The organism is Phocaeicola sp. HCN-6420 (assembly GCF_037890145.1).
Taxonomy (GTDB): domain Bacteria; phylum Bacteroidota; class Bacteroidia; order Bacteroidales; family Bacteroidaceae; genus Phocaeicola.
This window is the reverse complement of the sequence record NZ_JBBKBJ010000030.1, coordinates 1-41,955: the sequence shown is the minus strand read 5'-3', so window position 1 is coordinate 41,955 and position 41,955 is coordinate 1. Positions and strand designations below refer to the sequence as shown.

Below are 41,955 nucleotides of genomic sequence, written 5' to 3'. Positions count from 1 at the left end.
AACTTTTTTTGCCGGTAGACGACAGAAAAATGCAGGAAAAGAAGCAGGAAGAAACCAAAAAATCTATCAAGCTGTCCGAAAAAGGCATGAAAAACATACGGCTGACAAGGATAAATCCTGCCATTTGAGGACGGTCAGATCTCCAGAAACAGCTCTTTCTATTGGCTATAGTCAAGGAAAAAAGCAAAAAAGTCCGGGAGCCGGATAAAATATATCCGGAAAAAACTGAAAAAACATGCTGAAATTTCCTCCGGTTTTTGTACAAAAAATATTGTGTTTTGTACAAATTCCAAAAGTTTTTGTACAAAAGCATGAAACAAAAACGGCAGAAACCGAGGGAAACGGCAACAACATCCGGAGAAAACAACAGCAATGTCCGGAGAAAACAACAGCTGCATCCAAGGAAAACAATAACAACGTCCGGAAAACGACAGCAAAATCCGAGAAAAGCATGTCCAAAAGTCTTACAGATTTTATACAAAAGTTTTTGAGTTTTGTACAAATTCCTAAAAGTTTTGTACAAAAGCATGAAACAATAACAGCAGAAACCGGAGAAAACGACGGCAGCATCCGAAGAGAACTACAGCAACATGCAAGAAAAACAACAGCAGTATCCGGAAAAAACAACGACAGCAAAATCCGAGAAAAACATACCCAAAAGTCTTACGGATTCTGTACAAAAGTTTTTGAGTTTTGTGCAAAAACAATTTTTTTTGTACAAAACAAGACCAAAACAGCGGGAGAAAATCCAAAAGAAAAAAGAATCTTTTCCTGAAAAAGCAAGTGAATTTATAAAACTGGATAATAATTATAAATCTTAAAAGCAACAAAGCCTTTAAAAAGAATATAAAAGATGATTTTTCTCCTGAAATAGAAGAATATGAAAAGGAATAGAACGATAGTATTCAGTTCCACATTCTTCTCACCAGTTGACCGATTCAAACTCACGCAAAAATATTTCACTCTCACATAAATTTATAAATTTTATTTTGCAGATTATCCGAGAATTATCTTATTCGTTATCAAAAGTGTCTACAATGTAGCTCCCCGATTAATAGCATATACATATTTTCCAGCAAACAACTTAGTCCGACTTATTGATAAAAATACCTCCAAAAATGTAAACGCACATATAGGCTGAGTTTCATTTACATGAACTATCCATCATTTCATAAATAAGCATTACGCACCCTGTAAACAAAAATACTATCGAAAATACAACTATCAGATTATACCGAACGAGCATTGCTCCTCCCTCCTACCGGACTTACCCTGCTAAAAACTTCACTAATAAATAACCGACAGCAATAGACATCTACAACTCCTACTTCTCCCAATATGCAAAAGACACCAATCGCTAAGGCTATTCTGCTGATCATCTTCAACAAAAATAAAAAGCCTCCGACGTTTATCCGCCAGAGGCCTATTATACGATACGCTTATTGTAAGTTATAACTGTTCACATTCTTGCAGCCACAAAGCCGAACTTGCATCACTCGGCATGCGCCAGTCACCACGAGGACTTAAAGATACGGAACCAACCTTAGGACCATCGGGCAGACAAGAACGCTTGAACTGCTGATTGAAAAAGCGACGACAGAAATTCGTAAGCCATTTCTTTATTGTATCTCTGTCGTATACTCCACGAAAGGCAATTTCCGCCAAATAAAAAATCTTTGCAGGGCGAGAACCAAAGCGCAAGAAATGAAACAGGAAGAAATCATGCAATTCGTAAGGCCCTACCAAATCCTCCGTTTTCTGCTTGATATTACCATTTTCGTCAGCAGGAATCAACTCAGGACTAATAGGTGTATCAATAATATCAAGAAGTGTAGCACGCGATTCTTCATCAACTCCTGTTTCCGCTACCCAAGTAACCAGATAACGAACCAGAGTTTTCGGAATACTTGAATTGACTCCATACATAGACATATGGTCACCATTGTATGTAGCCCAGCCCAGTGCCAGTTCGGAAAGATCTCCCGTACCAATGACCAGCCCTCCCACTTTATTGGCATAATCCATCAAAATTTGAGTACGCTCCCGCGCCTGGCCATTCTCATATGTCACATCATGCACACTCATATCGTGATCTATATCCTTAAAATGCTGAATACATGCATCACGTATACTGATTTCCTTTACCGTAACCTGCAAAGAATGCATCAAATCCAAAGCATTATGATAGGTACGATCAGTTGTTCCAAAACCAGGCATAGTGATACCTACAATACCACTGCGGGAAAGCCCCAACTTATCGAAGGTCTTCACACACACCAATAGTGCCAGTGTAGAATCCAGTCCCCCGGAAATACCGACCACTACCGTCTTGCATCCGGTATGTACAAGCCGTTTTGCCAAACCAGCCACCTGAATGGAGAAAATTTCCTCGCAACGTTCATCTAACAGCTTACCGCCTTCCGGGACAAACGGATGCGGTTCGACCGGACGAGTCAAGGTACATTCATCCCCTGTCTGGGCAAGTTCCACAGGAATACGCTTCACCGGACAATCCTTGTAAGCCCGTACGCTGGCAGAGAATGTAGTATTCAGCATTCGTTCACTCCGCAAACGTTCCACGTCAATTTCGCTGATGACCAACTGTTCTTCGAAAGAAAATCTTTCGGAAGCAGCCAGTAATGTACCATTCTCATAGATAAAAGCATTTCCCGCAAATACGACGTCGGTTGTAGACTCACCAAAACCAGATGAAGCAAACACATATCCCGACAAGCAACGTGCCGACTGCTGGGCAATGAGTGAGCGCAAATACTGATGCTTACAAATATTTTCAGTATCGGCCGACATATTGAAAATTACATCTGCCCCCTGAAGAGCCAATTTAGAACTGGGAGGTATAGTAGCCCAGACATCTTCGCAAATTTCTATGCCAAAACATAACTCAGCCGATTCAAATATCAAATTAGCACTGACCGGCACCTGCTGACCACACAGACGTACCATCACATCATCCGGATGAGCCGTAGAAGGTGCAAACCAGCGTTGTTCATAAAATTCCTTATAGTTCGGCAAATATGTTTTAGGAACAACTCCCAATATCTTACCACGTTGAAAAGCCACAGCACAGTTCATCAATGTCGAATTAACAACGACAGGCATCCCTACTATCGATATAATATCTAACTGACGAGTCTCATTCATGACTTGCATCAAAGCCATTTCTGCCTGTTCAAGCAATAAAGACTGTCCAAACAAATCGCCACATGAATATCCCGTAAGATTCAATTCCGGGAAAATTATAACCTGCACTCCTTTCGATTCGGCATCAATTATCAATCTACTAGCCTGCTGTGCATTGAACTGGCAGTCGGCAACCTTCACCAAAGGTATAGCAGCCGCCACTTTTACAAAACCATATTTCATATAAGTTGTTATATAAATAATGTATATCTGCAAAGATAGAAATTATTTACGGACCGAAAGGCGAAAAATAAAAAAACTAACTTTGCTTTGGTATTTAAGAAAATCTTTATATCTTTGCCAAAGAATTAAAATTGTAACAATTACAAAAATATAAAGAATAACATGAACGTATACGAATATCTGCTTAGCTATAATATTAAGCCGTCCGTACAACGCATTGCAATTATGGACTACTTGCTGAAGCATCATACTCATCCGTGTATCGATGAGATATATCTTGCGCTATGTAAAGATATACCTACACTTTCGAAAACGACAGTGTATAATACACTGAAGTTATTCATCGAGCATGGAGCAGCGCGCATGTTAACCATCGATGAACGTAATGCCTGTTTCGACGGCGACACGTCGATGCACGCACATTTTCAGTGCAAAACATGCGGAAAAATATATGATATCCCGATGAAATCTGAAAGTGAAGACATCGAATCGCTGAATAAAAACGGATTCCAGATAGAAGAAATTCACCACTACTATAAAGGTGTCTGTCCGGAATGTTTAGGAAAAGAAAACGGAAATTAATAGCCACACAAGGCTAAATGAAATATTACTAATAACTAAAATTTTTTTTGACTTATGAAAAAATTTATCTGTACTGTATGTGGTTACATCTATGAAGGTGAAACAGCTCCTGAAAAATGCCCTATGTGTAAAGCTCCTGCTTCTAAATTCAAAGAACTGGAAGAATCAGCAGAAGGTGGTCTGCAATTCGTTGACGAACATGTTATCGGCGTAGCCAAAGGTTGCGATGACGAAATGATTAAAGACCTGAACAACCATTTCATGGGCGAATGCACAGAAGTTGGTATGTATTTGGCTATGAGCCGTCAGGCAGACCGTGAAGGCTATCCTGAAGTAGCTGAAGCTTTCAAACGCTACGCATGGGAAGAAGCAGAACACGCTGCAAAATTTGCAGAATTGCTGGGTGATTGCGTATGGGATACAAAAACTAACTTGGAAAAACGTATGAACGCTGAATGCGGCGCTTGTGAAGACAAGAAACGTATCGCTACTCGTGCAAAACAGCTGAATCTGGATGCAATTCACGATACTGTTCATGAAATGGCTAAAGACGAAGCTCGTCATGGTAAAGGTTTCGAAGGTCTGTACAACAGATATTTCAAGAAATAATATTTCCTACCATAATTTATCGGAGAGGAGGTCATTCTGTCAAAAGGAGTGATCTCCTTTCTTTTTTAATGCACCTTTCCGTTCCAACGAATCCAATATTTCATATTCCCTGATACGTAATTTATAATACAGAAACGACTGATATACTTGACTACCGCTTCTTCCCCTCAACAATACAACTTCCAAGTTGCCAATACAGAGTGGTATCAGGAATCTGATAAGCGTTACAGATTCTATCCCTGAATCTCACATTCATTTCAGAGCCTTGATCGATAATATTCTCCACTTCCGACAATAAAAAAAGCGACTCCGTTCTCGGGAATCGCTTCATTCTGCAATATATTTTTTATTAATTAGCAGCAGAATCTTTGGCAGCAGGAGCAGCAGCAGGCTGATCTGTCGCAGCATCCGACTGAGGAGCTGCAAATCCTGCAGGAGCATTCAACGGATTTGTTTTCTGTTCTTTCACAGCTTGATCCATTATAACAGATGAACCTTCATTGGCACTAGGAATAACATAAGCAGTCGCAACGCTTACTACAACCATAAAAATAGCCAGTCCCCAAGTCAGTTTCTCAATGAAATCTGTTGTTTTGCGAACACCCATAATCTGATTTGAGGCAGCAAAACTAGAAGAAAGTCCTCCTCCTTTAGAGTTCTGTATCAATACGACAAAGCACATTAACACAGCTGCAAGTACGATTAATCCAACAAATAATAAATACATTTTCTTTTATTTTGATTTAGCGTTAATAATCAATTTTTCTAAAAATCTTATTTGGTCTGCAAAGTAAGCATTTTTTTTTGGATATTTCAAATTTAATTTTTTAATAATTTCGAGAGCTTTATCATATCTTTGCTGTTTTACGTAAATTTTTGCCAGTGTTTCGGTAAAATAACTTTCATCCAATTCATCGTCAAGCTTTTCAGGCCCTTCTTCGGGTTCTAACGAATCCGCTTCCGTTGTGCCTACTTCTTCCTGATCCGATACTGAGGAATCATCAGTCAAGGAGGTCTTTTCTGTAGAATCAACCTCCGGCAATTTCACTTCCTCTAAAGCTGTATTCTTATCATCATCATCCAAATCCCTTCCAGCCTCCTGCAATAAAGTATCATTCTGCTTCACAACACCCGTAGTTGATATTTCTGATTTTTCAATGAAATTATCAATCAATTCCTGCCCTTTCAACATTACCGGTTTTGTAGAAGTATCATCGGGTTCCTGCAATAAAATAGAAGTATAATCAACACTTACCTCCGAAGGTAAAGGCAAATCCATGGCAGGTTCTTCCGATAAATCGGATAAAAAGCGGTCTATTAAATCCAAGGTACGATCGGATGACTGATTTTCTTCCGCTAATGTTTTTTCCGAAGAATGCTTCTTGATAACCAAGCGTTCTCCTTCAATATAATAGAAAAGTACACTCAAATCAGCTATATACAATGCACTTTTCCTCAATTCCTCCTTAAAGCTGGCATCCTGCAGCAGAAACAAATTTTTAAGATAAAGCAAACGGGCAGTCTGGAAATAAGGATAGCGAGCTACCAGCCCTCTCAGTTCGAACAAGCTATCTTTATTCAAGTACTCTGGATGCAGTATCCATTCATGTAAACGTTGCTGAATCATCTTAAAATAAATTACCAGTTCGCTACAGTAGCATTAAATATTTGTTCTACAATCTCATCAATCATCTGATTAACTAAATCTTCCTGAACAGAGGCCAACTGCTGACTGGCATTATACTCACGACTTGCAGAGAACTGCTGTTCGAAATCTTCTGCATGATTGGTATTATTCACAAAACGCACATTGACCGTCATTCTCAATTCTGCCATTGTAGAATAACCATCCGAGCCAACACCTTTATTGTAAGCATCATAATTGGTTATCTCACCTGATAATTCCAAATCCCCTCCCTGCCTTACATGCTTTAAACGGGTTTGCTGCATATAGATATCTTGCAAGGCTGTATTAAACATCGATTCCATGGGGCCCCATACAAATGCCGCCGAGCGATTAGGAAAATTCTCGAAAGAAATGGTTTTTACCTTATCATAGTTGATTGAGGCACCATTGAATTTATACGATACGGTACATGCTGCCAATATACAAACAGCCACCGACAATACAGAAACCAGTCTATAATACTTTTTAATCAAGCCCATATTCTTTTATTTTACGATAGAGTGTCCGCTCTGAGATTTTTAAATCATTTGCTGCATTTTTACGCTTTCCATGATGACGTTCCAATGCCTTCCGAATCATTTCCTTTTCTACTTCATCCAGCGAAAGATTTTCTTCTACATATTCCTCTGTGTCTTGTACTTCAGGAACTTCCTCGGGTGAAACTTTTACCGGAGAGATATGATTAACGGCCGGTACAGAAGTATTGACCATAGGCACAGAAGTCATTACAACCGGAGGATCTTGCATAACTCCTACCGGATTCTGTAAATAATGAACGGAGGTTTCGGAGGGATGATTCATTTGAGTTCCACCACGTTCGGCCATAATATCATGTACCAACTTCTTTAATTCAGTAACATCCCGCCGCATATCGAACAATACCTGATAAAGTATTTCACGTTCACTTTCAAATCCTTTACCGTTAGACGTATTCTTTCCACCAAATAAAGTAGGGAAACGGGAAGCTGCTTGAGCAGGCAAATACCCTTGTAAAATATCTGCAGTAATATCTCGATTAGTTTCAATAATAGAAATCTGCTCCGTTATATTCTTCAGCTGGCGAATGTTTCCCGGCCATGAATAAGAAACAAGCATACGCTTTGCTTCGTCTGTTAACTGAATAGCCGGCATGTGATACTTCTCCGCAAAGTCAGAAGCAAACTTCCGAAATAACAAAGCAATGTCATCCGGACGTTCACGCAAAGGAGGAACCTTGATAGGCACTGTATTTAAACGGTAATACAAGTCTTCACGAAAGCGTCCTTCTGCTATAGCATCCGTGAAGTTTACATTGGTGGCTGCTACAATACGAACATCTGTCTTTTGTACCTTTGACGAACCCACCTTTATATATTCCCCAGATTCCAGCACACGCAACAGACGAGCCTGAGTTGATAAAGGAAGCTCTCCCACTTCATCCAAGAAGATCGTTCCTCCATTAGCTTCCGCAAAATATCCATTGCGGTCGCTGATGGCTCCAGTAAATGCTCCCTTCTCGTGCCCGAAAAGTTCTGAATCGATTGTACCTTCAGGTATCGCACCACAGTTCACCGCTATATAAGGTCCATGTTTACGGCGACTGAACTGATGGATAATCTGAGGAAAACTTTCTTTACCTACTCCACTTTCTCCTGTCACCAAAACAGACAAGTCTGTTGGAGCCACCTGCATCGCAATATCAATTGCCCGATTCAAGCCTTCGGCATTACCTATAATACCAAATCGCAGCTTTATATTTTGTATCTCCGATTTTATCATATCTCGTAGTCAATATATGACAAAATTACAAAAAGTTTAGCATATCGGGTAATTTTGACAGGAAAATTAAAATACGGTACGAATCATAAAACGAATACCCCATTTATTAGCCGTCGGGAGATTATTATAATTCAAACGACGTACATACTCAATATGCAAAAGCTTAAAGATATTATGTATTCCTGCCGAAATTTCTACGTACGGTTTTTTAGGATCCATAACATTACTAGAATAATTATATCGACCTGTTTCATCATAATGTCCAGGGAACATCATCAGAACATCATCGTTCTTATTACATTCCAGAAATGGATTGTTTTTATCTGTCAGGGTTCCCCACAAACATTTTACGCCGATAAATTCACGCCATTTCAATTTTTTAAGCAAAGGAATACGATTGAACAACTTACCCTGCATATTCCAGGAAACATCCAAAGAAGCATAACGGTCATTCAGGAACTCCATGTTATTTATCAAATTGAATGTCTCATCTTCAATGATATAAGAAAGATTGGCAGCAGGCATAATCAACAATGGAAAAGGTACTTTATTCCATTGAATACCCCCTTTTAAACGAGCATCAACGTTTCCCCATGAGCTAAACCAGAAGCGTTTATAAACACTTGCTTCTGTCACATTATAGGTATAGTCACCTCCCAATACTCCCTTCAAAGCCAAAGTATGCTGCAGCGTAAACACCGGAGCATCCAAATTAATAGGCAAACGCCGCTGCTTAGTATTTACAAAAGTTTCCCCCGGCGCGTAGCGGAAAGCCAGAGATGCTTCAGCCACTGTAATGTCATGCGTATTAAATGGAGAACGCACCCATTTCTGTCCCTGAAGCTGCTGATCGGCTATCTGAGCCTGCAAAGCACTTTCACCAGCCATCGTACGATAAAACAATTCACCACAAGGCTCATAATTGGCGTAACGTACCATCGCTGTTGTCTTAAAGCCAAACTCACGTTCACGCTCATATTTAATAGTAGCCTTACGCTCATAATTATACTGGTCTACTGTACAAACCTTCAACGATGTAAACACATTATCCTTATCTGTATTGATAAACTTATCAGAAGGTAACATGTTATCATACTGATAGGTAAAAGTTACTGAGTGCTTAGGAAACTCACGTGGCAAATATCCTTTTTTATCGAATGAATATTCCACTTCACCCATATATTTTGATTTCTGATCTTTGAAACCATAAGCATAATATCCTTTCAGGAACAAATGCGGATTCAAATTTGCTGTAGTCTGAGCCGAAGCACGCAAGCGAAGACCATCAATATAGTTTGAAGTAATCATGGTATTAATCGGTCCGATATCCACCTTACTATCTGGCGTACTGGTTTCCACAAAGTTCTCAATAAAGGCTTTCAAGACAAACATGATATATTTAAAGCCTTTTATCTTTGTCAAATCATCGACAAAACTTCCCATTCGGCTCTCTGACTTCGTCAAGTCTTCCTGCCTGTACTGACTCCAATACTGATCATCACGCATCATCGCATTGACGTCTTTAATTTCATCACCCTTCTTTTTAAATAATTTATCGGGCAAAGGATCAAAAGCGAAGTCAAAATAACGAGTCGTACGACGTACCAGATAAGACCCCAATACTTTTTTCAAATAAGAAAGCTCGCACAACATATCATCTTCCAGTAAAGTCCATTCACCGGTAGGCAATTCACCAAACTTTTGGTCAATAATCATGTTATCGACAAAGTTGATATCAGTTTTCTTAGGCAAATTCAACTTACACTCCTTTACACGATAAGTTGAGTCTGCCAATATATACAGATGTCCTGTAAACCCAAAATCTTGAGAGTTATTAGGAACAAAAGACAAATGGAAACATTTATCACGTTCTACATATACCGTATCCATGATATAAAATTTATAAAACCGGATACCGGCATCCGAAACGGGGCTATCGAACGGGTACTGTAAGAAACGGAAACGATCTTCATAAATATCAATATCCTGAAAAACATCCTTCAATACAGTTGTCAACATATCTCCTGTATTAAAAAGCTCATTGACTCCTGTAGAATTTATTCCCTGAATAATAGTCTTTTCCGAATGCGGGTCTTTTCTATATATTTTTTCAGATACAGTTTCGTCAACAGAAAGCGGCAATATGTTCTTTCCTGTCACGTCACACGGTTCCACCTGATCACGGAAAAAAGGATATTTTTTAAACAGCCATGACTCTCGCAATGAATCAGTGGTAATATTATTCATTGCAAAAGTAATCTTCTGATATTTATTGTAATGATAGTAGTCCTTTTGCTCGAGATTTGTTTTTTCTTTTGAAGCAATAACCTTCTTCATCAGTTCTACAGCCGGATTATTCTTGCGTGAGTACTTTTCACGCTTAGGCTTTACTACAACTTCATCAAGGACCAAGTCGGCTTTCATGCTAATATTCAATTCGGTAGTCTTTGAAGAAACTGTTACTACCTGTGTAGCATATCCGACCATTGAAAATGTCAATTTTGTCCATCCTGGATGATAAGCAATAGAATAATTTCCATCAACATCTGTGATTGTACCTACACCTTTTCCATCATAATAAACATTTAAATAAGGAATTGGATCTCCCGTATCGGAATCAATAACAACTCCATGAATCTGAGCACACAGACCTACAGCCCAAACGCACAATGTCATTATAAGGAGTAATCGTTTTACCATAAAAATCTTAATACGCTTTTTCTATATTCATACAAAACAGAGGCGAAATTACTGCTCTTTATTGTTTTAGGCAAATCGAATAGACATAAAAACGACAAATAGACCGTCTTTTATGCAGTATTAACTATAATTAATTTAGATTTTTAGGAAAGTCAATTCAGATAAAAAGCGTAATTTTGTAAACTCAAATTTAAAATAGAATCGTATAATTATCAAAATTAGCAAACATGTCTAAAATGCCATTATTCCATAATCTGATAGCAAGCGGCTTCGGTTCTGGATATAGTCCTATAGCACCAGGTACAGCAGGTGCACTACTTGCTACACTTATCTGGTGGGGATATGCATCTTTATTTAATGATTATTACATAACATTACAATGCACTCTTTTATTAGTTTGCATATTTACCTTTTTAGGAATCTGGTCATCGGGAGTTTCCGAAAAATACTGGGGAAAAGATCCGTCCCGTGTAGTAATAGATGAGATGGTGGGAACATGGATTGCCTTACTTGCTGTACCAGACGGCAACTATATAGGATATATGTTTGCAGCATTCTTATTATTTCGTTTTTTCGATATAGTTAAGCCTTTAGGCATCAAGCAAGCAGAGAAACTTCCTTCTGGATATGGTATCATGGCGGATGATATCCTTTCTGGGATATACGGAGGAATAGTAATTCTTATATACCGATTTTTGTGCGCGTGAAAAATATACTCATATCTCTCTGCAAAAAAGGAGGGCTGTTTATGTTCATCCGGGCTCAGCTTTCTGCACAAATTGCTACATTTGTCGACTTCCTGATCAGCATCTTATTAAATCAATGTGCACATATATATTATGTATATGCTACTTTGATTGGTTCTATCAGCGGAGGTCTGACAAACTGTGCCATTAATTACAAATGGACTTTTCAGACTGAAGATTGTAGTCCCATACCTGTCTTGATAAAATATATCCTGGTATGGATAGGCAGTATTGGGCTGAACTTATGGGGGACTTATTTGCTAACTGAATTTCTGACATTGCAGAATAGTTTCATTTCAGTAAGCCAATCCACCGCATTTATCGTCGCTAAAATAAGCGTATCAATAATAGTTGCTATTTTATGGAATTACAATTTACATAAAACATTTGTTTTTAAAGACGCACATATTAATGAAAAATTAAAAAATAAAATAAAACAAATCACACACCAACATGGAAATAAAAAAACAAGCTAAGAAATTGCGCGATTCACTCCAGCAATTAATTTACAAAATTATCAATCCTTTGGTTCATGGAATGATTAAAATTGGGATTACTCCCAATATCGTAACAACAATCGGATTTTTAGGAAACCTGGCAGGAGCTTGTCTTCTGATTTATGCAGGTATAAATCAAGAAGCCGACTATTACAAGTTAATAGGATGGGCAGGAGGAGTCATCTTATGTTCATCCTTATTCGACATGATGGACGGCCAGGTTGCTCGTATTGGAGGAATGGCTTCAACATTCGGAGCCATGTATGATTCCGTGCTCGACCGTTACAGTGAGTTAGTTACTTTAGGTGGTATCTGCTTTTGTCTAATCGGACATGATTATCCGATAGGAGCTATTATCACCTTTGCAGCCCTTATTGGTTCATTGATGGTAAGTTACGTGCGCGCCCGTGCTGAGGGACTTGGACTGGAATGTAAAATAGGATTTATGCAACGTCCAGAACGTGTCGTTTTAACAAGCTTAGGTCTGCTGGTATGTGGTATCGTGGCAACACAAAGTACTCATTTATCTTTCGACCCAATGCTTATTCTAATTATACCAATGGGCTTCATTGCTATATTTGCCAACATTACAGCTTTCGCACGTATTGAATACAGTCGCAGACAACTCATCAAAAAATAACATTATTCATATATGAAAATAATGACTGACAAGCCTTCTACAAGGGAAATAGTGATATTAGCCGTTTCTCTTATAGCATGGATAAGTGTAACTGCAGCCTTCATTGGCATTCGCCCCGAGCACATAGGACTGGGGTGCTTTATTGCAGTATTATTCTTAATTAGCCGAGCTACGCGGAAGCTGGTTGTAGCTCTTCTCCCTTTTGCGATATTTGGAATTTCTTATGACTGGATGAGAATTGTACCTAATTACGAAGTCAATCCAATTGACGTACGAGGATTATACGAAACAGAGAAAAGCATTTTTGGTATTGCCACAGCCGAAGGAATTCTTACTCCCAACGAGTTCTTCCATATCCACCACTGTCAAGTAATGGATTTTATGGCAGGAATTTTCTATCTTTGTTGGGTTCCTGTACCCATTTTATTTGGTTTAGGACTCTATTTTAATCGACAGCGCAAAACATATCTGCACTTTGCACTTGTATTTCTGTTTGTCAATTTAATAGGATTCACAGGATACTACATACATCCTGCCGCTCCACCTTGGTACGTTATGAATTATGGTTTTGAACCGATTTTAAATACTCCAGGCGATGTTGCCGGTTTAGGGCGATTTGATGCAATGACGGGCCTTACAGTCTTCCAAGGGTTATATGGAAGAAATGCCAATGTTTTTGCAGCCGTACCATCGCTACATTCGGCATATATGGTTGTAGCATTATTTTATTCTTTCCGGACACGATGCAGTAACTGGCTACGAGCTTTATTTGCATTTATCATGATAGGTATCTGGTTCACAGCTGTATATTCCGGGCACCATTATATAATCGACGTAACACTCGGTATCTTATGTGCCTTATTAGGTATATGTTGTTTCGAATATATTTTAATGCGCATACCCAATTTCCGCAATTTTGTACAACGCTATACAAAATACATTGAATAAAAAAAAGTATTTCAAGATAAAGTTCTTAGAACTTTAAACATCTACTGATTCTTATTAAGGAAGTTCCTCTATTCCTAACCTCAATATAGAGGAATTTTTTATTATCTAATCTAATAAAAAAGAGGCCGTTCCTTTTTGTTGGAACAGCCTCTTTTCTTATTTCATGAAAAATTTTCTACTATAAGTCAATCAATCGATTTCTTCATCTGCCTCATAACCACCCATCTCACGAAGCGCATTCTTCAACATTACATACTGCTGGAACAAGTGATTAACAGGAACTTCATTCTTTGTATAATCGTGCATCGGGCTCTTTAAGAAGAAACTCAAGAAACGCTGGATACCATAACGTCCGGCACGTGCAGCCAAATCGCTCAACAATACTAAGTCAAGACATAATGGTGCTGCCAAAATAGAATCACGACACAAGAAATTAATTTTAATCTGCATTGGATAACCCATCCAACCAAAGATATCAATATTATCCCACCCTTCCTTATTATCATTACGAGGAGGATAATAGTTAATACGTACCTTATGATAATAATCGGTATACAAGTCTGGTTGTTTTTCAGGGACAAGAATAGATTCCAATGTAGACAATTTGCTGACTTCTTTTGTATGGAAGTTTGCAGGTTCATCCAAAACCAGTCCGTCACGGTTACCCAAGATATTGGTTGAGAACCATCCAGACAAACCTAAACAACGAGTACCGATAATCGGAGCAAATCCAGATTTAACCAATGTTTGTCCTGTCTTAAAGTCCTTTCCGGCAATAGGCATCTTAGTTTTTTCAGCCATTTCCCACATAGCAGGAATATCAACTGTAGTATTCGGAGCACCCATAATAAAAGGAGCACCTTCAGACAAAGCTGCATATGCATAGCACATAGAAGGAGCAACATGCTCACGATCGTCATTTTTCATAGCCTGCTCCAACGCAGCCAATGTTCCATGTACTTCTTCACATACAGGTACATAAATTTCAGTAGAAGCAGCCCACAATACTACAATACGGCTACAGCCATTCTTTTCCTTAAAGTTACGGATATCTTTACGCAACTCTTCTACCATATCCCAACGTGTTGCACAATCCTTTACGTTGTTTCCATCCAGACGTTTTGCATAGTTATGGTCGAACGCAGCCTTCATTGGAACAATCTTTTCCAATTCATCTTTTACAGGATTAATATCCTTTTCTTTTAAAACTTCACAGTTCATTGCAGACTCATAAGCATTTGCCGGATATACATCCCATGCACCAAACACGATATCATTTAAGTTTGCGATTGGTACAATCTCATTATAATGAAGATATTTCTTATTGGCTCCACGTCCGACACGGATTTTATCGTATTGAGTCATTGAACCGACAGGCTTTGCCAATCCTTTACGAACCATCAAGACACCTGTCATAAATGTTGTTGCTACTGCTCCCAAACCTACACACAGCACACCGAGTTTTCCGGTAGCCGGTTGTACATTCATTTTTTCCATTTCTAATTTGTTTTTCTAGTTTGTCAAATAACAAAGTAATATTACGTGCTGTAAAGTTATACTTTTGTTTTAAACAATAAGCAAAAACTACCTCTTTTTTATGCTGCACTTGGAGAAATTGAACAATATTTCGTATAAAATGACAATAAAATAAAGGTTCCTGACAGATAAAAAAAGGAATATGGCTCCTTTCTAAAATTAAAAAGCACTATCTTTGCACCCGTTTTTATAATGAAAAAGTTATTAATAATGAATGATATTTGTTGCATCGGGCATATAACATTGGATAAAATCATAACTCCTAAACAAACAACTTATATGCCGGGAGGTACTTCTTATTATTTCTCCCATGGTATTTATCATCTGAATGATTGGAAAAATTATAAACTTGTCACCTCACTTGCTCCCAGTGAGTATACAGCTGTTGATGAACTAAGTCAAAAGGGAATAAATGTAGAGGTAATCCCCAGCCGGAAAACAGTGTATTTTGAAAACTCATATGGAGAAAATCAAAATAATCGTACTCAGCGGGTATTAGCAAAGGCTGATCCTTTTACCATTGAGAAGTTACAACAAACTGAAGCACGTTTTTTTCATTTGGGTAGTCTCTTATCAGATGATTTTTCATTAGAAGTTATTAAATTTTTATCGAAAAAAGGGATCTTGTCTGTTGATGCGCAAGGTTATTTACGTGAAGTAAGAGGTGAGAATGTATATCCCGTAGACTGGAATGAAAAGGAAGAAGCTTTAAAACATATTCATATTCTGAAAGTAAATGAACATGAAGCTAAAGTTCTGACAGGATTATCAGATTACCAGGCTGCAGCTCTTCAATTATCCAAATGGGGCGTAAAAGAAGTGTTACTTACATTAGGTAGCGAAGGTTCTCTCATTTATGCAGGAGGAGATTTCTATCAAATACCAGCTTATCCTCCTAAAGAAGTAGTTGATGCAACTGGGTGTGGAGATACTTACATGTTGGGATACCTTTATATGCGAAATAAAGATGCATCATACGAAGAAGCCGGATGCTTTGCTGCAGCTCTGTCTACTATTAAATTAGAGAAATCAGGACCTTTCAGCGGAACTGAAGAAGAAGCTTGGAATATCATAAGAAGCAACAGATTGAAAACGGTTAAGCTGTAACAGTTAGATTATAAAGAAGAAGCCGGAGAAATTCTCCGGCTTCTTTTCTTTTTATCTTTTGCAAATAGATACAGACAACATTTTGCGAGCATACAACCAAACGACGGCATAAGCAACCCATGGCACAGCAAAAGCATACACCATCGTAGTAGTATCGGCTACATACCCCATCAACAATGGACCTACAACTCCTCCCACTGGCGACATCATCAAAAACGAAGATGCACGTTTGGTATGATTACCTAATCCTTTCAGTGATAAAGCAAAAATTGTAGGAAACATTATTGCCTCAAAAGCATATCCACATAATAATGCTATAAGTGAACAAATTCCAAAGTCTAACAACACAATAGTAGTAGTGATAACAGTTCCTGTTGCACAATAAAACAACATCCGTTCCGCACTTACACGTTGCATAATCCAACTGCCAACAAAACGTCCCGTCATGAATAAACCTAACCCGCCAAAAGACAAGACCAAAGAAGCATAACGGGCATTCATCCACTTTTGTTCCACTACATAATTAATGAAAAAGCTATTGATAGATATTTCACCAATCTCATAAGCAAATAAGGCAAACAAGCCAAATATAAAAAGTTTATGTGACCATAAGCCTACACTTCTGCCTTCTTCGTCAACTTCTACACCATGTTGGATTTCCGGGAGCTTCACTTTCATAAAAATAACAGCTACTATTAAAACCAGTATACCCATACAAACATATGGTAAAGCGACATTACTGTTTGAAGCACTTTGTTGATCATCGTTGGAGAACAACAATAATCCGACAAATAAAGGCGCACATATACATCCCATACCATTAAATGACTGTGCAAAATTCAAACGACTAGCAGCAGTTTCCTTTGCACCTAATTCTGTCACATACGGATTAGCAGCCGTTTCCAAAAAAGTAAGTCCGCACCCTATGACAAACAGAGCAAACAAAAATGCATTGAATGAAGCAAAATGCTGACCAGGAATAAACAATAAAGCTCCTACTCCATAAAGAAGCAATCCCAACACAACTCCTTTACGATAGCCGAAACGATTAATAAAAAGTCCAGCAGGTATAGCCATAATAAAATAACCCATATACATGGTAACCTGTACCATTGCCGAATGAGTCTTAGTAATATCCAGTATTTCCTGAAAATGTTTATTCAAAACATCCAATATAGCATGTGCAAATCCCCATAAAAAGAAAAGGGAAGTCAATAATATAAAAGGTAGGCGATATTGTTTCTCTACCAAAGGAATACGTTTTTCTGTCATAAATAATTTCTTATAAATAATGAAGCAAACAAATCAAATCTGTAATTATTATATCGGGCAAGGATTCATCTATCTCTTCATTTCCCCACCCTTCACCTTTCAACCAGGCAACCTTACAACCGATAGCTTTGGCTGGAATGATATCCTTCGAAAAAGAATCACCAACAACCAGCACATTCTCTGGAGAGAATCCCATAGCCTCCACGCCTAAACGATAAATAGCCGGATCAGGTTTACGCACCCCTACTGCAGAAGATTCTATAATTTCTGAGAAGAAGTCGTACAAACAAAAATCTTTCAAAACACTCTGTATATTACCATAAAAATTTGAAACCAGCACCAACTTATACTTTTCTGTAAGTTTTTGCACAACAGGACGTGTTTTTATCAGGACATCCAATACATATCGATAACATCTGTCGGCTACCTCTTCAGCATAATTCATGACATTAGCTTGATCTAATTTTCCATGCTCCACTAAAAATTCTAATTGAATTTTTGTTTTAATACGCAACACATCATGAAAATTGTATGTCGGCTTTACTAACGGAACACACGCCAACGTACGTTCGCCATGCACATAAGCCTCACGAAAGTCAGCCTTACTTACAGGAATATGACATTCTTCATATTTTTCCCATAAGACTTCTGCCCAATGACGAGAGTTCGTATCAAGTGTCCCTCCGTAATCAAAAATAATGCCTTTAATGTCTGTTAATTTTTTCATCAATTTTTATATTATCTGTACCATTGCCTAATTTCATCAATAGTACACCTATTACAATCCATATTAATTCACGCACACGAGTAATAAGCCCCGTATACACACCAAATGCGCTTGATATAGCTAATCCACCAGTAGCCAAAGCAAATCCTCCCTCACGAGCTCCAAGTTGCATAGGAGAGAAAAAAAACAAGTTCGCAAAAAGTGAAGTAAACGCCATTATCAGAATACACGAAACAAAACTAACATCTGTAGTAAGAATATTTAAGATAAAAAATATCTCTACACAACCTACAATGCGAGCCATAAACTCTAATCCTAATGCTAAATAAAATGTCGATTTACGCTGCCCATGCAACTCTGCTATTTGTCTGTCAACACGTTCCAGAGTTTCCCTCTTCTCTACCACAAAATGTTGTGCCCATTTTTTTATAAAAGGGACATGCCCCAATAATTTCAAAGTGCGTACGGCCATACCATTTTTGTACCCTTTCATAAAGAAATAAATTGCCACGAAGCAACAAATACCAACAACGCCCAACAAAACTCCCATCGCCATATTGACAGGCTCCATTATAAGATACAATATAACAGAACACAACCAAAAACAAAAATGAGAGAAGATATGCATCATAACATATAAAATGACAGAAGAAGTTGCCTTACTTGCTCCAACATAAGGTGTCAGTTCCATAATACGATAAGGTTCTCCCCCCATCAAGCCTACTGGAGTCGCATAATTTAAAGCAAAGCCAGAAACTGTATACTTATAAACTTTCCAAAATGGAACAGAAGCATGCTTTCCATCACGAATAATAGCATACCATGAACATGTATTCAAAAAATAGATAAACACCCACAACAATACAACTGCGGGAAGCCAATATCCTGCTTTTTGCAGATTTTGCCACAGCTCCTGATAATCCATATCGAATGTACAGAGCATTACGACGATTGCAAAGAGTCCGAAGAGCCAAAATATATTTCGAAATTTTTCTTTCATTGCTTAGCGTATTTCTGATAAAGATAAGAACAAATAGCCTCATGACGATGACGCATATACAAGAACAAAGAAGTCATTACAACAATCTCGAATATGAAATAAAAATAAGGTTCACCTATCAGCAAACTGATGTACAAAGCTATGGCTCGTGTATTAAATGTCAAGATATTAGCATATTTCATCAAAGGCAAGCTTAATTTACGGAACTCCTCACATAAATCACGGGGAATATTATCTCCATAAGTCCGCAATACCCAAGCATAAAAACGCTGAAAAGAAGGAGTCAACCGTTCTTGCTGACGAGTATAGTTCCCGTAAAAATAAAGGAATGCTTTCCACCAAAAATTCCCTTTCCAAGGCAAACTATAAAAAATGGCACGCTGTTGTTTAAAGTTATCCAGCTCACTGCCACCTCTCCCCTTCAGAAAAAACAAATGAATATTACGGTAATAATCAGCCAAAGTACATTGCTTGCTATGGCAAACTGTCCCAGATATCAAAGCCAATATCCAGATAATCCAGCTCCAGGTCCAGCCACATTCAGCTCCAATACCTAAAGGAAGTGGCTGATTCATCAGCCGTAAACAAATCGCCAAATAAATGGAAAAGAACCAAATATCACCAGCAAAGCCATCCAGCATGCGCCCCCAACGTGTTTTTTTACCAGTAAGACGTGCCAACTGTCCATCACAACTATCATAGTGATTGGCCCATATTAACAAAAAAATCCCGATCAAGGTATGTTTCAGATCCGGATAATAAAACATTATCCCAGCCCCCACACCTAAAAATATAGACAATATTGTTACAACATTGGGATGTACTCCTAAACGTTTAAAGAATAAGGCCCATAAATAGCCTATCGGACGATTAAAATAAATATCCAGAGTTTCTTCTGTATCCATCGATTTAAAAGAAGCCTCAAATTCCTTCTTATCTATTTCCATCTTATTCCTCCAGTTTAGCCATTACCTTATTATAAATACATTCTGCTATTTTAATACCAGCTTCCTCTCGGCAGCGAGCAAAACTTGGCCAATCATTAAAATCTATAATTCTGATTTCTCCAGTAGATGAAACGATACAATCACCTCCATAAATAGGTACGTCCAGTATCTCTGCAAATGCGGAACTACATCGATATAGTAAATCTTTATCAAATGGGTAACCATGTGTTCCACCATTCACGATTTCTAAGCCCAACTTACTATGAGATTCTTCTGTAGGATAAAAAGAAAAAAAGAAATCAGTTCCCTGTACACCATAAAACTTGACTAAATCACCTACTAAATGTTCATTAACCACAGCTTCAGGAATTCCTCGTGAACGAAAGTCTGCCAGTACCTGTTCTGCCTTTTCTCTACATTCTACATATACTACATCCTCCTTCACCATTGCATGTGAATCTCCACGTTTTATCCAGCAAGGGAAAATATCTGGAGTAAATTCACCATCGGTAGAGATAATAAAACTTTTAGGATGGGCAAGGCCATTCCTTATCAATCGTTCAGTCATCGACTTTCTCATGCAATTGGCTATTCCATAGGCAGAGTTTACAACTACACTACCATTATCTTCCAATTGTTTTAAATACTCTATCGTAGCACGATCGCGTGCCATATCAAATATAAAATTAGCTTTTATCTGCTGCGAAACAAACTCTTTCTCAGTCCATACCTCTACATCAATGTCCTTTTCTTCTAATTTTTGGGCTACTATTTTAAATATAGCAGCATCATTATCTACATGATTTGGTGAATATTCATAACTTCGGCTTATTCCTACTATCCTTATTTTTTCGTGAATCAAACACATGGTTACGTTTTTAGTCTTCTTTATTATTTAAAAAGGCCTCCGCTTTTACTATATCACTTGTATGATCTACATCCAATATTTTTGAAAATGGATAAGCCGTAAGTTTCATACCGTCGGCAACCAATTGACGCTGAAAATTACGCATGCGTGAAATACCCTTTTCAATACACGACTGCAAAACATTAATTGCTTTCGGACTCAAACAATAAATACCGCCAGATATATATTGGCAGTCAGGAGTCATTGCATCATAAAATCCTGTAATATTCAACTTCCTATCAGTAGATATATATAATGGCTTCTCGTCATCTATATAATCTGTCACCGCCATCATGCCATCATTTTCCGATACTCTAAAAGCATCAATAAAATGAGTAAACTCTTCTTCTCGAAAAACTGTATCAACCGTTGTCAGACAAAACTTATCACCCTTCAGGTAAGGACTAATTTCATAAAAGCTATGCATTGAACTTGGAGTCGTTTTCACTACGACTTCCAAAGGTAGAGCCATACTCTCCTTAAGCTTTGCCAAATGTTCTTTCGTAGCCTGTACTTCATTATTAATTATAATGACCACCTGGCTTGCCCCATTTTTAGCAAAGATGCGAATCAAACGATCTATCATAGCTTCTCCATTCAGTTGCACCAATGGCTTGGGCAACTGAACTCCTTCCTGAGAAAGTCTGGAACCTTCCCCGGCAGATATTATAGCAAACTTCATAAATAGTTATTCTTCCTCTATCGTATCAAGCTTTAACTTGTCACTATCATCACGTTTCTCGTAATATTGTTTGCTCAACGGATGGGCACTAATTTCTCTTTCAATACAACGATTCCGAAAAACGTCCAATGCCACATATATTGCCTGACGGAAAGAATCTTCCGACGCGATACCTTGTCCTGCAATATCATATGCGGTACCATGAGCTGGAGAAGTGCGAACAATAGGCAGTCCTGCTGTAAAATTCACACCTTCATCCATAGCCAAAGCCTTAAACGGAGCCAGTCCTTGATCATGGTACATCGCCAGGATACCATCAAAATGGCGATAATTGCCAGAACCCATAAAACCATCTGCCGGATATGGGCCGAAACACTGCACTCCTTTTTTTATCATCTCCTCCATTGCCGGAATAATGATTGTCTGTTCCTCACTACCAATCAGCCCGTTATCACCCGCATGAGGATTCAGGGAGAAAACAGCAATACGAGGATTGTCAATACCAAAATCCTGTTTCAAAGAGCGATGGAAAATAGCCATCTTTTCCATTATCAGTTCTTGTGTCAAGTCTTTTGCTATTTCACTGACAGGAACATGTCCGGTAACCAAAGCCACCCGGAAATCATCTTTCAGCAAAATCATCAAAGCTTTCTGTCCCTCTCCTACACGTTCTTCGATATACTCGGTATGACCAGGGAAATGAAATGTTTCCGACTGTATTGTATGTTTATTGATTGGAGCTGTAACCAATACATCAAACAATCCTTCACGATATTCTTTCAACGACAATTCCAAAGCAGCCAATGCCGCACGCCCAGCCTCCTGTGTCGGTTTTGTCAGTTCTACCTTCAGCTCTTCTTCCGTACAGTTGATAATATTTACACGTCCATCCTGAGCCTCTGAAGCAGAATTAATGATACTGAAATTAGTCTGTATATCCATTGCCTTCCGGTGATAAGCAGCTACTTTAGGCGAGCCATAAATAACCGGTGTACACAAATCCAGCATCGCAGGGTCGGAAAAGGCTTTCAATATAACTTCATAGCCAATTCCATTTATATCTCCATGGGTGATACCCACCTTTATCTTACGTTCTTCCATAGTTTTCTTATTTATTGCTAGTTTGTTCTGCTTTATGTTCTACTTTCTCTTCTGTCAGTGCTCCATCCACAGGTATTTCCGATACCGTTTTTTCGGAAGGCAATCTCAAAGTATACAGAGCTGCATTCAATCGGCGAATCTGATCACGTTTCAGTCGGCCCGGATTATAAACAAAGCCTTCAACTACTATTACACGAGCGTTCGCACGGTCAACCCGCATGTGTGCAACAAACGGACCACCCATAGCGTCATTTTTCATTTCCCATAATCCGCGAACTTCAAATGCATAATCACCTTTTACAGCAATATTTCTCACATCGACTAAAGAAGAATCAGCTGTTTCCATGTACATACCTTCACGTTCACCCGGTATATTTATTTTCATTACAGAATCACGCTTATGAATAAAATATGCCTTTGTAAACGTATCCTTATCCTTGAACGGGAAAGTATACATCACAAAGTTCAAATCATTCAAATTGGTAGATGACCAGAAAAAGTCTTTTCCTTCCTTATAGGATTCCATTTCAATCGGCATCCAAATATCACAATCAAAAAGACTTCCAACTTTTGCTGAAACAACTTGATTATGTTTTTTCTCCAACATTTTAATCTCACGGTTCATTTCTGCCCGTGTAAAGAAATCAATGATCAAATTACCATTACGGGAAACATAATCATCAAATTCTTTTTGATTAGGAGCCTGAATTGTCATAATCATCTGAGGAGAAGAATAAACATCACGTGAATATTTAAACTTTACCTGAGTATAGGCTTTCGGATTAATATCTACAAGAATAATATTACGGAACAAACGCATCGTACGGTCATAATAAGCAGTACGAACCCGTGATATACGAAATGAACGCTCCGGCTGGGGCAATCCAGGCACATCTGTATCCAGTACATGATAGAGTGCACTATCGGGACTCATCCAACAATTATCATCGGCTACTACCAATACTTCATAAGGGCGGCCACTGGAAGCTGGAGTTATAAGACTTTTTCCATCTCCCTTACAAGAAGCTAATGCCAGCACAACAAGTGCCAGACTCAGATAAAAGGCTAAACGCTTCATAATTTCTTTATTTAGTTAGTATCTTTCTTTTTTTCTGCTTGCTGTTTTGCTGTAGACAACATTCCACATGCAGCAAAAATATCTTCACCACGTGAAGCACGAATAGTTGCAAATACGCCGTGCTGTGTCAGATAGTCGCGGAATGCAATCATAGCATCCATATCCGTACCTTCCAAATCAACATTCGGAATAGCATGAAAACGTATAAGATTGATACGGCAATCTAACCCACGCAGCAACTTTATCAGTTCTTTGGCATATATCATACTATCGTTCACTCCCTTGAACACAATATATTCAAAAGACAAACGACGTTGCTTACTAAAATCATAACGTTTAAGTATATCAACGATTTCGGTAATGGAAAAAGCCTTCTCCGCCGGCATCAGTTCTCCACGCTGCGACGGGAACGGTGAATGCAAGCTGACGGCCAAATGGCAATCACTTTCTTCCAGGAAACGTTCCAGACCTTTCCGCAATCCTACCGTCGATACGGTAATTCGTTTCGGACTCCATGCATAGCCATAATCAGCCGTAAGAATCTCCAACGAACGTAACACTGCATCCAAATTATCAAAAGGTTCTCCCATTCCCATGAACACAATATTTGTCAAAGTATCACGTTCTGGTACAGAATATACCTGATTCAATATCTGCGCTGGGGTCAGGCTATTAGTATATCCCTGTTTACCTGTCATACAAAATTTACAATTCATCTTACAGCCCACCTGCGATGAAACACACAATGTAGCACGATCATCATCAGGAATATACACGGATTCGATATAATCCCCCTCGGGAGTACAAAACAAATATTTTACGGTTCCATCCACCGAACGCATCTCGTGAACAGGTGGAGTTGCCCCTACTTCATAATTTTCTTTCAAACGTTCACGGTTCTTCAATGACAAGTTGGTCATCTCGTCTATCGAAAACACCTTTTTATCATATAGCCATCCGGCGATTTGCTTTGCCGTAAAAGCAGGCATACCCAAATCGCGCACGATACATTGCAGCTCACTTAAAGTCTTTCCCAATAAGGGAGTTTTTAAATCTGTCATTATTTCACCGTTTTTGCACAAGTTGAACAAATAATCTGTACAAAAGAATATTCCATTCTATACAATTAGCGCACAAAGTTAGGCAAAAAATAAGATATATTGCCTATCTTTGTCCTTATAAATGTATTAAATATGAATAAAACAGTCACATGTTTTCTTCCTTACGGAAGTGAAAATCAATTTGATAAAACAATAGGCGAATTGCTGGCATGCCCCAGCATAGACCAGATATTCTTACTATCAGCACAGTCTGATACGAACATCAAACTGCCGGAAAGATGCCACCTTCTACCTGCATCACCAACCGATTCGACCGAAAGATATAAGCAAATAGCTCAGTACGCCAATACACCATACACGTTAATCTACACACAAGTACATAATTTCGAACTGGGTTATATGGCAATCGAACGCATGTGCGATTATCTTTCAGCGCCTCAATGCTGTATGGTATATGCCGATCATTACAAAATAGTAAAAGGAGAGAGAAAGCCTCATCCGGTCATCGACTACCAGTTGGGAAGCGTACGTGATGATTTTGACTTCGGTTCTTTACTTATGTTTCGTTCCGAGACATTGAAGAAAGCTGTCGATGAAATAACATCCGAAGATGAATATCATTATTCTGCACTGTATGCCTTACGCCTGGCCTTATCACGGTATGGTGAGCTGACTCATATACGGGAGTATCTCTATACCGAAGCCGAAATAGATTTACGCAAATCTGGTGAAAAACAATTTGACTACGTAGACCCGCGCAACCGTCAAGTACAAATAGAGCGGGAAGTGGTTTTCACCCGGCACCTAAAGAAAAGTGGAACTTATCTTGTACCAACCCGATGTACCATAGATGTAAGTGAAGGAAATTTTCTTTACGAAGCTTCGGTCATTATACCGGTACGTAACCGCGCTCGTACTATCGACGATGCAATTCGTTCCGTACTGGAACAGAAAACCCGTTTTCCTTTTAACCTGATTATTATCGATAATCACTCTACCGACGGAACAAGTGAAATTATCGAGCATTATAAAAATAATTCCAAAGTCATCCATCTGATACCTGAGCGGACTGATTTGGGAATAGGCGGATGCTGGAATTTAGGTATAAACCACGCACAATGCGGCCGCTTTGCCATACAGTTAGATAGCGATGATCTATATAGCAGTCCGGATACGCTGCAAACTATTGTCGATAAATTCTATAAAGAACAATGCGCCATGGTCATCGGTTCTTATCGCATGACAGATTTTGCCTTACAAACTCTTCCTCCTGGAGTTATCGACCATAAAGAATGGACAGACGAAAATGGGCATAATAATGCTTTACGCATCAATGGGCTGGGAGCTCCCCGTGCATTCTACACTCCTCTCCTACGAAAGATTCGTGTACCGAACACCAGTTACGGAGAAGATTATGCACTCGGACTGGCCTTTTCACGTAGCTACCATATCGGACGTATCTACGATGTATTGTACTTATGCCGCCGATGGGAAGGCAATTCCGACGCAGCACTAAGCATTGAGAAAGTCAACTTAAACAACAGTTATAAAGATAGTCTGCGTACCTTGGAAATGAAACTGCGCCATGACATGAACAAGAAGAAACACCCCGGTGAGCTTTTCTTTGAAAGTCAATTAGCTAAATGGCAGACAGCACGAACCAACCACGAAGCACTTGACAAAATAGAAACGCGTACGTTCCATTTGAATGGTAATACGATAACCGTACAATTCAATCCGGCACGGGCTGTTTCTACATGTGCTAAAATCGACAAGGCATCGATAGAAGCACGTCCTTGCTTTTTATGCTCCGAAAACAAGCCTAAGGGACAAGATGAAATCATTATTTCATTAAACGAACCTTTCAGCTTACGCGTAAACCCTTATCCGATACTTCATGGACATCTTACAATCTCCAGTTTGAAGCATCAGGACCAGATACTTGCCGACAAGACAGAACGTCAGCTTCCCGGTGGATTAGTAAATTGGCTTGAAACACATTTTGAGCCCGGATATGCTGTATTCTACAACGGTGCAAAATGTGGAGCTTCCGCCCCCGACCATTTCCATTTTCAAGCTGTACTGCAAAATGATATCCCTTTGATTCGCCAATGGGACAGACTAATGTCTACAGCTGTCTGTACAAAAGAGCAAAACATGGTTAACGGAAGTAGATGTCGTTCTTATCAGATAACAAATTATATCTGCCCGATTCAGGCTTTTGTTACTGACCAATCTATGACAACAAGTCCGGAACTGATAGAAGAATATCTGCATACCCTTCCAATACATGACGGAGAATATGAACCCAGATATAATCTGTTTGCGTGGAACGACCCCGTACGCGGTTTCACCGTAGTATACCTTCCACGAGAGAAACATCGTCCGGCCTGCTATACAGCATCCGGCAATGCACAGATTCTTGTCAGCCCGGGAGCACTCGATATGGCAGGATTATTAGTCACTCCCCGCAAGGAAGATTTTGACAAAATAACAGAACAAGATATCTTACAAATATATAAAGAAGTATCATACAGCAATTAACACTTAGCGCATCATGAAAGAACCAGAAATAAGCGTGGGCATTGTCAATGCTCAAGAGATTCATTTTACACTCAATTCACATTTCCTGGCGAAAGGTGAAACTGTTACCGGCAATCAGGTTGTGTCTTTTGATGAAGGAGGAATCTTGTGGAACGGCAACGTATACCGCGAGCTTACCTTCACACCCGTAGAAGACGAGGCCTCTTTCTCCTTGTATGATGTAACCATTGGCATCAATTTTCATTGGGAACGTCAGGAAACTCAGCACTTCAACGGTACGCTCAAGTTGGTAGTGGACGAAGGAAAGATTACAGCCATCAATATTCTGCCGGCCGAGGATTACCTCATCAGCGTCATTTCGTCCGAGATGAATGCCACCTCCTCTCCTGAGTTTCTGAAGGCTCATGCCGTCATTTCCAGAAGCTGGCTGCTTGCCCAGATAGAGAAGCGTAAAGCGATGAGCAAACACGACAACGGATTCTTTTCTTTCATCAAGACTGATACTGAATATATCCGGTGGTACGATCGCGAAGACCATACCATATTCGACGTATGTGCCGACGATCACTGCCAGCGCTACCAAGGCATAACAAAAGCATCTAACAAGAGTGTTGTCGAAGCAGTCAAAGCGACACAAGGTCAGGTACTGATGTATAAAAACAGCATCTGCGATGCACGCTTCTCCAAATGCTGTGGAGGAGTAAGCGAAGTATTCAACACTTGCTGGGAAGATAAGAATTATCCATACCTGAGTGCGGTACGTGATACAAAGGAAGAAGGAGTATTGCCCGATCTGACTTTGGAAAGTGAAGCAGAAAAGTGGATACGAAGCACTCCTGAGAGCTTCTGTTATACGAACGACAAGGCGATTATCTCACAGATTCTGAACAACTACGATCAGGAAACAACCAACTTCTACCGCTGGAAAGTCCGCTACACACAAGAGGAGCTTTCCGAATTGATTCGTAATAACACAAAGAACGACTATGGAAAAATAATCGATCTCATCCCTGTAGAACGAGGAAAATCGGGGCGCATTTGCAAGCTGAAAATAGTTGGTACCGAAAAGACACTTATCATAGGAAAAGAGTTGGAAATACGCCGCACACTATCTCCTACTCATTTGTTCAGCTCAGCCTTTATCGTGGATAAAGGAGAAACTGATGCCAATGGCGTACCTGCATGGTTCGAGCTCACTGGAGCCGGATGGGGACATGGTGTAGGTCTCTGTCAAATTGGAGCAGCTGTAATGGGTGAGCAAGGCTATAATTACAATGAAATCCTGCTTCATTATTATAAAGGAGCAGATATAAGAAAACTGTATTAATATTTCCATCATGAAAAAGCAATCCCCCTGGTCGTGGGTCCCGACGCTGTATTTTGCCGAAGGATTACCTTACATAGCAGTCATGACTCTATCACTTGTCATGTATAAGCGCATGGGCATCTCGAATGCCGAAGTTGCTCTCTATACAAGCTGGCTGAACCTGCCATGGGTTATCAAACCGTTATGGAGTCCGTTTGTCGATTTACTCCGTACCAAGCGCTGGTGGATAACACTCATGCAGTTGTTCATCGGAGCCGGACTGGCGGGAATTGCTTTCACTATTCCTACCGAACATTTTTTCCAGACAACGCTTGCTATCTTCTGGCTTATGGCCTTTAGCTCAGCAACACACGACATTGCTGCCGACGGATTCTATATGCTGGGACTGAACAGTCACGAACAAGCTTTATTTGTCGGTATACGAAGCACCTTCTATCGCATCGCAACGATTGCCGGACAAGGATTGCTGGTCATGATTGCCGGATATTTGGAAAAGACCAGTGCAAATATTCCTTATGCATGGAGCATCACCTTTCTTGTTCTGGCCGGCATATTTCTTGCCTTATGGCTCTATCATTCCTTTATACTGCCACGTCCGGCAAGCGACAAGGCTGCGGCAAAGACATCTGCATCGGGATTATTTAAAGAATTTCTACTGACATTCCGTTCGTTTTTCAGAAAGGATCAAGCAGGCATTGCCATTCTATTCATGTTGCTGTACCGCCTGCCGGAAGCCCAACTGGCAAAGATGAGTATACCTTTCCTGCTCGATCCGGTTTCAAAAGGAGGCTTGGGCATGACAACCGAACAAATAGGATTTACCCAGGGTACTATCGGAATCATCGGACTTACACTGGGAGGCATACTGGGAGGTATGGCTGTGGCACGACATGGATTGAAGCAATGGCTATGGTACATGGTGTGGGCAATATCACTTCCCGATCTGGTTTATGTTTTTCTAAGCTATTTTCAGGAAACAAACCTGCTGTGGATCAATGTCTGCATTTTCATCGAACAGTTCGGCTACGGATTCGGTTTCACGGCATACATGCTGTATCTTATTTATTTTTCTCGGGGAAACCACAGTACAGCACACTACGCTATCTGTACTGCTTTCATGGCACTGGGTATGATGCTTCCCGGCATGATAGCCGGATGGATGCAGGAGCTTCTGGGGTATCAGCATTTCTTCCTCTGGATCATGGTATGTTGTGCCGCTACTTTCGGCGTAACTGCTCTATTGAAAATAGACCCTGAATTTGGAAAAAAGCAAGCCGAATAAACAGTTTTCCAAAACATGCTGACAAATAAGAAAAAACATCACCGGGAATTGCTGAATTTCCGGTGATGTTTTTTCTTATTCATGGTGATGAATATAATACACGTATTTATAAAATCATCAATTCTTTCTTTCCAGTTCTCGCAGATTTTCCATTTTCTTAGCTTCAAGAAACTCATAGATGCCACACAAATGTTCTTTCACACGCTGATTGCCGAATTCGTATACCTTCGAAACCAGCCCGTCCAAGAAATCACGATCGTGCGATACCACAATCAGTGTTCCGTCGAAATCCATCAGTGCCTGCTTCAAAATATCTTTTGTCTTCATGTCAAGATGATTGGTAGGCTCATCCAGAATCAGCAGATTTACGGGTTCGAGCAACAACTTAATCATTGCAAGACGAGTACGTTCTCCTCCCGAAAGCACTTTTACTTTCTTCATCGACTCCTCCGGCCCGCCAAACATAAAGGCTCCAAGCAGGTCGCGTATCTTGTTTCGGATTTCCCCCTTTGCCACATCATCGATTGTCTGAAAGACGGTCAGATTTTCATCCAGCAAAGAAGCCTGATTTTGTGCAAAGTAACCAATCTGCACATTGTGCCCCAGTGTCAATGTTCCCTCATGTTCTATCTCTCCCATGATACATTTTACCAATGTAGACTTACCCTCTCCGTTTTTCCCGACAAAGGCTACTTTATCACCACGTTCTATCGTGAGATTAGCATTACGGAAAACAACGTGGTCACCATACGTCTTGCCCACTCCTTCCATAATGACCGGATAACTTCCGCTTCGGGGAGAAGGCGGAAATTTAAGCCGGAGTGCAGAAGTATCTTCTTCATCAACCTCAATAAGTTCCAGCTTCTCCAGCATCTTCACACGGCTTTGTACCTGAAGAGTCTTACTGTATGTTCCCTTGAAACGTTCGATAAAATCTTTCGTTTCCTGAATCATCTTCTGCTGCTCCTCGTATTGCTTCATCTGTTGTTCGCGACGTTCTTTACGCAATACAAGATACTGTGAATAGTTTACCTTATAATCGTAGATACGCCCCATTGTCACTTCGATGGTACGTGTAGTAATATTGTCGACAAACTTACGGTCGTGACTGATAACGACTACTGCCTTGGCACTATTAATCAGAAATTCTTCCAGCCACCCGATAGACTCAATGTCCAGATGATTGGTCGGCTCGTCCAGCAACAACACATCCGGATTCTGCAACAGCAACTTGGCCAGCTCGATACGCATGCGCCATCCTCCGCTGAAATCGCTGGTAGGACGGTTGAAGTCTTCACGCACAAAACCAAGTCCGAGCAAAGCTTTCTCTACGTCTTCTTCAAAATGAGTCATATCGATGGCGTAAAACTTCTCGCTCATCGCAGCAACTTTTTCTATCAGCTCCATGTACGAATCACTCTCGTAGTCGGTACGGGTAGCCAGTTCGTTATTCATGCGTTCTATTTCTTCCTCCATTTCACGAAGGTGAGCAAAAGCCTGCGATGCTTCCTCGAACACCGTACGTCCGTCTTCTGTCATCAGATGCTGAGGCAGATAAGCAACCACACAGTCTTTGGGTGCTGTTACTTTTCCACGTGTTGGCTGGCGTACTCCGGCCAATATTTTCAACAAAGTCGATTTTCCAGCCCCATTCTTTCCCATCAGGGCAATACGGTCTCTTTCATTAATCTGAAAACTAATGTCACTAAATAAGGTGGTTCCGCCAAACTCGACGGTAAGTCCATCTACTGAAATCATAAAATTTTACGTCTTAGTATATAAATTACATCATTTAATTCAAAAAAGCAGAGAAGCCTTCCCGCCAGTTTTATCTTCATCGCCTGCTCCTTACACAACATCTTCTATCCGATATCCGAATAAACAAATACCTTGCGAACCCCGTTCCCTATCAAGAACCCAGACTCACAATTTCCTGCAAGATACGGACTGCCGAATCCACATCGTTTATGTCCTTTACGGTCATGCTGCGTCGTCCGTTCTGTTCACGCAAGTTGCATACCCGCGGATACTTTGCCATGTAATCGATAATCTTACCGAAAGCTGCACTCTGATAATACGGACTATCCGGATTGCTTACAAAATAAAGAATCATCTTACCCCCCTTCAGCACAGCCTTTTCTACGCCAAGGCGTTTTGCCAGACGACGGAGAGGTACAATACGGATCAGTTCTTCGCCTTCGGGCGGAATCTTGCCAAAGCGGTCTACCAGACGAGCCTTGAAAGCCTCCACATCCCGGTCGAGTTCCAATTTATCCAGCTCACGATAAAGCAACATTCGTTCACTGCTGCTCGGAATATATTCGTTGGGGAACAACAATTCCAGATCACTTTCCACGGTACATTCGTCAACGAAATCTTCGCCGCTGATCTTTTCCTCTCCAGCCTTAATCTCATCGGCATAAAGATCGGCAAACTCATCATTCTTCAGTTCCGTCACAGCTTCCGACAGAATCTTCTGATAAGTTTCATAACCCAGGTCGGCAATAAAGCCACTCTGTTCGGCTCCCAGCATATTACCGGCACCACGAATATCCAGGTCCTGCATGGCAATATGTATACCGCTTCCCAGATCGCTGAAATTTTCGATAGCCTGAAGACGGCGCTTGGCTTCGGGAGTCAAAGACGATAAAGGAGGAGCCAGCAAATAACAGAAAGCCTTTTTGTTACTTCGTCCCACACGTCCGCGCATCTGATGCAAGTCACTCAATCCGAAGTTCTGTGCCTGATTGATAATAATCGTATTGGCATTCGGGATATCAATTCCACTCTCGATAATGGTAGTGGCAAGCAGCACATCGTAATCATAATTCACGAAACCGAAGATTATCTTTTCCAGCTCTTCGGGCTGCATCTGTCCATGACCGATACATACACGGCAATCCGGAATATTACGCACGATCATTGCTTTCAGTTCCGCCAAGTTCTGTATGCGGTTATTCACAAAGAACACCTGACCGTTACGGCTCATTTCAAAGTTAATCGCTTCGGTAATGATTTCTTCGTTAAACGTATGCACCTCGGTCTGAATCGGATAACGGTTGGGTGGCGGAGTCTGGATAACCGACAAGTCGCGGGCTCCCATCAACGAGAACTGAAGTGTTCGCGGAATCGGTGTAGCCGTCATGGTAAGGGTATCTACATTCACCTTAATCTGGCGCAGTTTTTCTTTCACACTCACTCCGAACTTCTGCTCTTCATCCACAATGAGCAAGCCCAAGTCGTGAAACTTCACACTCTTACCGATAATCTTATGTGTACCTATCAATATATTGATCGTACCTGCTTCCAGTTCCTTCAGGATGCGGGACGTATCTTTCGCCGTACGGGCACGACTCAGATATTCCACTTTGCAAGGCATTCCTTCCAGACGCTTGCAGAAAGTCTGATAGTGCTGATAAGCCAGTACCGTAGTCGGTACAAGCACAGCAACCTGCTTATTGTCGGCTACAGCCTTGAAGGCAGCACGTATGGCAACCTCCGTCTTTCCAAAGCCGACATCACCACACACCAGACGGTCCATCGGACGATCGCTTTCCATATCTGCCTTTACCTCTTGAGTAGCCTTCAACTGGTCGGGAGTATCTTCATAAATAAAGCTTGCCTCCAGCTCATGCTGCAAAAAGCTGTCGGGACTATACTTGAAGCCTTTTTCCTGCTTACGCTGCGAATAGAGTTTTATCAGGTCGCGGGCGATATCCTTAATCTTGGTCTTAGTACGTTCCTTTATTTTCTCCCATGCTCCCGTACCCAGCTTACTGATACGAGGCTGCTCGCCTTCCTTACCCTTGTATTTGGAAATTTTATGCAGAGAATGAATGGAAACAAACACAACATCATCATTCTGATACACCAGTTTGATGACTTCCTGCGTAGTATTTCCATTCGGAATACGTACCAGTCCGGCAAACTTTCCGATACCGTGGTCGATATGTACCACATAGTCGCCCGGCTCGAACATATTCAATTCTTTCAGTGAAAGTGCAACCTTTCCACTTCTCGCCTTATCACTGCGCAAATTATATTTATGGAAACGGTCGAATATCTGATGATCGGTAAAAATACAGCAATGCAACGTATGGTCGATGAATCCCTCGTGCAAGGTGCGGTCTACAGCCGTAAAATCAATTTTATCGCCTCGTTCACGGAAAATATCGACCAGACGGTCGGTCTGTTTTACACTGTCAGAACAAATGTATAAAGTATATCCCCGCTGCAGGTAATCCGTAAAGGTACTTGCCACCAAATCAAAGTTCTTATGGAAAATAGGCTGGACGGATGTTTCGAACTTCAGCGTTGCCTGAGGTGTCCCGACCGCCTTATGTCCGAAATCAATTCGCCGGAAATCCAGTGATTCCGTCGTAAATTCCGATCCGTCTATCAGCTTACGTTCCAGATTCATCAAGTCGGTCTGTTCGCCTTCGTAAGCGGTCAGTGCCTGTGGAGAAAGCGCCTCATCGTGTACTGTCTGAATGCGCTCACGAACCCACAACAGATCTTTTACCCATAAAACGGTTTCACGTGGGATAAAGCTCAGGAAACTAATATCACCATCTACAGCCTGTGCCAGTTCCGGAACAATGCTCACGGAATCTTTCTTCTCGCGCGACAGCTGGCTTTCGACCTCAAAAGTTCGTATACTATCTATTTCATCACCGAAAAAGTCTATTCGGTAAGGATATTCAGAAGCGAAAGAATAAACATCGATTATACTTCCACGTGTAGCAAACTGCCCCGGCTCGTATACATAGTCTACATGTTCAAAACCATAATCGGATAGCGTCTTGGTTATTTCCTCAGTATCAATATGCTGTCCGACATTCAGTTTCAAAGTTTTATCACTCAACACTTTTTGAGAAACGACTTTCTCTGCCAGAGCATCGGGATAAGTTACCACTGCAACCGGCTCGTTTTTCTCCAGACGGCTCAGCACTTCGGTTCGAAGTATCTCGTTGGCAGCATCCTTTTGTCCGTACTTGATGGCGCGCCGATAAGAGGAAGGAAAAAACAATATCTGTTCGTCTCCATTCACTTGTACCATATCGTGATAGAAATATCCGGCCTCTTCCTGATCATTTAAAATGAAAAGATATACTCCCGGCACCGACTTGATAAAGCAGGAAGCAAACAAAGAAGCACACGAAGCATGCGTTCCCTCCAAAAACACAGTACGTATATCATTGTTTCGTAAAGTTTTCGCCAGCCCTTCCACTGCAGGATGACGAGTATAACGCGATTGAAGTTCAGTTATTTCCATTGTTTTCGTCAATAGTAAAGTCTTATCTTCTTATCTCACGGACAGAAGATCTCTCAATAAAATAAACATTGCAAAATTATAAAATTATTTCTGTACAGAACAAAATAAACAAGGCTTGAAGAAGGACAAATAAGTTTTAGAACTCCAAAATAAACAATTTTACCCGCAAAAAAACAGAAAGAATGAATAACTTTGCAAAAAGCAAAACCTCCGAATAGTAAAAAACGAGAAGAAAGAATGGCCAAATTCAAAAAAATAGTAGCAGTAGATGAAACATTGCTCAACGAGAAAGCTCTACAGCAACTGCAAAATTTAGGCGACGAAGTCGTGATCTATCACGATTTTCCACAAGATGAGAATATTGTAATAGAACGCATCGCAGATGCAGACTGTCTGTTAGTTTCATTTCGTACACCAATCAGAAGAAATGTACTCGATGCCTGCCGCAACATACGCTACATTGGTATGTGCTGCACACTCTATAATCCAGAAAGTTGTAACGTAGATGTTATAGAAGCACGGAAAAGAGGTATCACCGTATTGGGAGTAAAAGACTATGGTGATGAAGGAGTTGCAGAATATGTGATAAGCGAACTGGTACGCCTGCTGCATGGATTCGGAGGCATACGCTGGCACAAAGATAGTACAGAACTGACTAAATGTAAAACAGGAATCATCGGTATGGGAAAAACAGGACGAATGGTTGCCGATGCTTTAAAGTTTTTTGGAGCAGAGGTCAGCTACTTCAGCCGCAACAGAAAGCCAGAAGCCGATGATGCCGGATATACCTATATGCCGCTTGATGAGCTGTTGGAAAAGAACGAAATCATCTGCACATGTATTCCCCGAAACAATTACCTGCTTGGAAAAAGAGAGTTTTCCATACTGGGTAATCATAAAATCATAGTAAACACTTCGGTAGGACCAACATTCGATGTTGCAGCTATGAAAGACTGGCTTAATGCTTCAGACGGCAATTATTATCTGTGCGATGCCACCGGAATGGGGAACGTGTACGAAGACCTGAAATCGTGTAAAAACCTTCTATATACTCCTTATATCTCAGGAAAATCAATCCAAAGTATAGAAAGACTTTCACAAAAGGCTTTGGCTAATATCGATTACTATTTTCAGGAATCAGCCAACAAATAACCAGTAAATACTGATAAACATACACTTAATATTATTTCTCTAATCAGACCCTTTAACTGTTATGTATAACGATGTCATCGAATACTTAGACAAAAAGCGGGTGAAAGAAGCACTCGTACAACTCTCGGCCTTGGCACATGAAGCCGATGACTGGAAACTCTCATCAGAAATAGAGAATCTCCAAACGACTTATAACTACATGTTACAATATGCCTCGCAGGGTATGGAAGATCCGGAAAGGAACAAACTGTATCATAAACTGCTGCGTAGAGCATACGAACTTGCCGATAGTGCCGAACTTATACGCAAGTACCACACCGGAAGCGGCTACCAACAGGGAAAGTATCGCGTCATGAAACAGTTTGAATCGAAAAGCTTCCGCGATTATTGCCTCAGCCTTGAAGCATTCAGCGAAGACTTGGGAATGGCACAAATTTCAATAATGGACGACAAGAGCCGCAGCAAATCGATAGACGACATTTACGCACGTCATGAAAAAGATGTAACCGAATTGTTCGACAAAATATGGATATCGACACACTGGACGGACGAAGATCTGGCAGGCTCCAATGCAATATTGGAGTCATTGCTCGTTCCAGCAAACGACGTGGCAGTCATGATTAGTGCCGTAACATTAAGCTTACTGCAACTGTTCGACAGCCGCAAGTTTCAGTTCCTTATAAAAGCCTATCAGACTCATAGCGAGGCAATCGTTACCCAGCGTGCATTAACAGGTATCGCCTTGGCAACCTATTATCAGGAGAAGCGACTGCAACTGTATCCCGAGCTGAAGGAAGCTCTATCGCTCTTAAACGATTCTACTCCCGTAGCTCAGGAGCTGAACAAAATCCAGATTATCTTACTCCTCTCGCGCGAAACAGAAAAAATAGACAAGAAAATGCGCGAAGAAATTATTCCGAACATGAAAATTTCACCGGAGATGATGCATCCGGGACAGAAGATCTTCGACCTGGAGGATATGGAAGACAAGAATCCGGAATGGGAAAAAGAAATCAAACGGGTGGAGGAATATCTGCACGAACTGGGTGCCTTGCAGTCGGAAGGAGCCGATACTTACATGAGTGCCTTCTCGCAGCTCAAGTCGTATCCTTTCTTCCGTCAGGCAGCACACTGGTTTTATCCGTTCGACCGCCAGCAGCCGGATGTAGCTCAAGTATTCAAGCAGAAAAATATAGAGGGTGAGAAATCTATCATAGGTACACTCATGGAGTCGACCATGTTCTGCAATTCGGACAAATATTCATTCTGTCTTACCCTGCAAAGCGTTCCTTCCGACCAGTTGGAAATCTTGGCAACAGAGTTTTCCATGCAGAATGAAATGATTGGTGAAGGGCAAGACTTACTTTCCAACTATATAAAGGCTGAAAAGAAATCCGAGAACGTCAGCCGCCAATATATACACGACTTGTATCGCTTCTTTAAGTTGTGGATGTACCGCAACGAGATGCACGACATCTTTACCGACGAACTTGCCCTTTGGAAATGTGAGGCGCTGAAACCACTGACACATACACCGGAAGCACTGAAGCATATAGCCGACTACTTGTTCTCGAAAGAATATTTTCAAGAGGCATGCGAAATTTACAAAGACCTTTTGCAGTGCGGAGAAAACATGGACGACGATATCTGGAGGAAAACAGGATTCTGCTACCAGAAAATGAAAGAATATTCCAAGGCATTACAAGCCTACATACAGGCCGACCTGCTGAAACCAGATCATATATGGACATTAAAACAAATGGCACAATGCTATAAACGGCAGCAGCAATATCAGGAAGCGTTGGAATGCTTGTACAAAATTGAAACAATGCAGCCGGAGAACTTAAATCTGCTTCTGCAAATCGGACAATGTCTGGCCAACCTCCGTATGTACGATAAGGCACTGACCTATTTCTTTAAAGTAGAATACCTGGATAAAGCTCCGGCTAATGCACAAAGAGCAATAGGATGGTGCTACTTTATGACTGGGAAATATGATGAAGCTGTTCGCTTCTTCGACAAGTTACTGCACTCCGACGAGTCGCAATCGTCCGACTGGCTAAATGCCGGACACGTTTATCTGGCACAAAATAATATCCGACAGGCTCTCGAATGTTATCGCCATGTGGAAAGCAACTGCCAGACACACGATGAATTTATGAAGCTCTATCTCGCAGATAAGAATGCACTGCTGGAGCAAGGCATCCCAGAAGAGAATATCTATCTGGTTCCAGACATGCTATAAAAAAAGACACTCCTTCGATTTTCTTTGCATCACAAGGCAAAAGCATTTGAAGGAGTGTCTTTTTATATTCAGTTTCTGTCACATCTGCGCGAAGGTCAGATTGTCATTTTCAGGATCTTTCCGCCCCAGCCCGGCAGTTCAACGGCTACTGGCTTCTCGCTTGTAAAGGAAATGGTTCCTTTTTCTCCCGTCAGCAAGTCCACTGTCTGTACGGTTTCGCTTTCCGGCATCTGCAAATACTCAAACGCATGACGCGGAACATTGACCGAAACCGGCATCGGCATCTCATCGAAATTGACAAGTATCAGCAACACTTCGTTGGCATGCTTGCGGATGAACGCAAACTGACGATGTTCATTCATCAACCAGTTTCCCTGATTGGCATACATCAAGTCGAAGAATTCACCTTGCGAGATGGCCTTTTCCTCATTACACAAGTTCAGTACATGGTAATAAAACCGGCGAAGCTCTTTCTCCTTGTCATTCAGCAGGTGAAGATTGTAGCGTCCGTGGTTATTCCATCTTCGGATGCTGTCAACACTCCAGTAATCGAAGATGGTGGTACGTCCGTCGCGTCCGCTGAATCCTTCGCTGTCCATACCTTCCTCGCCCAGTTCCTGTCCGAAGTAAATCATCATCGGATTGGTATTCATGCAAGCCGAAACCAGCAATGCCGGCAGTGCCTTACGGGCGTCGCCTGCAAAGAAATCGGAAGCGATACGCTGTTCGTCGTGGTTCTCCAGGAAATTCAGCATGTGCGACTGGATATCGTTCACGCTCTGCCAGCATCCCGTAATAGAAGTAGCCGAACCATATCCGCATACTACGGCACGAAGGGTATCGTACAGCCCCACCTTATCATACAGGTAATCGAAATGTCCGTTGAAGATATAATTACGATATTCGTTCGGATTATAGACTTCGGCAATGAAAATCAGCTCCGGATGCAGCTTTTTCACCTGAGGAATGACCCAGCCCCAGAACTCGCACGGTACCATTTCCGCCATGTCGCAACGGAAACCGTCTATGCCTTTGGCAGCCCAAAAGAGCAGGATATCCTTCATCTTGTTCCAAGTATCAGGAACCGGTGAGAAATGATTTCCCGTATTTCCCATATAGTCTACCCCGTAATTCAGCTTCACCGTTTCATACCAGTCGGTTTTGTTCGGATAAGCATCGAAGCGGTTATTTCCGGTAGCCTTGGCAGGCATTTCTTCGTAGGTGCCCGCCTCTTCATTATAAAAGTCTATTTCACCTTCCAGACGCGTACCCGGTATGTAGTAAAAGTTATTGTTTACATCAAAAGCCTTTGTATTGTCATCGTCTTCGCCCAAATCCTTTACGCCCGCAGGCTTGGCAATAGAGTGATACTGACGGGCAACGTGATTGGGCACGAAATCAATAATCACCTTCAACCCGTTGCTGTGCGTACGTTTGACCAGTGCTTCGAATTCTTTCATGCGATGGTTCACATTGACAGCCAAATCGGGATCGATATCATAATAATCGCGGATAGCATAAGGCGAACCGGCCTTTCCTTTTACCACTGAAGGGTGATTTCGGGGAATATTATATGCAGAATAGTCTGTTTGGGAAGCATGAGCAATCACACCTGTATACCAGATATGTGTAGCACCCAGTTTCTTTATTTCATGTAATGCTTTGTTTGTAAAATCATCCATTTTACCGCATCCGTTCTCCTGCAAGCTTCCATTGTATACATTATTCACTTCGTTGTTGCCGAACAAACGGGTAAAAACCTGATAAATAATCATTTTTTCATTTTGTTCCATAGTCATTATTGTATTTTTTGACATTCTTCTTTTTTACCTGAACGAAAAATACCGCTCTTTTTCATCCTCTTCCAGTTGCTCCAGCACCTGCGAAGCTGCGAAATATCCAGTACTGAAAATTTCTTCAGCCTTTTCCAGTTCGTAGTTCGAGTATTCTCCCAGACCATCGGGGGCAATAATCAAATCTGCTTTTTCAAGCTCGGTAAACGTATTTGCCTGAAACATGAAGTGGTATGCCCTGAGGGCTATGGCTGCCAGATTCTTGCTATATGCATCGGCAACGAGCTTGTAAACGTTCAGTGCCAGCACTTTGTCGCATAAATCACGTATCGGGGTAACGGGAATATTCATAAATACTCCTCCGTCGACATAATAAACTCCTCCAATCTTGACCGGAGCGAACAGCACGGGTATGCAACATGAAGCTGCCACACAACGGGCTATCTCTCCACGCGTGAAGTGAACGGAACAACCATGATCGAAATCGGTAGCCGTCACAACGACAGGTATTTCCAGATTCTCCAGATTGCGTGTCCGCAGATTGCTCCTCATGAAATCGATAAAATAATCCATCTGGAACAGACTTTCTCTGCCCGGACGGACCTTTGCCAGCTCTGTAAACGAACGGTCGGAAAACATCTCCATGATTTCGAAGGGCTGCCTGCCATCGGCTATGAAGACACTGACGATAGCTCCCGCACTGGTACCCGACAGGATATCGGGACGGATATTATGCTCGAACAGTGCCTGCAACATGCCCAGATGGGCAATTCCCCGGATAAATCCTCCGCTCAAAGCAAATCCGATATGATATTTTCCTTCTGTCATAGGTTCAGGTTTATTTTTTTATTTGATAATCCGGTAGTAATCGGGCTTACGTGGTTTGGGCTGTGCCGGTTCTCCTTCCGGATATCCCAAAGCCAATGCTCCGATACCAACCAGCCCCTCGGGAAGTCCCCATGCTTTCATCAGTTCCTTTCCTTCGGGAGTGGAGAACATTTCGCGCTCACGGTGAATCCAGCAACTGCCCAGTCCCAGCGCATGGGCTGCAAGCATCATATTTTCAAGTACGCAACTGCCGTCTTGTATGGGATTATTGGCATCGCCCGGAACAAGCACCAGCACATAAGTGGGAGCATCGTAATACGGATTGGAGGTCACGCCCATAACGCGGGCATTCATTTCGGCCAATTGCTTGCGCTGAGCTTCATTCTGTACAGCTACGATGTAAGGTGACTGCATGCCTCGTGAAGTAGGTGCATACGTACCGGCTTCGAGTACAGCCTTCAGCTCTTCATCGGTAATTTGTTCTGCTTTATATTTGCGGCAACTGCGCCGTGTCTTGATAATCTGTAAAAAGTCTGTTTT

Annotated in this window: 35 protein-coding genes; 14 read left to right on the top strand and 21 right to left on the bottom strand. The window is 40.9% G+C overall.

Annotation, left to right across the window (positions count from 1 at the left end):
* Window positions 1-208, top strand: a 208-nt coding sequence (locus tag WKT12_RS13815; protein WP_340320046.1) for a hypothetical protein, incomplete at its 5' end; no start/stop codon positions are given.
* A 27-nt stretch (window positions 209-235) separates the two neighbouring features.
* The gene (locus WKT12_RS13810) at window positions 236-775 is read left to right on the top strand and encodes a hypothetical protein (protein WP_340320045.1); all 540 of its coding nucleotides are present in this window, start codon (window positions 236-238) and stop codon (window positions 773-775) included.
* A gap of 674 nt (window positions 776-1,449) precedes the next feature.
* On the opposite strand, the gene WKT12_RS13805 is transcribed toward WKT12_RS13810, so the two are convergent.
* Window positions 1,450-3,384 carry an NAD(+) synthase gene (locus WKT12_RS13805; protein WP_021970196.1) on the bottom strand — a complete coding sequence of 645 codons (1,935 nt, stop codon included), beginning with the start codon at window positions 3,382-3,384 and terminating at the stop codon, window positions 1,450-1,452.
* 162 nt (window positions 3,385-3,546) lie between these two features.
* On the opposite strand from WKT12_RS13805, the gene WKT12_RS13800 reads away from it, so the two are divergent.
* Together WKT12_RS13800 and WKT12_RS13795 are read left to right on the top strand one after the other, a co-directional pair.
* Window positions 3,547-3,966: a Fur family transcriptional regulator gene (locus WKT12_RS13800; protein ID WP_021970197.1), complete on the top strand. Its 420-nt coding sequence runs from the start codon at window positions 3,547-3,549 to the stop codon at window positions 3,964-3,966.
* Window positions 3,967-4,020: 54 nt separating this feature from the next.
* Window positions 4,021-4,575: an NADH peroxidase gene (locus tag WKT12_RS13795; protein ID WP_021970198.1), complete on the top strand. Its 555-nt coding sequence runs from the start codon at window positions 4,021-4,023 to the stop codon at window positions 4,573-4,575.
* 349 nt (window positions 4,576-4,924) lie between these two features.
* Here the strand turns inward: WKT12_RS13795 and secG are convergent, their stop codons facing one another.
* The 5 genes from secG to WKT12_RS13770 all read right to left on the bottom strand — a co-directional run bounded on the left by secG (window position 4,925) and on the right by WKT12_RS13770 (window position 10,720).
* A complete protein-coding gene (secG, locus tag WKT12_RS13790; RefSeq protein WP_021970200.1) occupies window positions 4,925-5,302 on the bottom strand; it encodes a preprotein translocase subunit SecG in 378 nt (125 codons plus the stop codon).
* Between the two features lie 6 nt (window positions 5,303-5,308).
* Entirely contained in the window at window positions 5,309-6,202 is an 894-nt protein-coding gene (locus WKT12_RS13785) for a tetratricopeptide repeat protein (RefSeq protein WP_340320044.1), read from the bottom strand.
* A gap of 11 nt (window positions 6,203-6,213) precedes the next feature.
* Window positions 6,214-6,741 carry an LptE family protein gene (locus WKT12_RS13780; RefSeq protein ID WP_021970202.1) on the bottom strand — a complete coding sequence of 176 codons (528 nt, stop codon included), beginning with the start codon at window positions 6,739-6,741 and terminating at the stop codon, window positions 6,214-6,216.
* A complete protein-coding gene (locus WKT12_RS13775) occupies window positions 6,728-8,020 on the bottom strand; it encodes a sigma-54 interaction domain-containing protein (protein ID WP_340320043.1) in 1,293 nt (430 codons plus the stop codon). Before WKT12_RS13775 ends, WKT12_RS13780 begins: the two co-directional genes overlap by 14 nt.
* Before the next feature lie 66 nt (window positions 8,021-8,086).
* Entirely contained in the window at window positions 8,087-10,720 is a 2,634-nt protein-coding gene (locus tag WKT12_RS13770; RefSeq protein WP_340320042.1) for a DUF5686 and carboxypeptidase-like regulatory domain-containing protein, read from the bottom strand.
* 227 nt (window positions 10,721-10,947) lie between these two features.
* Between WKT12_RS13770 and WKT12_RS13765 the strand changes: the two genes are divergently transcribed.
* The 4 genes from WKT12_RS13765 to WKT12_RS13750 are packed head-to-tail and all read left to right on the top strand — an operon-like array spanning window position 10,948 to window position 13,551.
* Window positions 10,948-11,427, top strand: coding sequence for a phosphatidylglycerophosphatase A family protein (locus tag WKT12_RS13765; RefSeq protein ID WP_021970205.1), 480 nt, complete (start codon window positions 10,948-10,950; stop codon window positions 11,425-11,427).
* Window positions 11,418-11,942, top strand: coding sequence for a GtrA family protein (locus WKT12_RS13760; RefSeq protein ID WP_445323149.1), 525 nt, complete (start codon window positions 11,418-11,420; stop codon window positions 11,940-11,942). Before WKT12_RS13765 ends, WKT12_RS13760 begins: the two co-directional genes overlap by 10 nt.
* The gene (locus WKT12_RS13755) at window positions 11,920-12,603 is read left to right on the top strand and encodes a CDP-alcohol phosphatidyltransferase family protein (RefSeq protein ID WP_021970207.1); all 684 of its coding nucleotides are present in this window, start codon (window positions 11,920-11,922) and stop codon (window positions 12,601-12,603) included. Before WKT12_RS13760 ends, WKT12_RS13755 begins: the two co-directional genes overlap by 23 nt.
* A 12-nt stretch (window positions 12,604-12,615) precedes the next feature.
* Window positions 12,616-13,551, top strand: coding sequence for a phosphatase PAP2 family protein (locus tag WKT12_RS13750; RefSeq protein WP_340320041.1), 936 nt, complete (start codon window positions 12,616-12,618; stop codon window positions 13,549-13,551).
* Window positions 13,552-13,740: 189 nt separating this feature from the next.
* On the opposite strand, the gene WKT12_RS13745 is transcribed toward WKT12_RS13750, so the two are convergent.
* A complete protein-coding gene (locus tag WKT12_RS13745; RefSeq protein WP_021970209.1) occupies window positions 13,741-15,048 on the bottom strand; it encodes an inositol-3-phosphate synthase in 1,308 nt (435 codons plus the stop codon).
* 249 nt (window positions 15,049-15,297) lie between these two features.
* On the opposite strand from WKT12_RS13745, the gene WKT12_RS13740 reads away from it, so the two are divergent.
* On the top strand, window positions 15,298-16,194 hold the full coding sequence (locus WKT12_RS13740) for a PfkB family carbohydrate kinase (protein WP_340320047.1): 897 nt from the start codon (window positions 15,298-15,300) through the stop codon (window positions 16,192-16,194).
* Window positions 16,195-16,245: 51 nt separating this feature from the next.
* Here the strand turns inward: WKT12_RS13740 and WKT12_RS13735 are convergent, their stop codons facing one another.
* The 9 genes from WKT12_RS13735 to rlmN are packed head-to-tail and all read right to left on the bottom strand — an operon-like array spanning window position 16,246 to window position 24,969.
* Entirely contained in the window at window positions 16,246-17,466 is a 1,221-nt protein-coding gene (locus WKT12_RS13735) for a sugar MFS transporter (protein ID WP_340320040.1), read from the bottom strand.
* Between the two features lie 10 nt (window positions 17,467-17,476).
* Window positions 17,477-18,193: an HAD family hydrolase gene (locus WKT12_RS13730; RefSeq protein WP_021970212.1), complete on the bottom strand. Its 717-nt coding sequence runs from the start codon at window positions 18,191-18,193 to the stop codon at window positions 17,477-17,479.
* Window positions 18,171-19,193 carry a lysylphosphatidylglycerol synthase transmembrane domain-containing protein gene (locus WKT12_RS13725; RefSeq protein ID WP_021970213.1) on the bottom strand — a complete coding sequence of 341 codons (1,023 nt, stop codon included), beginning with the start codon at window positions 19,191-19,193 and terminating at the stop codon, window positions 18,171-18,173. The genes WKT12_RS13730 and WKT12_RS13725 overlap by 23 nt, the downstream gene beginning before the upstream one ends.
* On the bottom strand, window positions 19,190-20,140 hold the full coding sequence (locus tag WKT12_RS13720) for a CDP-alcohol phosphatidyltransferase family protein (protein WP_340320039.1): 951 nt from the start codon (window positions 20,138-20,140) through the stop codon (window positions 19,190-19,192). Before WKT12_RS13720 ends, WKT12_RS13725 begins: the two co-directional genes overlap by 4 nt.
* A gap of 1 nt (window position 20,141) precedes the next feature.
* A complete protein-coding gene (locus WKT12_RS13715) occupies window positions 20,142-21,008 on the bottom strand; it encodes a hypothetical protein (protein ID WP_340320038.1) in 867 nt (288 codons plus the stop codon).
* A gap of 10 nt (window positions 21,009-21,018) precedes the next feature.
* Window positions 21,019-21,729, bottom strand: a complete 711-nt coding sequence (locus WKT12_RS13710; RefSeq protein WP_340320037.1) for a nucleotidyltransferase family protein — start codon at window positions 21,727-21,729, stop codon at window positions 21,019-21,021.
* Between the two features lie 6 nt (window positions 21,730-21,735).
* Entirely contained in the window at window positions 21,736-22,830 is a 1,095-nt protein-coding gene (gene pdxA / locus WKT12_RS13705; RefSeq protein ID WP_340320036.1) for a 4-hydroxythreonine-4-phosphate dehydrogenase PdxA, read from the bottom strand.
* 7 nt (window positions 22,831-22,837) lie between these two features.
* Window positions 22,838-23,908 carry a DUF4837 family protein gene (locus WKT12_RS13700; RefSeq protein ID WP_340320035.1) on the bottom strand — a complete coding sequence of 357 codons (1,071 nt, stop codon included), beginning with the start codon at window positions 23,906-23,908 and terminating at the stop codon, window positions 22,838-22,840.
* An 11-nt stretch (window positions 23,909-23,919) separates the two neighbouring features.
* Entirely contained in the window at window positions 23,920-24,969 is a 1,050-nt protein-coding gene (gene rlmN / locus WKT12_RS13695) for a 23S rRNA (adenine(2503)-C(2))-methyltransferase RlmN (RefSeq protein WP_340320033.1), read from the bottom strand.
* Between the two features lie 132 nt (window positions 24,970-25,101).
* On the opposite strand from rlmN, the gene WKT12_RS13690 reads away from it, so the two are divergent.
* From WKT12_RS13690 to WKT12_RS13680, 3 genes are read left to right on the top strand one after another with little or no spacing between them, the layout of a single operon-like run.
* Window positions 25,102-27,513, top strand: a complete 2,412-nt coding sequence (locus tag WKT12_RS13690) for a DUF4922 domain-containing protein (RefSeq protein ID WP_340320032.1) — start codon at window positions 25,102-25,104, stop codon at window positions 27,511-27,513.
* A 13-nt stretch (window positions 27,514-27,526) separates the two neighbouring features.
* Window positions 27,527-28,840, top strand: coding sequence for a SpoIID/LytB domain-containing protein (locus WKT12_RS13685; protein WP_340320030.1), 1,314 nt, complete (start codon window positions 27,527-27,529; stop codon window positions 28,838-28,840).
* A gap of 10 nt (window positions 28,841-28,850) precedes the next feature.
* Window positions 28,851-30,122, top strand: a complete 1,272-nt coding sequence (locus WKT12_RS13680) for an MFS transporter (RefSeq protein ID WP_340320029.1) — start codon at window positions 28,851-28,853, stop codon at window positions 30,120-30,122.
* A 117-nt stretch (window positions 30,123-30,239) separates the two neighbouring features.
* On the opposite strand, the gene WKT12_RS13675 is transcribed toward WKT12_RS13680, so the two are convergent.
* Together WKT12_RS13675 and mfd are read right to left on the bottom strand one after the other, a co-directional pair.
* Window positions 30,240-31,880 (bottom strand): ABC-F family ATP-binding cassette domain-containing protein, encoded by a 1,641-nt coding sequence (locus WKT12_RS13675; RefSeq protein WP_340320028.1) that lies wholly within the window; start codon window positions 31,878-31,880, stop codon window positions 30,240-30,242.
* A 151-nt stretch (window positions 31,881-32,031) separates the two neighbouring features.
* Window positions 32,032-35,397, bottom strand: coding sequence for a transcription-repair coupling factor (gene mfd, locus WKT12_RS13670; RefSeq protein ID WP_021970224.1), 3,366 nt, complete (start codon window positions 35,395-35,397; stop codon window positions 32,032-32,034).
* Window positions 35,398-35,634: 237 nt separating this feature from the next.
* Between mfd and WKT12_RS13665 the strand changes: the two genes are divergently transcribed.
* A complete protein-coding gene (locus tag WKT12_RS13665) occupies window positions 35,635-36,549 on the top strand; it encodes an NAD(P)-dependent oxidoreductase (RefSeq protein WP_340320027.1) in 915 nt (304 codons plus the stop codon).
* Between the two features lie 61 nt (window positions 36,550-36,610).
* Complete coding sequence (locus tag WKT12_RS13660; RefSeq protein ID WP_340320026.1) at window positions 36,611-38,794, top strand: tetratricopeptide repeat protein; 2,184 nt, start codon at window positions 36,611-36,613, stop codon at window positions 38,792-38,794.
* A gap of 95 nt (window positions 38,795-38,889) precedes the next feature.
* On the opposite strand, the gene WKT12_RS13655 is transcribed toward WKT12_RS13660, so the two are convergent.
* The 3 genes from WKT12_RS13655 to WKT12_RS13645 form a co-directional block, all read right to left on the bottom strand.
* A complete protein-coding gene (locus WKT12_RS13655; protein ID WP_021970227.1) occupies window positions 38,890-40,587 on the bottom strand; it encodes an alpha-amylase family glycosyl hydrolase in 1,698 nt (565 codons plus the stop codon).
* A 33-nt stretch (window positions 40,588-40,620) separates the two neighbouring features.
* Window positions 40,621-41,415 carry a patatin-like phospholipase family protein gene (locus WKT12_RS13650; protein ID WP_340320025.1) on the bottom strand — a complete coding sequence of 265 codons (795 nt, stop codon included), beginning with the start codon at window positions 41,413-41,415 and terminating at the stop codon, window positions 40,621-40,623.
* Between the two features lie 18 nt (window positions 41,416-41,433).
* On the bottom strand, window positions 41,434-41,955 hold a 522-nt coding region (locus tag WKT12_RS13645), incomplete at its 5' end, for a nitroreductase family protein (RefSeq protein ID WP_340320024.1).

Excerpts from the sequence above, each read along its gene's own strand:
- WKT12_RS13775 (WP_340320043.1), bottom strand. The coding sequence starts at position 8,020 with ATGATAAAATCGGAGATACAAAATATAAAGCTGCGATTTGGTATTATA.
- WKT12_RS13745 (WP_021970209.1), bottom strand. The coding sequence starts at position 15,048 with ATGGAAAAAATGAATGTACAACCGGCTACCGGAAAACTCGGTGTGCTG.
- WKT12_RS13795 (WP_021970198.1), top strand. The coding sequence starts at position 4,021 with ATGAAAAAATTTATCTGTACTGTATGTGGTTACATCTATGAAGGTGAA.
- WKT12_RS13750 (WP_340320041.1), top strand. The coding sequence starts at position 12,616 with ATGAAAATAATGACTGACAAGCCTTCTACAAGGGAAATAGTGATATTA.
- rlmN (WP_340320033.1), bottom strand. The coding sequence starts at position 24,969 with ATGACAGATTTAAAAACTCCCTTATTGGGAAAGACTTTAAGTGAGCTG.
- WKT12_RS13700 (WP_340320035.1), bottom strand. The coding sequence starts at position 23,908 with ATGAAGCGTTTAGCCTTTTATCTGAGTCTGGCACTTGTTGTGCTGGCA.
- secG (WP_021970200.1), bottom strand. The coding sequence starts at position 5,302 with ATGTATTTATTATTTGTTGGATTAATCGTACTTGCAGCTGTGTTAATG.
- WKT12_RS13650 (WP_340320025.1), bottom strand. The coding sequence starts at position 41,415 with ATGACAGAAGGAAAATATCATATCGGATTTGCTTTGAGCGGAGGATTT.
- WKT12_RS13655 (WP_021970227.1), bottom strand. The coding sequence starts at position 40,587 with ATGGAACAAAATGAAAAAATGATTATTTATCAGGTTTTTACCCGTTTG.
- WKT12_RS13800 (WP_021970197.1), top strand. The coding sequence starts at position 3,547 with ATGAACGTATACGAATATCTGCTTAGCTATAATATTAAGCCGTCCGTA.
- WKT12_RS13780 (WP_021970202.1), bottom strand. The coding sequence starts at position 6,741 with ATGGGCTTGATTAAAAAGTATTATAGACTGGTTTCTGTATTGTCGGTG.
- WKT12_RS13785 (WP_340320044.1), bottom strand. The coding sequence starts at position 6,202 with ATGATTCAGCAACGTTTACATGAATGGATACTGCATCCAGAGTACTTG.
- WKT12_RS13805 (WP_021970196.1), bottom strand. The coding sequence starts at position 3,384 with ATGAAATATGGTTTTGTAAAAGTGGCGGCTGCTATACCTTTGGTGAAG.
- WKT12_RS13765 (WP_021970205.1), top strand. The coding sequence starts at position 10,948 with ATGTCTAAAATGCCATTATTCCATAATCTGATAGCAAGCGGCTTCGGT.
- WKT12_RS13685 (WP_340320030.1), top strand. The coding sequence starts at position 27,527 with ATGAAAGAACCAGAAATAAGCGTGGGCATTGTCAATGCTCAAGAGATT.
- WKT12_RS13675 (WP_340320028.1), bottom strand. The coding sequence starts at position 31,880 with ATGATTTCAGTAGATGGACTTACCGTCGAGTTTGGCGGAACCACCTTA.
- WKT12_RS13710 (WP_340320037.1), bottom strand. The coding sequence starts at position 21,729 with ATGAAGTTTGCTATAATATCTGCCGGGGAAGGTTCCAGACTTTCTCAG.
- WKT12_RS13755 (WP_021970207.1), top strand. The coding sequence starts at position 11,920 with ATGGAAATAAAAAAACAAGCTAAGAAATTGCGCGATTCACTCCAGCAA.
- WKT12_RS13810 (WP_340320045.1), top strand. The coding sequence starts at position 236 with ATGCTGAAATTTCCTCCGGTTTTTGTACAAAAAATATTGTGTTTTGTA.
- WKT12_RS13770 (WP_340320042.1), bottom strand. The coding sequence starts at position 10,720 with ATGGTAAAACGATTACTCCTTATAATGACATTGTGCGTTTGGGCTGTA.
- WKT12_RS13720 (WP_340320039.1), bottom strand. The coding sequence starts at position 20,140 with ATGGAAATAGATAAGAAGGAATTTGAGGCTTCTTTTAAATCGATGGAT.
- WKT12_RS13735 (WP_340320040.1), bottom strand. The coding sequence starts at position 17,466 with ATGACAGAAAAACGTATTCCTTTGGTAGAGAAACAATATCGCCTACCT.
- WKT12_RS13740 (WP_340320047.1), top strand. The coding sequence starts at position 15,298 with ATGAATGATATTTGTTGCATCGGGCATATAACATTGGATAAAATCATA.
- WKT12_RS13730 (WP_021970212.1), bottom strand. The coding sequence starts at position 18,193 with ATGAAAAAATTAACAGACATTAAAGGCATTATTTTTGATTACGGAGGG.
- pdxA (WP_340320036.1), bottom strand. The coding sequence starts at position 22,830 with ATGGAAGAACGTAAGATAAAGGTGGGTATCACCCATGGAGATATAAAT.
- WKT12_RS13690 (WP_340320032.1), top strand. The coding sequence starts at position 25,102 with ATGAATAAAACAGTCACATGTTTTCTTCCTTACGGAAGTGAAAATCAA.
- WKT12_RS13725 (WP_021970213.1), bottom strand. The coding sequence starts at position 19,193 with ATGAAAGAAAAATTTCGAAATATATTTTGGCTCTTCGGACTCTTTGCA.
- WKT12_RS13680 (WP_340320029.1), top strand. The coding sequence starts at position 28,851 with ATGAAAAAGCAATCCCCCTGGTCGTGGGTCCCGACGCTGTATTTTGCC.
- WKT12_RS13660 (WP_340320026.1), top strand. The coding sequence starts at position 36,611 with ATGTATAACGATGTCATCGAATACTTAGACAAAAAGCGGGTGAAAGAA.
- WKT12_RS13715 (WP_340320038.1), bottom strand. The coding sequence starts at position 21,008 with ATGTGTTTGATTCACGAAAAAATAAGGATAGTAGGAATAAGCCGAAGT.
- WKT12_RS13665 (WP_340320027.1), top strand. The coding sequence starts at position 35,635 with ATGGCCAAATTCAAAAAAATAGTAGCAGTAGATGAAACATTGCTCAAC.
- mfd (WP_021970224.1), bottom strand. The coding sequence starts at position 35,397 with ATGGAAATAACTGAACTTCAATCGCGTTATACTCGTCATCCTGCAGTG.